Origin of the sequence: [Clostridium] ammoniilyticum (genome assembly GCF_025566905.1) — a bacterium.
Classification (GTDB): domain Bacteria; phylum Bacillota_I; class Bacilli_A; order Erysipelotrichales; family Coprobacillaceae; genus Faecalibacillus; species Faecalibacillus intestinalis.
The window spans coordinates 57,672-115,342 of the sequence record NZ_JAOQJR010000006.1; the positions used below are offsets into that span (position 1 = coordinate 57,672).

The following is a 57,671-nucleotide window of genomic DNA, read 5'->3' on the forward strand; positions in this document are numbered from 1 at the left end:
CTTGCAGGTGTAATGATGGGAACACGTTCTGGAGATGTTGATCCTTCAGTTATGCCTTATTTATGTAAAAAATTAAATAAAACAGCAGATGAAGTTTTAGAAATCTATAATAAAAAATCTGGAATGTTAGGAATTTCAGGCATTTCTTCTGATTCTAGAGATATTGAAAATGCCTTATTTAACGAAGGAAATGAACGTGCTTTATTAACTGGTTTATTATATGCACGTATTGTTTCAAAATATATTGGACAATATTACGCTGAATTAGGTGGTTGTGACGCTATTTGCTTTACAGCGGGAGTTGGTGAAAACGCTGCTTATTTAAGACGTTTAATTATTGACAATGTCTCAAGAGCATTTGGTGTTTTCTTAGATGAAGAGCTCAACAGCATTAGAAGTGATGAAAATCGTGTGATTTCACATCAGTATTCTCAAATTAAAGTGATGGTCATTCCAACAAATGAAGAAGTCATGATTGCAAGAGATACAGTTCGTTTGTTAGATTTATAAACCTGTGCAAACAGGTTTTTTCTTTGTCTAAGGTATGTTATTATAAAATAGGGTGAAAATTATGATAGAAAAGATTTTAAATAAAATAGAAGAATATGAATGTATTTGTTTATATCGTCATGTTAATCCGGATTATGATGCTTTTGGGAGTCAATTTGGAATATATGATTTAATTCAAAATACTTTTGAAAATAAAGAAGTCTATTTTGCAGGTGATTTTTCTTCTGATTTAGTGGCTAAATATCAATTTACTGGAGAAATCAATGAACCGAATTTTGAAAAACCAACTTTAGGAATTGTTTTAGATACAGCTAATCAAGAAAGAATTGATGGTGATATTAGTTTATGTAAAGAAATTATAAAAATTGATCACCATATTGTTGTTGATTCTTATGGAAATTTAAATTTAGAAGATAGTACAGCTTCTTCATGTAGTCAAATAGTGGCTTTGTTTTTAAAAAATAAACGTGTAAAACTTTCAAGCTTTGGAGCTGAGGCTCTTTATATGGGAATTATAGGGGATACAAATAGATTTATGTATTCAGCTACTGATGAGCGTACTTTTGAAGCGGCAATGTATTTATATAATTATGATTTTGATATGCAAGCACTTTATGAAAGAATGTATATGAAACATGTGAAAGATTTAAAAGTGAATGCTTTTATCCTAAATCATTATATTGAAGATGAGGGTGTTGCTTACTATGTTTTAAAAGATGAAGATTTAAAATATTTAAATATTTCAAGAGAAAGAGGCTCTGATTTTGTTAATTTATTAAGTTCAGTTGATGAATATAAAGTATGGTTAGCTATAACAGAAAATACAAAAGATCATAATTGGCGTGTTTCAATGAGATCGAGACATATTCCTGTTAATGAAATTGCGAATAAATATCGAGGTGGCGGACATGCGTTTGCTTCGGGGGCAACACTTTTATCTTTAGATGAATTACCTTTATTATTAAATGATATCAAGGAGAGAATAAATGAATAATTTTATACAAAGTATCATTGACGAAATAAAAAGACATTTTTCTTCATCTAAAATACAAACAACTAAAAAATGGAGCTATTTAATTCCATTGATTGTCGTTTGTCTTTTAGGTATTATAGGAGAGTATGTTTTATTACTACCAATTCATTATCAATCTCAAACATTTATTTTCCATTTGATTTTTTTAATTGTTATCTTTGTTATTTTACATGCGATATTATTAGGTACATTTGATAAAACATCTAAATATTTAATGTTTGTAGTCGTTGCCTTATTTGTTTATATAGGTGTTGGTTCGGTATATAGTTTGCCTATTTTTCATGCAAAAACATATCAAAATCAATTACAATTAAATAAAAAAGCTGATTTTTATAAAGATAATGAGACGATTTCTTATCAATCAATTCCTGTTGTAGATCGTGAAAGTGCTATTAAACTAGGTGATCGAAAAATGGGACAAATGATAGATTATGTTTCACAGTTTGAAGTAGATGAATCTTATGAACAAATTAATTATCAAGATACTCCTTATCGAGTTACACCATTAGAATATAGTGATTTAATTAAATGGATAACAAATCGAAAAGAAGGCTTACCAGCTTATGTTAAAGTGAATATGGTAAGTCAAGAGTCTGAAGTTGTTGAATTGAAAGAAGGCATGAAATATTCAAAATCTGAACATTTTGGTAGAAATATTAATCGTCATTTAAGGTTGAATTATCCTACGAAAATGTTTGAAGAATTAGCTTTTGAAATTAACGATGAAGGTATTCCTTATTGGATTGCTCCTGTATTTGAATATAAAATAGGTCCCTTTGGTGGAAAAGATATTGTAGGAGCAGTTCTAGTAAATGCTGTTGATGGTAAGCATAAATATTATGATATTAAAGATATTCCTAATTGGGTAGATCGTGTTTATCCAGCAGAGTTAGTTATTCAACAGTTAGAAAATTATGGAAAATATACACATGGTTATATTAATTCTGTTTTCTCACAAAAAGGTGTGTTACAATCAACAGATGGATATAATTATATTGTTATTGATGATGATGTTTATTTGTACACAGGTCTTACAAGTGTTTCTAAAGATGCAAGTAATGTTGGATTTGCATTAATTAATTTACGTACAAAAGAAGGCAAATATTATCATATTTCTGGAGCAGAAGAATATTCAGCAATGTCTTCGGCAGAAGGAAAGGTACAAAACTTAAAATATAAAGCAACATTTCCAATTTTAGTCAATGCAGGAGGAGAGCCTACTTATTTCCTTTCTTTAAAAGATAGTAGTAATCTTGTTAAGATGTATGCTTTTGTCAGTGTTAAAAATTATCAAATTGTAGCAACAGGAAGTAGTGTATCTGAGGCTGAAAAAGCTTATTATGAGGTTTTATCTCAAAATGGTAAAAGTCATGAAGAATTTGAAGAAAATACTTTAACTGGCAAAATTTCTTCAATTAATAGTGCTGTTAAAGAAGGCAATAGTGTCTATTATTTTAAACTAGAGGGTGATGATCATATTTATATTGCGGATCTGTCCCTTTCTAATTCGTTACCGCTTGTACAAGCTGGCGATGAAGTTGAAATTCAATTTATTTCGAATGAACATCAAAGTGTGGTTATTAGTCAATTTAAAGCTAAATAATTTAAAATAGGAATACGAGTTATTCCTATTTTTTGCAATTTTATGAAATAATTATAATAAATAGAAAAAAAAGAGTGTATTTTTTATAAATATTTATTATAATGATAAAGCATTTTAAGATAAGGGAGAGGTTTAAATAATGATTCAATTTTTCAAAAAAAATATCGAATCTAATAAAAAACTAAGAACATTTGAAATAATTGTTTTATGTTTACTTGTTTTTACTTCAATTGGTTCAGTTTTTTATGGTTTGATGCAAATTCATAAAGACGTAGGAGATCTGCAATATGTTCAATCTGTCATGATGGATAGAGATAAAGATGAAGAAGATTATGATTCGGATAACAAAGTTTGTGATGTCATTTATCGAAAAGGTGATCAAAAACTTGTGGTATCTTATGATTATGAAGATTATGTTAAATTAAATAAAAATTCAATCAAAGCATATGAATTCAAAACAGAAAATGGACAAAATCTTTATTTTGATCATAAAGATGTAAGTCGTCAAGAAGCAAGTCATACTTATAAAGAAATGATGGCAGAAGAAACATTATCTGTTTTCAATTTAGCGAGTGCAACATTTATTTTAATGTTATCTGTTGCGATTATGATGTTATTCTCTAAACAATTTACAACATATGAAAAATCATGGTTTATCTCAATTATGGTGTTAGCTACGATTTTATCTGTGTTATTCCCAGAAGATAGTGCCAATGGTGTAAACGGTATTATCATTATGATTCTTTATTTATTAGATACATTCTTAAATATTTTATGTGAACTACTGATATCTAAACAATCAAGGTATAATTTCTTGGTTTCTGTCTTGGTAGAAATTGTGGAAATTGTTTCTTGTGTTGTTTTAATGTATCGTTTTGCAACAATGGCAACAACTTTATTTTTCTGGTTACCTATTGATATTATTAGTTATATTAACTGGTCTAAACATCGCGATGATGAAGAAGATGAACTTACAATGGTAAGAAAATTAAAAGGATATCAAGAAGTTTTAGTTATTATTGGTATTATTGTTTGGACAGTTGTTGTAGGTTATTTTATTAGTGGTTTAGATATCGCTACTGATTTTTATAACAATAAAACATTAGAAACAGCTATTATTTATATTGACGCTTGTGCATCAGCAGTTGGAATCGCCAACGGTCTCTTTATTTTCTTTAGATTAAGAGAACAATGGATTGCTTGGTATATATGTGCATTTTTAGAAGCAGTTATTAACATAATGTCAGGACAATATGTTTTACTTCCTTTAAAACTGGGTTATTTTACAAATACAACTTATGGATATATTAAATGGAGTAGATATATCAAAGAACATCAAAATAAAGAAAAAGTATCTTTGTTTTAAAAAAATAATTTAAAATAAAATATTTTCAAAGTACTAAGAGTTTTTCAGGAGTACTTGAGAATGTTGATTGAAACTGTTACAATAGGATGTGTAAAAAATTATTAATAGGAGAGATAATGTATGGCAATTAGTGCAGGAGATTTTAGAACAGGATTAACTTTAATTATTGATGGTGATCCTTGCCAAGTGTTGGATTTCCAACATGTTAAACCTGGTAAAGGAGCAGCTATTTTAAAAACTAAAATGAGAAACTTGAAAACAGGAGCTATTCAAGAAAAGAACTTCAATGCTTCAACTAAATTTGATCAAGCTAATATTTCTAAAAAAGCAGCTCAATTTTCTTATGAAGCAGACAATACTTTCTACTTCATGGATATGGAAACATATGATACATATGAATTATCTGAAGAACAAGTTGGTTATAATAAATACTTTATTGTCGAAGGAACTGAAGTCTATTTAGTATTCTTTGAAGGATTATTATTAAACGTTTCTGTTTCTGAAAAAGTAGAATTAACTATTGTAGAAACAGATCCAGCTATCAAAGGGGCACCATCTAACCAAACAAAAGACGCTAAAACTGAAACAGGTTTAACTCTTAGGGTTCCTCAATTTATTGAACAAGGTGAAAAAATCGTTGTTTTTTCAGCTGATGGAAAATACGCAGGAAGAGCTTAATAAAGCTCTTTTTTATCATGGGTAAAGTTGTATTAATTACAGGTGGGGCCAAAGGTATTGGTAGAGCCATTGCTTTAGAGTTAGCGAAGAATCAATATGATATTGTTATTAATTATTTAACGTCAAATCAAGAAGCAGAATGTTTAAAAGAACATATTATTCAACAATATCATGTACGTTGTTTGGCTTTAAAAGCAGATGTTTCTAAAGAAGATCAAGTTAAAAAAATGATTCAAGAAATTGATGAACGATTAGGTGGTGTTGATATTTTAATCAATAATGCAGGAATTGATTTATCTAATTTGTTTCATTTAAAAACGGCGGATGAATTTAGAAAGACTTTAGATGTTAATGTTGTGGGGGCTTATAATTGTAGTAAAAGTGTTTCAGCACATATGCTTAAACAAGACTATGGACGTATTATCAATATTTCCTCGACAAATGGCATGAATACATATTATCCTATGTGTATTGATTATGATGCTTCTAAAGCGGCGCTTATTTCTTTAACACACAATTTGGCGTTTGAGTTTGGACCCTATATTCATGTAAATTGTATTGCTCCAGGATTTATTGGTACAGAAAATGAACTTGATGGCTATGATGAAGAATTTTTAAAAGAAGAACAAGAAAAAATTATGGTTAAACGCTATGGCAAACCTGAAGAAGTGGCTTATTTAGTGAAGTTTTTGATTAGTGATGAAGCTAATTTTATCAATAATTCGATTATTCGAATTGATGGTGGACAAATAGGAAGTATGTAAAAAAGACTCAATTGTTGATTCAACAGTTGAGTCTTTTTTTTATTTGTTTTTCATTTGCGTTAAGGCAAGTAAAATAGAAAGCTTACCATATTCGATTGATAAACCACCTTGCATATATAAAGTATAAGGTTCTTTTACAGGGGCATCCGCACTTAATTCAATAGTACTTCCTTGAGTAAAACTTCCACTAGCCATAACTTCATCAAAAGGATAACCAGGCATTGGGGCAGGAAGAACACGTACAAAGGAATCAATTGGACTTGATGATTGGATTCCTTGAGTGAAATTCACTAATTTTTCCTTACTATGTAAATCTAATGTTTGGATAAGGTCTGTTCTTTTTTCGTTATAACGTGGTGATACATGTTCATATCCTAATTTTTCTAACATGTATGAAGTAAAAATAGCTGTTTTTAAAGCATTTTTTACAGCATTAGGAGCCATGAACACACCTTTAAAGAAAGCATTGTTAAGATTAAAGTTAGCGCCTAAGTCTTTACCAATACCAGGGGCAGTAAGTCTTTGTGCGACTTCGTAAACTAAATCTTTTTTACCGGCAACATAACCACCTGTTGGAGCAATTCCACCACCTAAGTTTTTCATTAATGATCCTACAACAATGTCAGCGCCAATATCTCCAGGTTCTTTTGTTTCTACAAGTTCACCATAACAGTTATCAACCATAATGATGACTTCTTGATTAACTTCTCTAATTTTATGAATAATTGATTCTATTTTATCGATTGTAAGTGATAAACGTTGACTATATCCACGAGAACGTTGAATTTCAACAAGTTTTACATTTTTTTGTTGGAGTCTTTCAACAATACTTTCTTCATCAAATTCATTATCAATTAAATCGATTTGTTCGTAATTTACACCATAGGCTTTTAATGATTGATTTGAATCACCGCTTATACCAATCATTTCTTGTAAAGAATCATAAGGTTCACCACTTATAGAAATCATGGTATCACCATGTTTTAACAAAGCAGAAAGAGTTAAATATAATGCATTTGTTCCTGACATGATTTGAGGTCTTACTAAAGCATCTTCACATCCTAAAATAGAAGCAAAAATTCTTTCTAGTTTATCTCTTCCTTCATCATAGTTACCATAACCATTAATATCGGTAAAATCACTATAAGAAACTTGATTTTCTATAAAAGCAGATAAAGCTTTATTTGAATTAACAAGGCAAAGTTCATCTACTTGGGCATAAATGTCTTTTAAATCATTATCTGATTGTTTAGCTAAAGCTAATAAATCTTGGTCTATTTTTTCTAATATCATTTTTACATCTCCTTTAATCCTGATATATTATACAATAAATATTTTTTTTGTGTATCTTTATCGACAAACTTCTTAGAAAGTAAATCCTAGTAGATTGTATTATTTTATTGTTTTATGATATAATTTTGAATTGAATTGAGGTGTATAAGATGAAACCAAGGATTTTAGTTGTTGATGATGAACAAGATATTAGAGAGTTGCTTAAATTTTATTTAAATAAAGAAGGCTATGAAGTGATTGAAGCGGCCAATGGTGAAGAAGCATTGACCATTTTTGAAAATGAATATATTGATTTAGGAATTATCGATGTCATGATGCCTAAAATGGATGGCTTTGAACTTGTTGAAAGTATGAAAGAATTTAAAGATGTTCCTTGTATTATGCTTACTGCCAAGGGGGAAAGCAAGGATAAGTTACGTGGCTTTTCTTCAGGGGTTGATGACTATGTTGTTAAACCTTTTGATCCTAATGAATTAATGGCTAGAGTTAAAGCAATTATGAAAAGATATGATATTAATACATCGCATATTGTACGTTTAAATGAAGTTGAATTGGATGGGGATAAATATGAAATCAGATATAAAGATGAATGTATTCATTTGCCACTAAAACAATTTGAATTATTATTTGAACTTGCTAAACATCCTAACCAAATTTTTTCAAGGGAACAGTTGATTGAAAAGATTTGGGGTATGGATTACGATGGGTTTGATCGTACAGTAGATGTCCATATTAAAAGAATTAGAGAAAATATCGGGCATTTACCAGGTTTTAATGTTGTAACAGTTAGAGGATTAGGATACAAAGTTGAGGTAGAGTAGATGAAATCTATTTATTCAAAATTGATTTTTGGCTTTTTTATTACAATCGTAGCTTCCTTTTCAGTAGCAGGTTTTGTATCTCTAAGATTAAATGACCAACAAATTGAATCCACAGTAGAAGAAGATTTGATTACAACAAATGATTATGTTTCTAAAGTGATTTCAAATATTAATATTGAAAATAGGGATGATATTATTGATTTATATGCAAAAAGTAGTGAAATGGCCATAACATGTTATTCAAGCAGTGAAGGCTATGTTGCTTATGGAAACAAAAAATATAATCCAACACCTGAACAGATGATGGCAATGTTTAAAAGTACAAACAATGAGCTTTCCTTTAAGCATCATAATGAAGTGCTAGCGTATGGTACAAAGAATATGATCAATGGGCAAGAGTATTATATCTATGTTCAAAAAGATACCAGTGGTCAAAAAAGTGCAATTGCTAATTCAGCAATTTTGATTTTGGGGTGTGTTTTTTTAACAGGAAGCATTGTCTTTTTAGTAATTGCCGATATTATTGTTAAACCTTTAACACGTTTAACAAATGCAATCAAAGAACTGAGCAATGGGAATTACAATGTTCGTGTTGATAATGTTGGACAAGATGAAATTTCTAAATTAAATCAAGGATTTAATCAAATGGCGAGGCAACTTGCAAAACAAGATGAAACAAGGCAAAAGTTTATTTCAGATATTTCTCATGAATTTCAAACACCATTGACGTCTATTCAAGGATTTGCCAATATTTTAAAAGAAGAAGACTTGCCAAAAGAACAAAGAGTAAAATATGCGAATATTATTTTATATAATAGTAAAAGATTATCTTCTCTAGCAAAAAATATGTTACAATTGACCTTGCTTGATAGAGAAGAGATTGAATTAGAGTTAACAAATTATTCATTAGTTGAACAAATGAATCGAGTTATTTCTACTCAAGAAAATCAAGCAATGGAAAAAAATATAGAAATTGTCTTTGAGATGCCTAAAAAAGAAATATTTATAGAAGGAGACGAACAACGTTTAGAACAAGTTTGGACCAATATTATTTCAAATGCTATAAAGTATACAAATGAAGGTGGACTCATTACAATTACGATGAAAAAAAATTCTAAAGATATAGAAATTTCTATAGAAGACACGGGTATTGGAATGTCTAAAGAAGTCGTTTCTCATATTTTTGAAAGATTTTATAGAGAAGATAAAGCAAGAAACGTTGAAGGAAATGGACTCGGCTTGGCAATTGTAAAATCTATTGTTGATTTACATCATGGGAAGATAGATATTTTATCTCAAGTAGATGTGGGTACAAATTTTATTGTAAGACTGCCAATTGAAAAACAAAAATTAATTGAAAGATTGAAAAGGTAAGGGGATTAGTATGTTAGAATTAAAAGAAAAGATTTTAAGTGATGGAGAAATTATTGAACCAGATATTTTAAAAGTAGATAGTTTTATTAATCATCAAATTGATCCAAAAACTTATAGATCAATTGCTAAAGAAATTAAAAGAAGATTTGCGGGGAAAAAAATCGATAAGATTTTAACAATTGAAGCATCAGGAATTGCACTGGGATTAGCACTTAGCTATGAATTAAATGATATTCCTGTTGTTTTTGCTAAAAAAGGAACATCTAAAACAGTTAATGATGATTTATATACAAGTGAAGTATATTCATATACTAAAGGAACAAGATATATTGCTTGCGTTAAAAAGAAATATTTAAATGAAAATGAAAATGTGATACTTGTAGATGATTTCTTAGCTGATGGAAATGCAATGCTTGGATTAGTCGATATGTGTAATCAAGCAAAAGCACATATTGTTGGATGCGGTATTATTATTGAAAAAGGATTTCAAAAGGGACATCAAAAATTAGTTGATTTAGGTTATAGAGTAGAATCGCTTGCGATTATTGAATCGTTTGAAAATGGTAAAATAGTTTTCAAATAGGCTAGAAAGGAGCATCTATGTATTTAAAAAAAATAGAATTACATGGATTTAAATCATTTGCAGATAAAGTTAATATAGAATTTCAGCCGGGAATAACAGGAATTGTAGGGCCTAATGGATGTGGAAAATCTAATATTTCGGATGCAGTTAGATGGGTATTAGGTGAGCAATCTGTAAAATCTTTACGTGGAAGTAATATGGCAGATGTTATTTTTGCTGGTTCTCAAGATCGTCGGGCACAAAATTTAGCTGAAGTTACTTTAATATTTGATAATAGTGATCATATGCTCAATTATGACTATAATGAAGTTGAAATTACTAGACGTCTTTATCGACAAGGAAATGAGGCTGAATATCTTTTAAATCGGCAACAATGTCGTTTAAAAGATATTACAGATCTGCTTTTAGATACGGGACTTGGAAGAGATTCGCTTTCTATTATTTCTCAAGGAAATATTTCTAATTTTGCTGATAGTCGTCCTGAAGAAAGACGAGTTATTTTTGAAGAAGCTGCAGGAGTTTCTAAATATAAAAAAAGAAAAATTGAGGCTATTAGAAAATTAGAGAGAACAACGGATAATTTAAATCGTATAAAAGATATTGTTTATGAATTAGAAAAACAAATAGCACCATTAAAAAAACAAAAAGAAAAAGCAGAAGTATTTTTAACGTTGAAGGAAAAACTTACTTCAATCGAAGTAAATGTACTTGTTCATGAAGTTTCGAAATTAAAACATCAACTAGATACGCTATCTTTACAATTAAAAGACCTTAATGAACGACACAGTTCATTAGATGCAGAAATTTTATTGAAAGAAAGTGCTGATGATGAGATAAAAAAGAAAATGTTTGTTTTAGATAATGAAATAAACTCTCTACAAAGTCAATTATTAGAATCGATGTCTGAAGTTTCAAGACTAGAAACAAGTAAAATAGAGGTTGATCAAAAAAGAAAACATGCTTTACAGTCTCAAAACAGTGATGATATAAAGAAGAAATTAGATAATTTAAAAGCTATTTTGACGGATTTGATTGAAGAATATAATGACCGTGTTGAACGATTAAAAACAACAGAAAAATCTCTTGAAGATTTATCTCAAGAACAAACGGTTTTAACATCCAAAATCAATCATAAACATCAATCTATTAATGATCTTAATCAAGAAATTACGAAAAATAAAAATAGACAAGAAATATTAGTGGATTTAGTAGAAAATAAATCCAATTATCATCATGGTGTCAAGGCTATTATGGAACTTGCTCATGATAATCCGGATATTATTGGTGTTTTTGGAGATTTACTAGAAAATGATTCGAAGTATGATTTAGCGGTTTCTGTTGCTTTAGGAAGTGCTTCGCAATTTATTGTTACGAAAGATAATTTACAAGCTAGATTAGCAATTAAGTTTTTAAAAGATAATAAGGCAGGACGTGCTACTTTTTTACCTTTAGCGGATATGGAACCACGTTCTTTAAGAGAAGAACATGCTATTTTATGTCCAGCTTTAGAAGGTTATTTAGGTGTATTAAGTGATTTTGTTTCAAGTTCTAAAAATATAGATAATGTTATTTTGAATCAATTGGGAAATGTTATTTTAGCTGATGATATTGATCATGCTTATGAAATATCAAAGGCAACATATGCTCGATATAAAGTTGTTACTTTGGATGGAAATATTGTCAATGTTGGAGGTTCACTTACAGGTGGAACAGTTAATCGTCAACAATCATCCATTCTTCAAAAAAGAGAACTAGAAAAAGTTAAAGAAAAATTGGATGAATTAGAACAAAAACTTGTACGTGAAAAGAATGAATTACTTAAACTTGAAAACGATGCTAAAGAATTGGCACATACACTTCTACAAAAACAAATGTCATATGCTAAGTTAGAAGTTGTTGTTCAAGGAAAAAAGGAAGAACTTGTAGTTGCTAAAGGTGAATATGAAAGTTTATCGCATCAAAGCGTTGAATTGGATGAGTTTAAAAGTGGTAAAATTGATAATCAACTTGTTTTACAATTAAATGAAGCCATCAAGCATCGAGATGAATTAACAGAAAAAATAAAATCAAAAAGAGAATTAAGAATGTCCTATGTTAATGAAAATGAGCAATTAGAATCAAAATTGAAAGATTTAAGAAAGATGCTTAAAGACATTCAAGGACAAATTAATGAAAAAGCTATTTTATCTACTAAATATGAAGGATCATTAAATAATTATTTAAGTCGATTATCTAATGAATATTCCATGACTTATGAGTATGCAAGTGAAAATTATCATGATGAAGTAGATATTGAATTTGCTAGAGGAGAGGTTGCTACACTTAGAAATGAAATAGTAGCACTTGGTCATGTTAATATTGATGCTATCGAAGAATATAAAGAAGTTTCATCGCGTTACGAAAATATGAATAGTCAACGACTTGACTTAATACAAGCTCAGGATAAAATAGTACAGGCAATTGATGAAATGGATCAAATTATGATTGAGAAATTTTCAACAACATTTGAAAAGATCAATAAAGAATTTAATAATGTTTTTAGAGAATTATTTGGTGGGGGAAGAGCACAAATCAAATATACTGATCCAGATAATATTTTAGAAACGGGAATTGATATAGATGTACAACCACCAGGAAAAGCTGTGTCGAATATTACATTATTTTCTGGTGGAGAAAAAGCGTTGATTGCAATTTCGTGTTTATTTGCTATTTTAAAAGTAAGACCTGTGCCAATGTGTATCTTAGATGAAGTTGAAGCAGCATTGGATATGGCTAATGTTGAAAGATTTGCAAAATTCTTAAGAGAATTTTCTAAACAAACACAATTTATTGTAGTAACACATCGTGAGGGAACGATGGAAGAATGTGATTTGTTATATGGTGCGACGATGCAACAAAAAGGTGTTACAAAACTTGTAAGTGTCAAACTTGAAGAGGCAATAGATTTTTCTAATGAAAATCGTAAGGGAGGTATTTAGATGGGATTTTTTACACAAATAAAAGAAAAATTAGTTGGAAAGTCAACTAAGCAAAATGAAAAATATGTTGTTGGTTTAGATAAATCTTCTGAAACATTTTCAGATCGTATTAATGAATTAGCTGCCCGATTTAGAGAAATCAATGATGAGTATTTTGAAGAATTAGAAAATATTTTAATTATGGCTGATGTTGGTGTTTCGATGGTCATGAAGATTGTATCTGAAATTAAAACAGAAGTAAGAATCAGAAATATAACTGATCCAAGAGAAATTAATGATATTATTGTTGATAAAATGTTCGTTATTTATGCTAATGAAAGTGTTATGTCAACTAAAATCAATTACGCAGCAGAAGGGTTAACTGTTATTTTAATGGTTGGTGTCAATGGTGCTGGAAAAACAACAACGATTGGGAAACTTGCTCATCGTATTGTTCATGATGAAGGTAAAAAAGTCGTTGTTGCTGCGGGTGATACATTTAGAGCAGGAGCAATTGATCAGTTGGCAGTTTGGGCAGAAAGAGTTGGTGTGGATATCGTTAAAGGAAAAGAAGGAGGAGATCCTTCGGCCGTTGTTTTTGATGCTTTAAATAAAGCTAAAGAAACAGGAGCGGATGTTTTAATTTGTGATACAGCAGGTCGTTTACAAAATAAAGTGAATTTAATGAACGAATTGGAAAAAATGAATCGTATTATTAAGCGTGTTGTTCCTGAAGGACCACATGAAACACTTCTTGTTGTAGATGCAACAACAGGACAAAATGGTGTTTCACAAGCTATTGAATTTTCTAAGATTACTGATATTACAGGGATTGTTCTTACAAAAATGGATGGTACTGCTAAAGGTGGAATTGTTTTATCTATTAAAGATCAATTAAATATTCCTGTAAAATTTATTGGTTTAGGTGAACAAGTTGATGATTTACAAGAATTTGACTTAGAACAATATATTTATGGATTATGTAAAGGGTTAGTTGAGGAAGCATAATGGAAAATAGTTTAGAAAAAAAGCAAAGAGTAAATCTTTTGATGGATTTATATGAAGATTTATTAACTGAAAAACAAAGAGAGTATTTAGATTTGTATTATCATGAGGATTTGTCTTTGTCAGAGATATCTTTGATTAAAAATGTTTCTAAAAATGCAGTTTTTGACAATTTAAAAAAAGCTTGTTTACATTTAGAAAATTATGAAGAAAAATTAAATTTATTAGAAAAACATCAAAAAAGACTTGAAATTATAGATGATTTAGAAAAAGGTATAAAAGAAGAACATAAAAATATTGATGAACATTTACAAATGTTAAGAGATTTATAGGAGGTATATATGGCGTTTGATTCGTTATCTGAAAGATTGCAGTCAACTTTAAAAAAGGTATCTGGACAAGGTCAGTTGACTGAAAGTAATATGGAAGAGATGTTGACAGAAATTCGACTTGCTTTACTTGAAGCTGATGTCAACTATCAAGTTGTAAAAGAGTTCATTGCATCAACAAAAGAAAAAGCAATTGGTGCAGATGTCGTAGGTTCATTAAAACCTGGACAAGTTTTAGTTAAAATTGTACATGATGAATTAGTACATTTATTAGGTGATGAGGTTTCAGAAGTTGATTTTAGTAAAAAACCAACAGTTATTATGATGGTAGGGTTACAAGGTTCTGGGAAAACAACAACTTCTGGGAAGATTGCTAAATTAATTAAGACAAAATATGCTAAAAAACCATTATTGGTTGCAGGAGATATTTATCGTCCAGCAGCCGTTGATCAATTGGTAACATTAGGAAAGCAATTAGATGTGCCTGTTTATGAAAAAGGAACATCTGAAAGTGCTGAAAATATTGTTAAAGGTGCTATGAATTATGCGGCTTTAAATAATAATGATGTTATTATTATTGATACGGCAGGACGTTTGCACATTGATGAACCTTTAATGCAAGAACTAGCAAATGTTAAAGAAATTGCAAAACCTGATGAAATTTTACTTGTTGTAGATTCATTGACAGGTCAAGATATTGTCAATGTAGCTGCTTCATTTAATGAAAAATTAAGTATTACAGGAGCTGTGCTTACTAAATTAGATGGTGATTCTCGTGGTGGGGGAGCACTTTCTATTAGACATATTACGCATGTTCCAATTAAATTTATTGGTACAGGTGAAAAATTAGATGCTATTGATTTATTCTACCCAGATCGTATGGCAGATCGTATCTTAGGAATGGGTGATGTAGTCTCTTTAGTTGAAAAAGTTCAAGATGTCTATGATGAAAAAGAAACAATGAAAGCTATGAAAAAAATGCAATCTGGACGTTTTGGATTGGATGATATGCTTGATCAAATGCATCAATTAAAGAAGTTAGGTCCACTTTCAGGAATTTTGAAAATGATTCCTGGTATGCCATCTATGCCTAATTTAAACGATGAAACAACAGATAAGAGAATGAAAGAAACAGAGTCTATTATTTATTCTATGACTTTAGAAGAACGTCGTGATCCAAGTATTATTACATTATCTAGAAAACAACGTATTGCTAAAGGATGTGGTAAAGATTTAGCAGCTATTAATAGATTATTAAAACAATTTGAACAATCTAAACAAATGATGAAACAAATGTCAAATATGGATATGGCAACAGGACTTCCAAAAATGGGAGGAGGTCACTTTGTAGGTGGTCCAAATCGTAAAAAAGTACGTCATAAAAAGAAAAAGAAAAAATAATGAAAGGTGTCAAGCATTTTTGCTTGACACCTGTTCCTATCTATGTTAAATTATACAAGCAATAAGAAAACAAGGAGGAAATATAAATGGCAGTAAAATTAAGAATGACAAGAATGGGTGCTAAAAAAAGACCTTTCTATAGAATCGTAGCAGCTGATTCAAGATCACCAAGAGATGGTAGATTTATTGAATTATTAGGTACATATAATCCATGTACTAATCCAGCTCAAGTTAACTTAAAAGAAGAAGAAATCTTAAAATGGTTAAACAATGGTGCTCAACCATCTGATACAGTTAGAAACTTATTATCTAAACAAGGTATCATGAAAAAATTTGCTGATTCAAAACAAGGTAAATAATTATGGATTATGTAAAAACACTAAAAGATATAGCGATTGAATTAGTTGAGGATAAAGAACATTTAGAAGTAAGACAAATGCCTTCTTTAGATGAGAATGTTGTTGTTTTACATGTTTATTCAGCAAAAAATGATATTGCAAAATTAATCGGTCGTAAAGGTGTTATGGCTAATTCTATTCGTCAATTAATGTCTGTTGCAGGACGTCTTTCTGATAAAAAATTAGATATTAAATTCGAATCATATGAATAGATGTGTTTTACACATCTATTTTTTTTGGAGGTTATATGGAAAAATTAAAAATTGGAAAAATTGTTGGAACGCATGCACTTAAAGGAGAACTTAAAATACGTTCTTTTAGTGATTTCAATGATCAAAGATTTGTTGTGGGACATAAGCTTTACTTAAATGAAATTGTAGACCCTTTTATCATCAAAACTGTAAGAGTTCATAAAGGAAATTATTTAATCAGTTTTGAGGGATTACAAGATATTAATCTAGTAGAAAAATATGTTGGTTATAATGTTTATGGTTTAAAAGAAGATGTTGAATTAGATGATGATGAATATTTTTACGATGATTTAATTGGTTGTCAGATCATTAATAATGATCAAGAAATTGGAAAAGTAGAATCTGTTTATTTTAATGGTGCACATGATGTTTTAACTGTACAAACAGCAAATAAAAAGATTGCTATTCCATATGTTGATGCATTTATTGAAAATGAAGATATTGAAAATAAAAAAATATTTGTTCATTTGATTAAGGGAATGTATGATGAAGATTGATATTTTATCACTATTTCCAGAAATGTTTGAAGGCTTTTTAAATACCTCAATTATCAAAAGAGCTATAGATAAAGAAGTTGTTGATATTAAGATTCATAATTTTAGAGAATTCACTCAAGATAAGCATAAACATGTAGATGATTATCCTTATGGAGGAGGACAGGGAATGGTGTTGATGTGTCAGCCAATCATTGATTGCTTAAAAACATTAACAACGGATGATTCACTTGTTATTTTAATGTCTCCTCAAGGGATTACTTTAAAGCATCAAGTAGCACAAAAGCTTTCATTAGAAAAGCATCTTATTATTATTTGTGGGCATTATGAAGGATTTGATGAAAGAATTCGTGATTATGTTGATTTAGAATTGTCTATTGGTGATTATGTACTAACTGGTGGTGAACTAGGAAGTATGGTTACTTGTGATGCGGTAATAAGATTACTTGAAGGAGCTATTCGTCAAGAAAGCCATGAAGATGATTCATTTGCAGATGGATTATTAGAATACCCACAATATACAAGACCAATAGAATATGATGGAAATAGAGTGCCTGACGTATTGGTCTCTGGTCATCATGAAAATATTCGTAAATGGAGAAAATACCAATCTCTAAAGAAAACCTATTTAAAGAGACCAGATTTATTAGAAAATTATGAATTTGATGAAGAATCGGCAAATATGTTGACAAAAATTAAAAAAAAGAGTTGATATTTTTTCGAACGATGTTATAATAGCATAGGTCAATGTGACTGCATATGTTCCGCTGGTTAATCGAATGAACATACAAGACTATAAATGAAAAGGAGAAGAAAGATGAATTTAACATTAGTAGAACAAATTACTAAAAAACAATTAAAATCTGATATCCCTGTTTTCAAAGCTGGAGACACTTTAAAAGTTTATGTAAAAATTAAAGAAGGTAATAAATACCGTATCCAATTATTTGAAGGGGTTTGTATCGCAAGACAAGGTAAAGGAATTGCTGAAACTTTCACAGTTAGAAAAATTTCTTACCAAGTTGGTGTAGAAAGAACTTTCCCAGTTCATTCACCAATCATCGATAGAATCGAAGTTGCTAAAGTTGGTAAAGTACGTAGAGCTAAATTAAATTACTTACGTGGTTTATCTGGTAAAGCTGCTAGAATCAAAGAAATTAGAAAATAAGAAATGGGTAACCATTTCTTTTTTTCTACCATTAATTGTTGTATAATAGAACACGTCTATAAGATAAAGATAGGTGATGTCTATGAAATATAGTAAAAAAACAATGATGGCAATATTAGAATTTATTGTTGTTTGTTTAGCAATTGTTTTTGTTTTTAAAGGCATAATTATGCCGGTCAAAGTTGATGGTTCTTCAATGTATCCAACATTACATGACGGAGATCTTGCCTTTATGTCTCGGCTTGATTTGAATTCAAAACAAATTAAAAGATTTGATATTGTCACAATAGACTGTAAACAATTAGACAATGTAATTATTAAAAGAGTTATAGGGTTACCTGGAGAAAAAATTGTTTACAAAAATGATTGTTTGTATGTTAATGGAAAGTATATTAAAGAAAATTATCTTAATAAATCACATATAAAAGATGTAAAGAGTCGATATAATATTTCTTATTTTACTGATGATTTTGAAATTTCAGTTGGTGAAAATGAAATTTTCGTTTTAGGTGATAATAGAGTAAATTCACTTGATTCAAGAGAATTAGGATGTTTTAAAATTGAAGATGTTTTATCAAAAAAAGGAATTATACTATTTCCTTTTAATCATATGAAAGGAATGAACTAATATGGCACAAATACAATGGTTTCCTGGCCATATGGCTAAGGCAAAAAGAGAAATCGCTGATAAAATAAAATTAATAGATATTGTTGTTGAATTGGTGGATGCTAGAGCTCCATATTCAAGTAAAAATCCATTATTTAATAGTGTTGTTAACAATAAGCCAAGATTAATTGTAATGACAAAAGAAGATTTGGCAGATGATAAACTAACACAAAAATGGATAGATTTTTACAAAAGTAAAGGTTATTATGCTATAAGTGTTAATCTTAAGCAATTTAATGAATATAAAAAGATCATACAAGTTTGCAAAGAAATTTTGAAAGATAAAATGGCACGAGAAGCAAAGAAGGGATTAAAACCTCGTGCAATGCGAGCAATGGTTTTAGGTATTCCTAATGTTGGAAAATCTACTTTCATCAATCGCTTAGCAAAAAGAAAAGCAACTGTTACGGGGAATAAACCAGGTGTAACGAAAGCTCAGCAAATTATTAAGGTAGATAAAGATTTTGAATTATTTGATACACCGGGTGTTTTATGGCCTAAATTCGAAAGTGAGGATATTGCTAGAAATATTGCTCTTATTGGCTCTATTAAACAGCAAATATTACCAAGGGAAGATTTATTTATTTATGCAGTTGAATATTTAGTTAAAAATTACCCTGGAACTTTAGAAAATCGTTATCAAATAGCTGTTGATTTACAAAGTGATTGGGTTGAAAAATGTTATGATGATATCGCATTTAATAAAAAAATAAAACCAGTAAGAGGGATTACTGATTATGAGCGTGTCATGGATATGTTTTTTACTGATTTATTTGATGGTGTTATTACAAAAATAACATGGGAGCTTCCAAATGAGTAATTTATTAGAATATGAAAATAGATATTATGATTTAGGTTATGATTATATTATTGGTCTTGATGAAGCTGGAAGAGGACCAATGGCTGGCGAATTAGTTGTTGCAGGAGTCATTTTTCCTAAAGGATTTTATGATGAACGTATTTTTGATTCAAAACAATTAACAGCAAAAAAAAGAGAGGCGATGTATCAAATAATTATAGAAAATGCATTAGCCTATCACATTGAAGTTATTTCTGTTGAAGATGTTGATCAATTAAATGTATATAGCGCAAGTCAAAAAGGAATGGAAAAATGTTGTCAAATTTTAAAGAGAGAAAAAATGTTTGCTTTAACAGATGCGATGCCTTTACATGATATTGAACATTTATCTATTATTAAAGGAGATACCCTTTCTATGTCTATTGCAGCAGCAAGTATATTAGCTAAGGTAACAAGAGATCATTTGATGATAGATTATGCAAAAAAATATCCACAATATGGTTTTGAAAAACATAAGGGCTATGTAACCAAGGCACATAAAGAGGCACTTAGAAAATATGGTCCATGCCCTATTCATAGGAAATCTTTTAAGCCAGTACAAGAAGTAATGAAAGAACAAATATCTTTAAATTTAGATATTTAGTTCTTTTTTTATAAAAAAAGAAGAAAAAACAAAATTAAATGTCTATATAAATAGTGAGGTGATAAATATGGAAGAAATCTTACTATTTTTTGCTTTGAAGTATCAAGGTGATTTTCAAAGTATTTTAAAAGCATTGCAAGCAAAAGAAAAAGTTTCTCAAGAAGAAAGGAGGGAAGCAGTTGCTAAAGTAAATTCAAAATATACAACGATTATTTCAAGTGATTATCCAGATGCTTTAAAAGAAATATCTTATCCACCATTTGTATTGTTTTATCATGGAAATTTGAATATTTTAAATGGTAAATGCATAGGTGTTATTGGTAAACGTGTTCCTAGTGAATATGGATCAAATATTACGGATAAAATTGTATGTGATTTAGTAAAAAATGAATATACGATTGTAAGTGGTATGGCATTAGGAATTGATACTCTCGCTCATAGAAGTGCATTAAAAAACAAAGGGAAAACAGTTGCAGTATTGGGAAGTGGAATTAATTATTGTTATCCAAAAAGAAATCAAGATTTATATGCTCAATTAAAAAGTAATCATCTTATTATTAGTGAAAAACCAGGTGATTATGTACCACAGGCTAAGGATTTTCCAAGTAGGAATCGGTTAATTGCTGGCTTAAGTGAATCTGTAGTTGTTACAGAAGCTGAAAAACGTTCAGGAACAATGATTACTGTAGGATATGCATTAGATCAAGGAAAAGATATCTATTGTATTCCATCAAGAATTGGGGATCCAATGGGGTGTAATTTATTGATTCAACAAGGGGCCAAGTTAGTATTGACTGTAAATGATATTATTGAAGATTAATGAAATGGAGTTGACAAAGTGAAAAAAAACAATAATAATAGTTTTTGCGATAAGGGGGTTATATTATGTATGATAAATTAGTCATTGTGGAATCTCCTTCTAAATCAAAAACAATAGAAAATTATTTAGGGAAGGAATATCATGTTACTTCTTCTAAAGGGCATATTAGAGATTTATCAACATCTGGTAAAGAAGGGCTAGGGATTGATCAAGAAGATCATTATAAGCCAAAATATGTTATTTCTAAGGATAAAAAAGATGTCGTTAAGGAATTGAAAGCAGCTGTTAAAGAGGCAAAAACAGTTTATCTTGCTACCGACCCTGACCGTGAAGGGGAAGCAATTTCATGGCATTTAGCAGATGTTTTAGGTTTAGATATGGATGATGATAATCGTATTGTTTTTAATGAGGTAACAAAAGATGCAGTTGTTGATGCATTGAATCATCCTCGTAAAATTGATCAAAATCTTGTAAAATCTCAAGAAACAAGAAGAGTATTGGATAGAATTATTGGATTTAAATTATCTAAATTATTACAAAGAAAAATTAAATCTAAATCAGCTGGTCGAGTTCAATCGGTTGCTTTAAGATTAATTGTTGAAAAAGAACGTGAAATCGAAGCCTTTGTTCCAGAAGAATACTGGAAAATCAAAGCACAATTTGAAAAAGATGAAATTGAATTTACAGGTGAACTTAATAAAAAAGGAACAAAGAAGTTAAAAATTTCAAATGAACAAGAAGCTTTGGAAATCTTTAATGCACTTTCTAAAGAATTTGTTATTGATAGTGTAAAAAAATCAAGTAAGAAAAGAGAATCAAAACCACCATTTATTACTTCAACATTACAACAAGAAGCGTCTTCTAAATTAGGCTTTAAAGCAAGAAAGACAATGATGATTGCTCAAAAGCTATATGAAGGAATTGCTTTAGAAGATGAAACAGTAGGGCTTATTACTTATATGCGTACAGATTCGACAAGATTGTCAGATTTATTTGTAGAAAGTGCTACAGAATATATTAAAGAAAAATATGGTCAAAATTATGTTGGAAAAGTAAAAGTAAGTAAAAAGAAAGAAAATGTACAAGATGCTCACGAAGGAATTCGTCCAACAAGTGCAATGCGTACACCTGAGTCTGTTAAAGAATATTTAAGTGCGGATGAATTTAAATTGTATTCTTTAATTTATGCCAGAGCATTAGCGTCATTAATGGCACCATCTCGTTTTGATGCAACAAGTGTAGTATTAGAAAATAATAACTATTATTTTAACGCAAGTGGTTCAGTATTAAAATTTGATGGTTATTTACGTTTATATAGCCCATATGAAAAACAAAAAGATGAAATTTTACCTGAATTAACTGAACAAGAAATTTTAGAAAGTCAAAATATTGAAAAAACACAACATTTTACAAAACCACCTGCTCGTTATAGTGAAGCAAAACTAATTAAAGAAATGGAAGAACTTGGAATTGGTAGACCAAGTACTTATGCGATGATTATTGATACGATTCAAACTAGAGGGTATGTGGAACTTGTTGATAAAACATTCAAACCTACTGAAAGTGGAATTTTAACAAGTGATCGACTAACACAATTTTTTAATGATATTATTAATGTCGAATATACTGCACAAATGGAAAAAGAACTAGATGATATTGCAGAAGGACAAGATGATTATTTTGATGCTATAGATACATTTATTAAAAAATTCCAACCTTTATTGGATGAAGCAAATGAAAAAATGGAAGTCATTTCACCTAAAAAAACAGGAGAGAAATGTCCTGAATGTGGACATGATCTTGTTGAAAGACATGGGCGTTATGGTAAATTTATAGCTTGTGAAAATTATCCTGAATGTAAATATATCAAAAAGGAAAAAGTTGAACCTGAATTTACAGGAGAAAACTGTCCTAAGTGTGGAAGCCCAATGGTTTTTAAAACCGGAAGATATGGTAAATTTGAAGCATGTTCAAATTACCCACAATGTAAATATATTAAGAATTCTAAAAAGAAATCAGAACCTGTTATGACAGATGAAGTTTGTCCTAACTGTGGTTCTCCAGTGGTTATTAAAAAGGGACGTTGGGGAGAATTTAAAGCTTGTTCAAATTATCCAAAATGTAAAACAATTATTAAGTAGAACATTTGTTCTACTTTTTTAAAAAGGAGAAAATATGGAAAGTGAAAAAATAGTCAATGTAATTGGAGCTGGTCTTGCTGGAGTTGAGGCGGCTTATCAATTAGCAAAAAATAATATTAAAGTAAAGTTATATGAAATGAGACCTGTTAAAATGACACCGGCACATCATACATCATCATTTGCTGAACTTGTTTGTTCTAATTCGTTAAGAGGAGATAATTTCAATAATGCCGTAGGTGTATTAAAAAATGAAATGGAAAAACTAGATAGTGTTATTATTCGATTTGCTAGAAAAAATAGTGTTCCTGCTGGTGGAGCACTTGCAGTGGATCGTGAAAAGTTTTCTGCGGATGTTACTGAGTTTATAACAAATCATCCAAATATCGAAGTGATTCATGAAGAAGTTACAGAAATTCCCCAAGCACCAACAATTATTGCAAGTGGACCTTTAACAAGTGATGCTTTGTCTACGAAAATCAAAGAATTATTAGGAGAAGAATATTTTTATTTTTTTGATGCGGCGGCTCCAATTGTTGAAAAAGATAGTATTGATTTTAATATTGCTTATTATAAATCAAGATATGACAAAGGAGAAAATGAATATATAAATTGTCCAATGAATGAGGAGCAATTTAATGTATTTTATGATGAATTAATGAAAGCAGAGGTTGTTAAACCAAAAGATTTTGAAGAAAAATTTTTTGAAGGATGTATGCCTTTTGAAGAAATGGCAAGAAGAGGAAAACAAACTTTATTGTTTGGGCCTATGAAACCGGTTGGGTTAACAAAACCTGATGGTACAAAACCATATGCAGTCGTACAGTTAAGACAAGATAACGTACAAGCTAGTTTATATAATATTGTTGGTTTTCAAACACATCTTACATGGCCTGAACAAAGAAGAATTATTCATTTAATTCCGGGATTAGAAAATGCAACATTTGTAAGATACGGTGTCATGCATCGAAATTCGTTTATTTGTTCTCCAAAATTTTTAAATCAAGATTACAGTTTAAAAAATCATTCTGGAATTTATTTTGCTGGACAAATGACAGGAGTTGAAGGATATGTTGAATCAGCTCAAAGTGGAATCGTTGCCGGAATGAACATGGTTCGTTATTTAAATAAACAAGAACCTGTTATTTTTCCACAAGAAACAATCATGGGGGCACTTGCATATTATATTACGCATTGTGATGAAAGTAATTTCCAACCAATGAAAGCTAATTTTGGAATTCTACCAGATTTACCTGTACGCGTTAAAAAGAAACTAAGAAAAGAAGCTTATGCTAACAGAGCAATAGAAGTAATGGATCAATTTATCAATGAGTTATAATCAAGATAAAGAAGAATTTATAAAATATCTTCAATTTCAAAAACATTACTCAATCAATACAGTTGAATCTTATCAACGAAGTTTAAATGAATTTATTGGTTTTTTAAAAAGTGAAAGTATTTCTCACTTTAACGATGTCAAGTATACAAATATAAGAGGATATTTAACTTATTTAAATGAAAAAAAATTGTCAAAGAGTTCAATTAATAATCGAATCAGTTGTTTACGATCATTTTATAAATATCTAGTAAAAGAAGAATTGGCTGAAAATAATCCAATGATTCTTGTTGAAAATATTAAAACCGCAAAGCGTAATCCTGATTTTTTGTTTCCTGAAGAAATGATGGATTTATTGGATGGTATTGATACACAAGATGATTTAGGAATTCGTAATAAAGCGATGCTAGAAATCATGTATGCTTCTGGGTTAAGATGTTCTGAAGTAGTAAATTTAACCTTGGATTGTATAGATTTTCACAATCGAGTTTTATTGATTCATGGTAAAGGGAACAAAGACCGTTATGTTCCTTTCCATGAATTTGCTAGTGAATGGTTATTAAAATATATAGAAGAAGTAAGGGGAAAACTTGTAAATTCAGAAGATCATCCATATGTTTTTGTTAATAAAAGAGGAGAACAAATGACCAATAGAGGAATACAGGATATTGTAAAGCGTATTGGAAGAGAATATGATGCAACCAAGAAAATACATCCACATACTTTCAGACATTCCTTTGCCACACATTTATTGAATGCGGGAGCAGATATAAGAACTGTACAGGAATTATTGGGTCATGAAAACCTTTCGACAACACAAATTTATACCCATGTTACAAAAGAACATTTGAAAAATGTTTATTTAAAAGCACATCCTCGAAATAAAGCATAAAAAAGGGTTGTTTTGTTTTAAATCTTATGCTATTATGTTTCAGGTATTAAAAAATACACACATTATGAATTCATTTATCTAGTGCCTAATGGTGGTAAATGTTTGAAATAATGGAGGAAAAAAACGAAAAGGAGGAAATTACACATGTCAGTAATTTCAATGAAAAAATTATTAGAAGTAGGTGTTCATTTCGGACATCAAACAAAAAGATGGAATCCTAAAATGGCTCCATACATTTTTACATCAAGAAACGGAATTTACATTATTGATTTACAAAAATCATCTAAAAAAATCGATGAAGCTTATAAAGCAATGAATGAAATTGCCGAAAAAGGTGGAAAAGTTTTATTTGTAGGAACTAAAAAACAAGCTCAAGAAGCTGTTAAAGAAGAAGCAATCCGTTCTGGAAGTTTCTATGTTAACTCACGTTGGTTAGGTGGAACTTTAACTAACTTCAAAACAATCCAAAAAAGAATTAGAAGATTAGTTGAATTAGAAAAAATGGAAAAAGATGGTACTTTCGATTTATTACCTAAAAAAGAAGTTATCTTACTAAAAAAAGAAGCTGCTAAGTTAGAAAAGAACTTAGGTGGTATTAAAGAAATGAGAAGATTACCAAGTGCTTTATTCGTTGTAGATCCTAAAGCTGAACACAACGCTGTTGCAGAAGCAAGAATCTTAGGAATCCCTGTATTTGGTATTGTTGATACTAACTGTGATCCTGATGAAGTTGATTATGTAATCCCAGCAAATGATGATGCTATTAGAGCTGTTAAATTAATTGTTGCTGCTATGGCAGATGCAATTTGTGAAGCTAAAAGTGAACCATTAACTGTTGCTTATGTTAAAGATGAAGATGAAAAAGAAGTTACTATGAATGATGCTGTATCTTCTGTAGAAAACAACAACAGAAGAGGGCCAAGAAATAAAGCTGGTAGACCAGCTCAAAGAAGAGAATCTAGACCAACTCAAGAATAATCTCAAGGCTGGAAATCATAAATATGTTGTGATGGGAAAGCAAAGCTTTCCCTTTTTAATAAAATAAAATTCATGGAGGAAAAGAAAATGGCAATTAGTGCAAAATTAGTAAAAGAATTACGTGAAAAAACTGGTGCTGGAATGATGGATTGTAAAAAAGCATTAGAAGCATGTGATGGTGACATCGAAGCATCATTCGACTGGTTAAGAGAAAAAGGAATCGCAAAATCTGCTAAAAAAGCTGATAGAATCGCTGCTGAAGGGTTATCTGCTTTCGCTATTAACGGAAATGTAGCTGCTATGGTTGAAGTTAACTCTGAAACTGACTTCGTAGCAAAAAATGCTGAATTCGTTGCATTAGTAAATAATGTATGTGAAGCAGTTGCTGCAAATAACCCTGCTGATTTAGAAGCTGCAAAAGCAATTGAAGTTGATGGAAAAACTATTGAAACTACAATTGCAGAAGCATCTGGAAAAATTGGTGAAAAATTATCTTTAAGAAGAATTAAAACTTTCACTAAAAATGATGATGAAGTATTTGGTGCTTATTCACATATGGGTGGAAAAATGGTATCAATCGTTAAATTAGCTGACGGTGATGAAGAAAAAGCAAGAGACATTGCTATGCATGTTGCTGCTATCAATCCAAAATATATCTCACAAGATGAAATTCCACAAGTTGAAAAAGATAGAGAAGATGCAGTTCAAACAGAAATCATGGCTAATGATCCTAAATTAGCTAACAAACCTGAAAAAGTATTAGAAGGTATCAAACGTGGAAAATTAAATAAAGTATTCTCTGAATGGTGTTTATTAGATCAAGAATTCATTAAAACACCAAAAGAATCAGTTGCTAAATACTTAGGGAAGGCTAAAGTGTTAGAAATGGCTCGTTTCCAAGTTGGTGAAGGTATCGAAAAGAAAGAAGAAAACTTTGCTGAAGAAGTAGCTGCACAAATGAAACAATAATTTTTAAGGACACTACAAGTGTGTCCTTTTTTTAAAAAAGGAGAACATTTTATGAAATATAAAAGAGTTTTATTAAAATTAAGTGGTGAAGCATTAGCCGGTGACGATCATTTTGGTATAAACGCTAATACTGTAGCCGATATTGCAAGACAAATCAAAGAAGCTAAAGATTTAGGTGTTGAAATTGCCATCGTTTGTGGTGGTGGTAATATTTGGCGTGGTGTTACTGGTGCACAAATGGGTATGGAACGTTCTTCTGCTGATTATATGGGAATGTTAGCAACAGTAATGAATGGTTTAGCTGTTCAAAATGCTTTAGAGCAACTAGGAGTTCAAACACGTTTACTTTCAGCAATTGAAATGAGACAAATTGCAGAACCATACATTAGAAGACGTGCTGTTAGACATTTAGAAAAAGGTAGAATCGTTATTTTTGGTGCTGGAACTGGAAGCCCATATTTTACAACTGATACAACTGCTGCATTAAGAGCCGCTGAAATCAATGCTGATGTTATTTTAATGGCTAAAAATGGGGTCGATGGTGTTTATTCTGCTGATCCTAAATTAGATGAATCTGCAGTAAAATTTGATGAAATTTCATATAGTGATGTTTTAGCAAAAGATTTAAAAGTAATGGATCAAACAGCTATTACATTATGTAAAGATAACGATATTGATTTATGTGTATTTAATATGCAAGAAGATGGTAATATTGCCAAAGCTTGTGATGGACAAAAAATAGGAACAACTATCTCTGGAGGAAAATAATATGATAAATATGATCTTAGATGATGCAAGTGATAGAATGCAAAAAGCAATCGAAGCTTACCAAAGAGATTTAGCAACAGTTAGAACTGGAAGAGCTACTCCTGCAATGTTAGACCGTGTAATGGTCAACTATTACGGATCACCAACACCAATTAATCAAATGGCTGGTGTTTCTGTTGTAGAAGGTAGACAATTAGTAATTAAACCTTATGATAAATCTGCTTTAAAAGATATCGAACATGGAATTTATGAAGCTGATTTAGGTTTAACTCCTCAAAATGATGGAGAAATTATTCGTATTACTGTACCAGCATTAACAGAAGAAAGACGTAAAGAATATGCAAAAAATGTTTGGAAATTCGCTGAACATGCTAAAGTTGCTATAAGAAATATTCGTCGTGATGCTAATGATGAAATTAAAAAATGCGATGGTAGTGAAGATGAAATTAAAGACGGTCAAAATCGTGTTCAAAAATTAACTGATAAATTTGTCAAAGAAGTTGATGAAATTGGTAAAGTAAAAGAAAAAGATATTATGACTGTATAATTATTGAAGCGTCTTATTAGGCGCTTTTTTATTTTAAGGTTTTATGTTATAATCAATCATGACTTTAAGGAGGATTATTCTATGAATGATCAAATTGAAAACTATGAATTAGACATGAATAATATACCAGCACATATTGCTTTTATTATGGATGGCAATGGACGCTGGGCTAAAAAGAGAATGATGCCAAGAACTTATGGCCATAACGAAGGGACAAAGACAATTCGTAAGATTGCTTTAGAGGCTAATAGACTTGGTGTGAAAGCAATGACAGTTTATGCTTTTTCTACAGAAAATTTTTCTCGTCCTGAAGAAGAAGTACAATTTATATTTAAATTACCCAAAAAATTTTTTGAACTTTATTTAAAAGAATTAATTGAAAATAATGTTCAAATTTGTATGATAGGGCATTTAGAAAAAGCCCCAAAGGCAACAAGAGATATTATCAATACTGCTATAGAAAGAACAAAGGATAATACTGGACTAAAACTTTGCTTTGCTTTTATTTATGGTAGTAGAGATGAAATCGTTTGTTCAACTAAAAAAATAGCACAAGATGTAAAAGATGGGAAACTTGATATTGAGGATATTGATGAAAATTATTTTGGTTCAACATTAATGTCTGCGAATTTACCTGCTGTTGATTTAATGGTAAGAACAAGTGGAGAACAAAGATTATCTAATTTTATGTTATGGCAACTTGCTTATGCAGAGTTTATCTTTACTCCTGTTTGTTGGCCAGATTTTGATGAAAAAGAATTACATAAAGCAATTTGGCTTTATCAAAATAGGGAGCGTAGATATGGAGGTTTAAAATAGTGAAAGAAAGAATTATTACTGCACTGTGCTTGATTGCAATTGTAGTTCCAGCAGTCATTTTTGGGGGTATTTTTTATAAAATTGTTATAGGGGTTGCAATGGCTCTTAGTGTTTATGAAATGTTACATATTTGTTCTAGACCACGTATTGGAATGTATATGTATATCATTGTTGGTTTGTTTTTTGTTACAGGATTTTTATTTAACAGAAATCAATTACTTATTTCTAGCTATTCTATTTTGGTTTATTTAGCGGTTATTTTAGCATGTATGATTTTTGATGATAAATGTAATATTGAAAGAAGTGCTTATGTTTTTACGATGGGTGTTCTTGTTTGTTCTGGATTACATGCGTTACTTGTTTTAAGAGTTGCCTATGGTTGGGAATATTTATTGTTATTAGCAATTGCAACTTTTGGTAGTGATACAGGAGCTTATTTTGCTGGTATGGCTTTTGGTAAACATAAGTTGATTCCAAGATTATCTCCTAAAAAAACAATTGAAGGGTCAATTGGTGGAATTGTTCTAGGAAGTATTTTAGGATTGGTTTTTGCATATTTTACAGGAATATTGGCACATCATTGGATTATTGTACCAGCAATTATCGTAATGACAACGACAAGTCAAATAGGAGATTTGATTTTTAGTGCCATTAAAAGATATTTTGAAGTTAAAGATTATTCAAAATTATTACCAGGACATGGCGGAATTTTAGATCGTATTGATAGTTTAACTTTTAATGTATTGATTTTTAGTTTCTTTTTAATGATTGTGGGGTTATAGATAATGAAAAATATTACGATTTTAGGTGTTACAGGTTCTATTGGTCAACAAACTGTTGATGTTTGCTTGCATCATCAAGATGAATTTAATGTTGTTGCAATGTCTGCGGGCAAAAATATTGTATTACTTGAAACAACAATTCAAAAAATCAATCCACAAGTTGTTTGTGTTATCGATGAAAAGGATTGTAACTATCTTCAAGAAAAGTATCCACATATTCGTTTTGTTTTTGGTAGTGCTGGTTTAGATGAAATTGCAACAATTGATCAAGTTGATATTGTATTAAATGCAATTGTAGGTTTTGCAGGTTTGTTACCAACAATTCATGCTATTGAATCTAAAAAAGATATTGCTTTAGCTAATAAAGAAACACTTGTGGTTGCAGGACATATTATTACAAAATTAGTTAAAGAACATGGTGTAAAATTATTACCAGTAGATAGTGAACATTCAGCAATTTTCCAATCGCTTCAAGGAAATGAGATGAATAAAATCAAACGTATTTTATTAACAGCAAGTGGCGGAAGTTTTAGAGATAAAACAAGAGAAGAACTTGTAGGTGTTTCTGTTAAAGAAGCGTTGAATCATCCTAACTGGTCAATGGGGGCTAAAATTACGATTGATAGTGCTACTTTATTTAATAAGGGATTAGAGGTCATGGAAGCAAAATGGTTGTTTGATGTAGATTATGATCAAATTGAAGTCTTGATTCATCCAGAAAGTATTTTACATTCTGCTGTAGAGTTTGAAGATACTTCTGTCATTGGGCAAATGGGAACACCTGATATGCGTTTGGCTATTCAGTATGCGTTAACTTATCCACAAAGAAAAAAATTAGTTAATGGTAAATCTTTAGATTTAACACAACTTGGTTCGCTTACTTTTAAAAAGCCAGATTTCAATAGATTTCATGCGCTTTCTTTAGCATATCGTGCTGGAAAAACAGGTGGAAGCTTACCATGTGTTTTAAATGGTGCAAATGAAATGGCTAATCTTTTGTTTAGAGAAGGAAAAATTGAATTTTTACAAATAGAGGAATTAGTTGAAAAAGCTATGAATGCTCATGAGTTGGTTAAAGATCCAACTATTGATCAATTATTAGATATTGATCAATGGGCGAGAGATTTTGTTTTAAAGGAGATAAATGAAACATGCAGACGATTATAAATATTCTTGTCTTTTTTGTAATACTAGGAGCTATTGTATTAATCCATGAATTAGGACATTTTCTAACTGCTAAATTATTTGGTGTTTATTGTGCTGAATTTTCTATTGGAATGGGTCCTAAACTTTTTTCTAAGAAAAAAGGAGAAACAGATTATCAAATTCGTGCACTTCCTATTGGTGGTTATGTTGCAATGGCAGGTGAAGCTGATCAAGAAGACAGCGAATTAATGAAAGATGTTCCTTATGAAAGAACTCTAAAAGGAATTAAAACATGGAAAAAATGCATTATTATGTTAGCTGGTGTTTTTATGAATTTTGTACTTGCCCTTGTTTTATTAATAGGTATTTATTCGTTTGTTGAAGTACAAACAAATACTTCTGAAATTGGAAGTGTTGTTAAAAACAATGGTGCTTATAATGCTGGAGTTCAAGCTGGAGACACCATTAATAAAATCACAATTAATGGTGAAGAACATATCATTGCGTCATTTTCAGATATTCAATCTGTCTTATCTAATGAAAATTTGCAATTAGATACGGATACAGTTACAATGCAAATTTCCCTTAAAAGAGGAAATCAAAATATTGAAAAAACAGTTGAAGGAAAGTACAATAGTGAATCCAAGTCTTATGTCATTGGAATAACAGCGGCTACTAAAAAATTGACTTTTATTGAGGCTATAAGACAAGGAATTAATCAATTTATAGAATATGCATTATTGATTTTTACAACATTAGGAAAACTTATTACAGATTTAACACATACTGTTTCACAACTTTCTGGCCCAGTAGGAATTTATACAGTGACTGCACAAGTTACACAATCTGGTTCAATTAGTACATTGTTGTCATTGACTGCTTTACTATCAACAAATATTGGAATGTTTAATTTACTTCCTATTCCAGGACTAGATGGTAGTCAAGTATTATTTGCATTAGTTGAAAAAATTATTCGTCGAGAAATTCCAACAAAAATGAAATATGCTTTACAAATGGCAGGACTAATTCTTGCTTTTGGCCTAATGATTTTTGTAACTATAAATGATATTGGAAAATTTTTCTAAAAAAAGGGCTTAAGCCTTTTTTTGTGTTATAATAGGTAAGATTTTTGAGGTGTAATATGAACAAATTAATAATACTATTAAAACAATTGAATATAATCGAAGATGTTAATGTTTTATTACATGCTTCATTGAAAAAAGTTATTGTACATCATGATAACCATTATACATTTTATATATTGAGTAAGGATTTGATTCCATTTACAGAGTATCAACTCTTACTTGATCATGGTCTTGATTTTCCTTACCCGGCTGAATTTGTAATTTGTTATGATGATTTTAATTTTGAGTCAAAAGATGTTTCACTTTATTTAGGGTATATTATTGAAAAACTAAAACAAATTTCACCATTATTTTCTTCGTTGAAAATCGAAGATATTGAAATTAAACAAACTATATCGATTGGTTTGTTAAATGAAATACAATTGGAACAATTCCAACAATTAAAATCAATAATTAAAAAGTATTTTGTGGAAATTGGAATAGAGAAAGATTTTAGTTTTTATGTTAAACAAGATAATGATGAATTAAATAATTTATTACAAGAAATGGACAGCTATGAACCAATGAAAATAGATTTGTCCGAAATAAAAAAATCGGAACCAGTAAAATCAACTGTAGATTATAAAAATAATTATCGAAAACCAAAGGGTGACGCAACTTTTTTAAAGTTATCTGAAATTAACAGTCAAACGATGGAAAATAATTGTACGATTCAAGGGTATGTCTTTAAAACTGAATTAATCAAAACACGTGCAGGAAAACATATTCAAACATTATGGATCACTGACTATACGGATTCAATTATGGTAAAACGCTTTGAAAACAATACAACTAATACTTTAGAGGATATTAAAGTACTAGATAAAGGTAAAGTGTGGATCAAAGCAACAGGAGAAATTCGTTTAGATAATTATGCGAGAGAAACTGTTATGATGGCTCGCCAAATAGAAGTTATTAAAGAACCAGCAAGAAGGCAAGACACTGCGGAAGTTAAAAGAGTTGAACTTCATACACATTCTAAGATGTCAGCAATGGATGGAATAGGCAATGTTTCGGATTATATTAATCAAGTGGCCAAATGGGGACACAAAGCAATTGCAGTTACTGATCATGGAAACGTTCAATCATTTCCTGAAGCTCAAGCAGCTAGTTTAAAAGCGGGCATTAAGATGATCTATGGTGTTGAATTAAATATGATAGAACCTTATTTTAATATTGTTTTTAATGAAAAAGATATGTCTATTGAAGATGCCACATATGTATCATTTGACTTGGAAACAACTGGTTTTTCTGTTATCCATGATGGGATTACAGAATTTGGTGCAGTTAAAATTAAAAATGGTGAAGTGATTGATCGCTTACAAAGTTTTGTAAATCCTGGTAAAAAGATTGGAACACGTGTTTCTCAACTTACAAATATTACAAATGAAATGGTTGCTGATGCACCAACAATTAAAGAGTTTTTACCACAAATATTAGAATTCTTTGGTGATGCTATTTTAGTGGCTCACAATGCTAAATTTGACATTGGTTTTTTAAATGAAAGTTTAAAGAGGTTAAATCAAAAACCTATAACTAATCCGGTTATTGATTCTTTGGCATTAGCAAGAGCTATTATGAAACCAATGAAATCTTATCGTTTAGGAAATGTATGTCGTGTTTATCGTGTAAATTATGACGATGATGTAGCACATAGAGCTGATTATGATGCTGAAGTTTTAGGTGCTGTATTTACAACGATGTTACATTCTATTATGCAAAGTGGAAATTATAATTTACTTGATTTAAATAAATTACAAAAAGACGATGCTTATAAAATCGTTTTTCCATATCATATGACAGCACTTGCTTTGAACAAAGAAGGTTTAAAAAATATGTTTAAAATTGTTTCTGAAGCAAATACAACTTATTTCCATGATGGTTCTCGTATTCCAAAAGAAAGATTGGAATATTATCGTAAAGGATTGCTATATGGGACTAGCTGTTATCGTTCAGATGTTTTTGAAGCAGCTTTGAATTCTTCGGATGAAAAGTTGGAACAATTGTTAGAATTTTATGATTATGTGGAAATACAACCTTTTCAAGATTACTATCATTTAATTGATCGTGGACAAATTGAATCTGAAGAAAATTTAATCATTTCAATAAAACGTCTTATTACAGCAGCAAAAAAATTAAATAAACTTATTGTAGCTACTGGAGATGTCCATTTTTTAGATGAAAAGGATAAAATTTATCGAGATGTTTTTATATCACAACCCAAAATTGGGATTGGACATCGTGCTCATCCTTTATGTGACCGAAAAAATCCACGTGCATTTACACCATCTCAATATTTAAGAACAACAGATGAAATGTTAATATGTTATGATTATCTACCAGCGGATGAAGTATATGAATATGTTGTAACAAATACAAACAAAATCGCAGATATGGTTGAAGAAATTCGACCAATTCATGATAAATTATTTACACCAACAATTGATAATGCAGATGAAAATTTAACAAAGATTTGTTATGATACAGCACATCGACTTTATGGTGAAAAATTACCCGAAATTGTGGAAAAAAGATTAGAAAAAGAATTAAGTAATATCATTAAACATGGGTTTGGGGTTATTTATTATATTTCCCACTTACTAGTAAAAAAATCAAATGATGATGGTTATCTAGTAGGTTCCAGAGGTTCGGTAGGGTCTTCATTCGTTGCAACAATGTCAGGAATTACAGAAGTAAATCCGTTACCACCACATTATCTATGTCTTCATTGTAGTCATAGTGAATTTTTAGAAGAAGGTGTTGCTGCTGATGGTTATGATTTACCTGATAAGATTTGCCCTGTATGTGGTAAACCAATGAAAGGTGAAGGACATAATATTCCGTTCGAAACTTTCTTAGGTTTCAATGCGGATAAAGTACCTGATATCGACTTAAATTTCTCGGGAGCGTATCAAGCAAATGCTCATGCATTTACTAAAACTATTTTTGGAGAAGATCATGTCTTTAGAGCAGGAACAATTTCTACAGTTGCTGAAAAAACAGCTTATGGTTATGCAAAAGGATATGCTGAAACATTAGGAATTGATAATGAAGTACGTAGTGCTGAACTTGAAAGAATTGCTCGAGGGTGTGGTGGCGTTAAACGTACGACCGGCCAACATCCAGGAGGAATTATTGTTATTCCTAGAGATTATGATGTTTTTGATTTCACACCTTACCAATATCCAGCAGATGATTTATCTGCTGAATGGCGTACGACTCACTTTGATTTCCATGCTATTCATGATAACGTTTTGAAATTCGATATTTTAGGACACGTTGATCCGACCGTTATTCGTATGTTACAAGATTTAACAGGTGTTGATCCTAAAACAATTCCAACAAACGATACAAAAGTTATGTCACTTTTTACAACGAGTGATGCTTTAGGTGTTGATTTATCCTATATCAATTGCAAGAGTGGTGCTTTAGGATTACCTGAATTTGGTACAACCTTTGTACGTAGTATGTTAGATCAGACAAAACCACAAACTTTTAATGATTTAGTAATCATTTCGGGGCTTTCACATGGAACAGATGTTTATTTAGGTAATGCAGAGACGTTGATTAAAAACGGAACATGTACCTTAAAAGAAGTTATTGGATGTCGTGATGATATTATGGTTTATTTGATTGAAAAAGGCCTTCCTAATAAAGATGCTTTTGACATCATGGAATGTGTTCGTAAAGGAAAATCACCTGCAGTTTTCCCAGAAAAGAAATACGAAGAATTAATGAAAGAATACAATGTTCCTCAATGGTATATTGATTCATGTAAGAAAATTAAATACATGTTCCCTAAAGCCCATGCGGTAGCCTATGTTTTATCAGCTATTCGTGTAGCTTGGTGGAAATTATATTATCCAAGAGAATATTATGCAGTATATTTTTCCACAAGATGTGATTTTTTTGATATTGAAACATTAGTTGCTGGTAAAGATGCTATTCTTTCAAGAAGAAAAGAAATTGAAATGTTAAGGGAAAACAGACAATCTTCAAATAAGGATGAAGGATTGTGGGATGTGTTTGAAATTGCGTTAGAAATGATTGATCGAGGATTCCATTTTAGTCCTTTAAACTTAGAAAAGTCTGATGCCAATAAATTCATTTTAGATCCAGATGATCCAAGTGGCTTACTTCCACCGTTTAGTTCAGTTGATTCATTAGGTGAATCGGTAGCTAATACTGTTATTGAGGCACGTAAACATGGTTCTTTCTTATCTAAAGAAGACGTGATTAAAAGGACTAAATTGAACAATTCGCATATTAAACAACTAACAAAAATGGGTGTTTTTGATGGTATGCAAGAAGAAAATCAATTATCACTTTTCTAGTGACTTGATTATAAATGAAAAATGTGCTATATTACTTATAGTTTCATAAAGAGAAACGAGTGGGGGAACCCACTCTTTATTATTGAATGGGGTGAAAAAATGGAGTTATTGGAAAGTATTAAAGAAATGGTCTTACCTTTGATCGAACAAAATGATTGTTATTTAGATGATATTGAATATGTAAAAGATAATAATGAAATGTATTTACGTATTTATATCGAAAAAAATGAAGGGTATCTAGATATGGATACATGTGTTGCGGTAAGTGAGTTAATTAGTGATAAACTTGACGAAACTGATCCAATTAAAGATGAATACATTTTAGAAGTCTCTTCACCTGGAATTGAAAAACCATTAAAAACTTTTGAACAAGTTCAAAAATCTGTTGGTGAATATGTTTATGCAAAATTTAAAAATCCTAAAGCCGGATTATATGAAGTTGAAGGATATTTAAAATCTGTTGATAATCAAGAATTAGAATTTGAATATCTTGTAAAAAATATAAAGAAAAAAATTGTTGTCAATTATGATAACATTCAATTTATACGATTAGCTGTAAAATTTTAGGAGGAAATAAAAGTGGCTAGTAACAGAAAATTTATGAGCGCCTTAAATGCTTTATGTGAAGAAAAAGGTATTGAAAAAGACGTGTTTTTAGAAATGTTAAAGGAATCAATTGCAAAAGCTTATAAAAAAAATTATATGGTTCCAGAAGCAAATGTACGTGTAGAAATTAATGAAAAAACTGGAAAAATTAGATTATTTGAAATTAGAACAGTTGTTGATGATTTAGAAGATGAAGATTTAGAAGTATCTTTAGATGAAGCACATGATATCAACCCAAATTATCAAGTGGGTGATATTGTAGAAACTGAAGCAGATGTAGATCATATTGGTCGTTTAGCAGCAATTCAAACAAAACAACTTTTCAGACAAAAAATACGCGAAACTGAAAAAGAAACATTATATAATGAATTTGCTGATAAAAAAGATGATATCATTACAGGTATTGTTGATCGTGTTGAACCTAAATTTGCTATTATCAATATTGGAAAAACTGGAGCATTTTTAGGACTAAATCAACAAATTCCTGGAGAAACATTACATGAAGGACAACATGTCAAAGTATATGTAAGTGACGTTGATCGTGGAACTAAAGGAACACATATCGTTGTAAGCAGAACAGAACCACAATTTGTAAGAAGATTATTTGAATTAGAAGTTCCTGAAGTTTATGATGGTACAGTTGAAATTAAATCTGTTTCTCGTGAACCTGGTGAAAGAAGTAAAATTGCTGTATACACTGCAGTTGAAGGATTAGATCCTATTGGTTCTTGTGTTGGACCTAAGGGTTCAAGAGTTAAAAACGTTGTTGATGAATTACATGGTGAAATGATTGATATCGTTGAATGGTCAAGTGACCCAGTTGTTTATATTTCACATGCATTATCACCTTCAGATGTGTTAACTGTTTCTGTTGATGAAGAAAAACATAGTGCGTTAGTTATTGTACCTGATGATCAATTATCATTAGCTATTGGTAAACGTGGTCAAAATGCTCGTTTAGCAGTAAGACTTACTGGATGGAAAATTGATATTAAATCATTATCTGAAGCAACTGAATTAGGGTTAATGGAACAAATTCAACAAAAAGAAGAATTACCTGTTGATGAAACATTCCAAGATGAATTTGCTCAAGAAATGCTAGATAAACAAGAAGAAAAAGAAACTGTTGTTGAAGAAAAAGAAAATACCGAAAATGAAGTTGAAGAAGTCACTTCAGAATCCGATGTAGAAGATTATGAAGATTTTGATGATTATGAAGATGATGAATACAGTAAATATGATGAAGATATCGACTATGACGAATATGACAAATATTATGATGAAGATTAGGATGAGATAGAATGAGAAAAATTCCACTTAGAAAATGTCTTGCAACAAATGAACAATTACCTAAAAAAGAGTTAATTCGTGTTGTAAGAAATAAAGAAGGTCAAGTATTTGTAGATGCTACTGGTAAAATGAATGGACGAGGTGCTTATTTAAAAAGAAGCTTAGAAGCAATCGAAATTGCTAAAAAGAAAAAAGTTTTATCTCGTTCTTTACAAGTAGAAATTCCTGATGAAATTTTTGAGGAGTTAAAAAAATATTGTGATGAATAAAAAATATTTAAATTTATTAGGGCTTGCTAATGTTGCAAAGGGAATTGTTTCAGGAGAAACTTTGATAAAAAGTATCGCTGCAAATGAAACAAAACTTGTTGTTATTGCAAATGATGCTAGTGCTAATACTAAGAAAAAAATTACTGATAAATGTCATTTTTATCATGTTGATTATTTCATTGTTGATGAAAATATTGAAACCATTTCAAAAGCAGTTGGAAAAAATAATCGCGTTGCATTAGGTATTACAAATCAAGGGTTTGCGAAAAAAATAAAAGAATTGATAGGAGGTTGATTTTATGGCAAAACAATTTAAAAAGAAAAAAGGTTCTCAAAAGAAGAAACAATTACAATCAAACTTTCCTGCAAAGAAAGAAACATCAGTAATAAAAGATGGTGTGATTTCCTATGAAGAAGGAATTACAGTTGGTGAACTAGCTGAAAAGCTAGGACAAACACCTGCTAATGTTATAAAAGTATTATTTTTATTAGGAACTATGGTAACAATCAATTCATCATTAAATGATGAACAAGTTGAATTAATTTGTTTAGAATATGGTTGTGAATGTGAAAAACATGTTCCAGTAGATGAAGTTAATTTTGAAAATATTGAAGTTGTGGATGATGAAGCTGATTTACAACCAAGATGTCCAGTTGTAACAATTATGGGACATGTTGATCATGGAAAAACAACATTACTAGATACTATTAGAAAATCTGCAGTTGTTGATGGTGAATTTGGTGGTATTACTCAACATATTGGTGCTTATCAAGTAGAAGTAAACGGTAAAAAAGTTACATTTTTAGATACACCAGGTCATGAAGCTTTTACAGCAATGAGAGCACGTGGAGCACAAGTGACTGATATTGTTATTATCGTTGTTGCTGCTGATGATGGTGTGATGCCTCAAACAAAAGAAGCTATTGACCATGCAAAAGCTGCAGGAGTTCCTATCGTTGTTGCAATTAATAAGATTGATAAAGAAGGTGCTGATCCTGAAAGAATCAAAGCTGAAATGGCTGAAGAAGGATTATTACCTGAAGAATGGGGTGGAGATACTGTTTATTGTGAAATCTCTGCTAAAAAGAAAATTGGTATTGAAGAGTTATTAGAAACATTAACGGTTGTTGCTGAATTAGCTGATTTAAAAGCAAATCCTAATCGTTATGCATATGGTAGTGTTGTTGAGGGTAAACTTGATAAAGGTAGAGGCGCTGTTGCAACATTATTGGTTGAAAACGGAACTTTACGTGCAAGCGATCCAATCGTTGTTGGTGCTGCTTATGGTAGAGTAAGACAAATGTTAGACGATAAAGGACGTGTTATTAAAGAAGCATTACCAGGTACACCAGTAGAAATTACAGGTTTAAATGAAGTTCCTGTTGCCGGTGATAAATTTATGGTTTTCGAAACTGAAAAACAAGCACGTAGTGTTGGTGAAACACGTATGAAAGCTAAAATTGAAAAAGATCGTAATTCTGGAGCTGCTTTATCTCTTGATGATTTGTATTCTCAAATTAAAGAAGGTCAAATTATTGATTTAAATATTATTGTTAAAGCGGATGTACAAGGAACTGCAGAAGCTGTAAAAGCTTCATTAGAAAAAATCGATGTAGATGGTGTGCGTGTTAACGTTATTCGTTCAACTGTTGGTGCAATTTCTGAATCTGATGTTATTTTAGCAAGTGCCTCTCAAGCAATTATTTATGGTTTTAATGTAAGACCAGATGCAAAAGTTAGAAATAAAGCAGAAGAAGAAAATGTTGAAATTCGTCTTCATAATGTTATTTATAAAATGGTTGAAGAAATTGAAACTGCAATGAAAGGTATGTTAGCACCAGAATATCATGAAGTAATTACTGGTCAAGCAGAAATTAGACAAGTTATTAAAGCAAGTAAAATAGGAAATATCGCAGGATGTTATGTTACCGATGGTTCAATTAAAAGAAACTGTGGTATTCGTTTGATTCGTGATGGTATTGTTGTATACGAAGGAAAACTTGCTTCACTTAGACGTTTTAAAGATGATGTTAAAGAAGTCAATGCTGGTTTTGAATGTGGTTTAAACATTGAAAACTATAATGATATTAAAGAAGGCGATATCATTGAAGGTTATGTTATGGAAGAAGTAGAAAAGAAATAGGAGTTGAGTCTTATGTCATTAAAAACAGATAGAATAAATACTCAAATTTTAAGAGAAGTTTCTTTGATTTTACAAAATGAAGTACGTGATAGAGATTTACGTATGTGTACAATTACTGCTGTTGAAACAACAAATGATTTATCTATTTCTAAAGTGTATGTTACTTTTTTAGGAAAAAATTATAATCAAGAAAAAGGAATGGAAGCATTAGAAAGATCTAAAGGATTCATTCGTAATTTACTTGCTAAAAAATTAAAAGTAAGAAAGTGTCCTGAATTACATTTTGTTTTAGATACTTCTTTAGAATATGGAAATAAAATTGAAAGTATTATTAATTCATTACATGAAAAAGATTAGAAATAATCTTTTTCTTTTTTTTAGAATTTATTTTATGATATAATGAAAATACTGATAGGAGGATTATTATGGTAGAATTATCTAATGATTTATTAACTGTTTCTTTACATCCAAAAGGAGCAGAAATTATTTCAATTAAAGGAAAAAAAGATCAATTGAATTATATGTGGAGAAGAGATGCATCTCAATGGGCAAACAGTGCACCTATTTTATTTCCAATTGTTGGAGCAATAAAAAATGATACATGTGTGATTAATGGTAAAGAGTATCATATGACGCAACATGGTTTTGCAAGACACAATGAATTTGAAACAAACCAAGTTAGTGATACTGAAGTAATATTCTCATTAAAATCTAATGATGAAATTATAAAACAATATCCTTTCTTATTTGAATTAAATGTCACATATCAACTTGTTGAAAATAAATTAAAATGTCATATTGAAGTAAAAAATACGGATCATCAACCTATTTATTTCCAAGTTGGAGGACATCCTGCTTTTGCTTGTCCATTTATGGAAAATGAATCAAGCAACGATTATTATTTAGAATTTTCAGAAAATGAAACATGTAATCGAAAAATAATTGATGTTGAAAAAAGAGGTATGTCAAGAGTTGAAAAACCTTTCTTTGATAATGAAAAAAGATTTTTTGTTAGACAAGAGCTTTTTAATACAGATGCAATTGTTATTAAAAATTTTAAATCAGAAAATATTGCTCTTAAATCATTAAATCATGATAAATCAATTGTTTTTCATATGAATGGTTTTGACCATGTTGGACTTTGGGCCGCAAAACATGTTGGTGGATTAATTGCTATTGAACCATGGGTTGGACATGCTGACTATACTGATTTTAATGGTGAATTTAAAGAAAAAGAAAGTTGTGTTGAATTACCTGTTGGTAAAAATTTTGAAGTTGAATTTGCTGTAGAAATTAACCAATAATGACAATTTTTTTAACTTTTGTAGATTATACTTTGTTTATGAAAGTTAAACTTATAGAATGTACTCATGAATTAGACTTACAAGATGAAATTAATGATTTTCTTAAACTGGGATATCATATAATACGGATGCATTATTGTGTTGCAATGTGTTTTTCATCTGAATTAGAATACTCTTTTAGTTGTTTAATTGAATATGATGATAAAGGTCCTAAATAAAAGGACTTTTATTTTTGCATAGATTTTATATTATTGGTTAAAATAATTAACGGAGGTGAAACATATGGCAAAAGATGTAAGATGTTCAGTTACGACATGTGCATATCATGATTCTAATAATAAATGTTTGGCAAATGAGATTAAAGTTTCAAAATGTAATTGTAGTTCACCATGTGATGAGCAAGAAACAGAGTGCGGAACTTTTAAATTAAAATAGGATTATTTCCTATTTTAATTTTTTTTATTGTCTCTATGTTATAATATAAAAGGTGATTATATGAAAAATAGATTAATTATTTTTTTATCTTTATTTATTTTATTAGGTTGTTCAAGTCAAAAAAATACAACATCTTATTCAAAAAAACAATATAATGAATATGTTAGTTATTATAATCGTTTAAAGATGTCTACTTCATTTGATGAAAGCTGTGATGATTGTTCAATTCAATTAGTTACTAATAAAATATCAAATAAAAAAATACGGTATGATATTATCATTAATAATCCTGTTATTGAAATGAAAAATATTAAAGCAATCGCATTTATTGATAAAAAGGATAAAAATATTCCGAGTATTGGTTTATTAGAAAAGGATACTTTTTCATTAAAGCCTAATTATATTGATAAGAAGAATGGTTATTATAAAGGCATCAATTTATCAGGAACAACATCCAAAAACAAATTTGATGTTAAGCTCTATTTAACATATAACACAGAGGATAAACAAATAGAAAGGTATATTATTTTACATGGTAATGCGACTTGATAAATTATTAGCTCATTATGGTATCGGAACTAGAAAAGAAGTAAAAAATTATATTAGAAAAGGTTTTGTTACTGTTAATGGAAGTATTATAAAAAAGGATGATTTTAAAGTAGATTATGAAACAGATAAAATTATCTTTGATGGTGAGCTTATTACATATAAACCATATGTCTATATTATGCTTAATAAACCTGCTGGTTATGTTTCTGCTACAAAAGATAATGTTCATCCTACAGTTGTTGATTTGATTTATGGTTATGAACAGTATGATTTATTTCCAGTAGGAAGGTTAGATTTGGATACGGAGGGTTTATTATTACTAACAAATGATGGAGATTTTGCACATAAGTTATTAGCACCTAGTCGACATCATTCTAAATTGTACTATGCATGTGTCGAAGGAATAATGGAGGAAAATGATATTTTAAAGTTTAAAGAAGGAATTACTATTGATCATTATAGATGTCAAAGTTCAAATTTATCCATTATAAAAACTGAAGATAATACATCTGAAGTATTAATTGAAATTTTTGAAGGAAAGTTTCATCAAGTGAAAAAAATGGTAGAAAGTGTCGGTAAAAAAGTAACTTATTTAAAAAGGTTACAGATGAAGAATTTAAAATTAGATACTTCTTTACAAATTGGAAAATTTAGAGAATTATCCGAAGATGAATTAGTCGACTTAATGAATGATTTGTGATACTATTTGTATAAAAAATAAGGAGGATTTTTTGTGAGATTAAGAAACAACCCAAAAGCTTATGAAATTATGGAAGAGAATGCTGATTTAGTTATCTTAAAGCCTGAAGAACATAAAGGTCATTATCATGATATATTTGAAATAAATCAGCCATTATATATAGAAATTGGAATGGGGAAAGGCGATTTTATTTATCAAAATGCTTTAAAACATCCAGAAAACAATTACATAGGGATTGAAAAATTTCCAAGTGTCTTAGCAGCAGCAATTAATAAAATTAATAAAAATCAATCATTGCCTAATTTAAAATTAATGCATTTTGATGCAATTGAATTAGAAAATGTTTTTGAAAATGGTGAAATTGATCATTTATTTTTAAATTTTAGTGATCCTTGGCCCAAAAAAAGACATGCAAAAAGACGTTTAACATCTTCAGCGTTTTTAGATGTTTATCGTCGATTATTGAAAAAAGATGGTGTTATTGAATTTAAAACAGATAATCGAGGTCTATTTGAATATTCATTACAGTCAGTAACAGAAAATAATTATCATTTAGATTATGTTTCTTTAGATTTACATAATTCTCCAGAAGCAGATGATAATATTATGACAGAATATGAAAGAAAATTTTCAGTAAATGGACCTATTTATAAAATGATTATTAGTGATTGTAAGGAGTAAAAAAATGGATCAATTAATTGAAATAAACTCATTAGAAGAATATGAAAAAGCTATTCAAACAAAATCAATCATCTTATTTACAGCTTCTTGGTGTCCTGATTGTATGTTTATCAAACCTTTTATAGGTAATGTTGTAAAAAAATATCCAAATTTTACATTTTATAGTATTAATAGAGATTATTTTATTGATTTATGTCAAGATTTAGATATTTTAGGGATACCTTCTTTTGTCAGCTATGAAAATGGACAAGAGACAGGTCGCTTTGTAAGTAAATTAAGAAAAACGCAAGAAGAAATAGAAACATTTATACAATCAATAAAATAAAGTGTATTGAAGGAAGGAGTTATTATGTTTAAACATTTTTTTAAAAAATCAAACGATGATGATATTTTTGAAACTGTAGACCCAATTGTTGAACAAAGAAGAAATGAAAAGTTTTCTAAACCACTTATTTATGACGAAGAATTTAAAAAAGAAAAAGTTACTAAAAAAAGTGAAGGTCAACAAGTACCAAAAGAAACTACTTCCAAAAATGTTAAAAAGGTTGAAAAAAAAGTAGAAAAGAAAGAAGAACCCGAAATTAAGAAAAATTATGAAATGATGGATATCATTTCTCCAATGTTTGGAATGCATGAAGAAAAAAAAGAAATAGTTAAAACAGTTAAGAAAAATTCAGTAAAAAAACCAAAGAAAAAAGATAATTCACTTGTTCAAGTAATATCTCCGTATTATGGTAATTTTGAAGAAAAAGAAGAAACAGATAGTGAAGCTGTTCTTACTGCTGTTGAAGATTCAAAAGATTTTCAAGATGAAACAAATACTGATGCTGAAAAAACAATAGAACCCGAAATCGTTGAAGAAGAAAAGCTTCCAACAGTTGAAGATAATTTAAGAAATATTGCTAAAATTGTTGAAGAAGAACAAGATCAACTTAAAATTATTGAGGAACGAACAGGGGAGTTTAAACTTGATTTTGGTCAAAAAAAATCAGAGGAACAAAATTCTTTAATTGATGAAATTGATGACAATATGTCTTTGGATGAATTGATGAGTCTGTATGAAAAGAAATTTAAGGATTAGTGATGATTAAAGGAATTGGTGTAGATATTTGTGATTTAAGAAGATTAAATCATTTGGATCAGCTTGCAAAGAAAATTTTACATGTAGATGAATTTTCTTTGTATTTATCAAAAGGTAATGATAAAGCAAAAAGAGAATTTGTGGGTGGTAGATTTGCAGTCAAAGAGGCATTTGTAAAAGCAGCAGGTTATAAATCATTTAAGGAGATATGCTGTTTAAATGATGAAAATGGTAAACCCTATATTAAAGATGAGCCTTGTCATGTTTCTATTTCTCATGAAAATCATTATGCAGTTGCCTTTGTTGTTATTGAAAATAATGGCCCTAATCAATAAAGTATAGTGTAATAAAACATTAATAAATATATCTTAGGATATAAATATTAATGTTTTTTATTTGTTTTTTAGTCGTTTAAATAGACCTTTTAGTCGATTTAGCATGATTATTTTTTTATAAGAACTATGATAATACTAAGGAGGATCGTTTATGTTAAATTCAATTTCTTTAGTAGGAAAAATAGTAAAAAATGTATATCATGTCGAAAACATGGCTTTTATTGACATTGAGGTTAAAAGACCATTTCCTGAGGAGATAGGAAAAGAAAAATTTGATGTTTTTTCTATTGCTTTGTGGAAGGGGCTAGAAGACATGATGTCTGATGTTACTCAAATTGGAATGATTATTGCTGTTAGAGGGCGTTTAATAGCTAATAAATTTACAATGGCTAATTATGATTTTAAAGAAGTGATTATATATGGAGAACTCATTGAAATTTTAAACAAATATTTTTAAATAAATAAATTGTCATTTATATTGTTTTTTGATAAAATCTATTATTGAAAGTCGGTGAAAATAAATGACAATTAATCAAGATAAAATAAGAAATTTTTCAATCATAGCGCATATTGATCATGGGAAAAGTACTTTAGCGGATCGTATTTTAGAAATGACCGGTGCGGTTTCAAATAGAGAGATGAAGGCTCAACTATTAGACAGTATGGAGTTAGAACGTGAAAGAGGCATTACAATCAAATTGAATGCTGTTCAACTTCAATACAAAGCAAAAGATGGAAATACCTATCTTTTACATCTTATTGATACTCCTGGCCATGTCGATTTTACTTATGAAGTATCTCGTTCATTAGCTGCATGTGAAGGAGCAGTGTTAGTTGTAGATGCAGCACAAGGTGTGGAAGCACAAACATTGGCAAATGTCTATTTGGCTTTAGATAATGATTTGGAAATTTTACCAGTTATAAATAAGGTAGATTTACCTAGTGCAAACCCTGAACATGTTATTCAAGAAATCGAAGATGTTATTGGATTGCCTGCAGACCATGCACCTCGTATCTCGGCTAAAAGTGGCTTAAACGTTGAAGATGTGTTAGAGATGATTGTTAAAGAGGTTCCTGCACCAAGTGGGAATATTAATCATCCTACTCAAGCACTTATTTTTGATTCATTTTATGATAGCTATAGAGGTGTTGTTGTATTCGTTAGAATTAAAGAAGGATCTATAAAGGTTGGAGATACAATTAAATTTATGGCTACAGGAGCTACTTACGAAGTAACTGAATTAGGTGTAAGAACTCCTGCGGAAGTTAAAAAAGATAAATTAGTTTGTGGGGAAGTTGGATGGATATCAGCTTCTATTAAATCTATTCAAAATGTTCATGTAGGGGATACAATAACAACTTTAGAAAATGAAAGTCATGATCAATTGCCAGGGTATAGAAAGTTAAATCCTATGGTTTATTGTGGATTATATCCAGTTGATAATTCTAAGTATAAAAATTTACGAGAAGCATTGGAAAAAATACAACTTAGTGATTCGTCTCTTGTCTTTGAACCAGAAACATCGCAAGCATTGGGATTTGGTTTTAGATGCGGTTTTTTAGGATTATTACACATGGATGTTATTCAAGAAAGATTAGAAAGAGAGTTTGATTTAGAACTTATTGCTACTGCACCATCTGTTATTTATAAAGTATTTTTAACAGATAAAACAATGGTTGAAATTGACAATCCTGCAATGATGCCATCTCCACAAGTAATAAATTATATTGAAGAGCCTTATGTAAAAGCTTCAATTATGACTCCAAATGAGTATATTGGATCTATCATGGAACTATGCCAATCAAAACGAGGAGAATATGTTGATATAGATTATATTGATGAAACACGTCGTAATATTATTTATAATATTCCTTTATCAGAAATTGTTTATGATTTCTTTGATAAATTGAAATCTAGTACAAAGGGATACGCCTCATTTGATTATGAATTAATAGGATATCGAGAAAGTAAATTACAAAAAATGGATATTTTATTAAATGGTGATGTTGTAGATGCTTTATCATCTATTGTTCATAAAGATTTTGCTTATTCAAGAGGAAAAGTAATTTGTGAAAAATTAAAAGAAATTATTCCAAAACAAATGTTTGAAGTTCCTGTACAAGCAGCATTACAAGGTAAGATCATTGCAAGAACTACAATTAAGGCAATGCGTAAAAACGTCCTTGCTAAATGTTATGGTGGAGATATTTCGCGTAAAAAGAAACTTCTAGAAAAACAAAAGGAAGGTAAAAAGAGAATGAAGGCAGTAGGAAGTGTTGAAATTCCACAAGAAGCTTTCATGGCAATATTATCAGTTGATGATGAATAAATAGCAGCAATCGCTGCTATTTTAAATATGTTAAATATGTTAAATAAATTTATATTATCGATTAATTCAAATTTACTAATAATCTAAAGTATAATATAATTGTTCAAGGAAGGAGGAAAAATATGCCAAAGTTTTTTAACAAAAAAACTGCTACTGTAAGATTTCATGGATTTAATGAAGAAAAGAAATATCAAAATAGTAAATCTGATATAATTGTATCTAAAAGATTAATTGAACTAATTGCTGTGACACTTGTTTTAATTTTTATTTTAATTATTAGATTGGCTTATGTACAATTAACTCAAGCTGATACATTAGAAGTCAAACTGGAAACTTATGGAAGTACAACATATACAAATGATGCACCGCGTGGAGAAATCTATGATCGTAATTATACAAAAATCATGGGTAATCAAAATGTTATTTGTGTTGATTATTATGCACCTAAGAAAATTACAAATAAAGAAATTACGTATATTGCAAAATTTTTAAGTGAAAAAATTACAATTGACTTTTCTAAAAATAACGTTAATAACATTACTGAAAGAAATATAAAAGATTATTTTATTATTGCTCATGAAAAATTAGCAGAATCTTTGTTAAGTGACAAAGAGTTAAAAAAATTAAAAACAGAAAACCCTGATGATGCTGATTATTCTAAGGCAAAAACAAATTTGATTGTTTCTAAATTATCTATGGAATATATATATCAAAATATGACACAAGATGAAATAGAACAAACACGTTTTGAATATTTAATGAAACGATGTAAAACAGGTTCTGTAACTTTAGTAGAAGGGATTACAGTCGAAGAAGCTAGTGTTATAGGAGAAAATACAAATATTTTAAAAGGTATTCAAATAAGTAGTGGGTGGTCTCGTCAATCAATGGTGAATGGTCAACTTGGCGCGTTGATTGGAAAATTAACAACTAAAAGACAAGGATTGCCTACGGAATTAAAAACAGAATTACTTGCAAAAGGGTATACTGGTAATTCACGAGTCGGTACAAGTGGTTTAGAAAAACAATATGAAGATATTTTAAAAGCATCAAATTCATCATATTCTGTTAAATATAATAGTAATGGTGATCCTATTATCACAAACAATGTTAATGGTGAAAAAGGAGATAACATTCGCTTATCTATTGATTTAGAGTTACAATCTTTTGCTGATGAACTTATTACTAATGAATTAACGACATGTAATAGCTTTAATACTTATTTCAATAAAATGTATTTTGTAATGATGAATCCTAATAATGGAGAAATTTTAGTTATGTCAGCTAAAGAAATTAACAAAGAAACTGGCGAGGTCAAAGATATTTCTACAGGTAACTTTTTAGAAGCGGTAGAAATTGGTTCTACTTCAAAAGCGGGTACATTATATACAGGATTTAAAGAAAATATCATTGTTCCTAATACTTATTTTGTAGATGAGCCGCTTTGGTTTAAAGGTTCTACAAAAGCTAAACAATCATGGAAAACAATGGGAAACATTAATGAAATAGATGCGCTTGCTTGGTCATCAAATGTTTATATGTTTAGAATTGCTATGAAGTTAGCTGGTGTTGAATATGTACCTCATGGCGCTTTAAATGTTGATCTCAATCGTTTTGTCAAAACTCTCTCTACTATCAGAAGGGATTTTGGTGAATTAGGTTTAGGTGTTAAAACTGGATTGGATGTTCCAAATGAAAGTGACGGATATAAAGGAAGAGATACTGCCCCTGGGCATTTATTAGATGCATGTATCGGACAATATGACACATATACTCCAATTCAATTGGCACAATATACATGTACCCTTGCTAATATGGGTAAAAAAGTTCAACCTCATTTCCTTATTGAATCATTTAAAAGTGATGGAGAAGGAAATAGATACACAACTTATAAATTCAAAACAAATATTCAAGATGATGTTTCTTCACAGGCAGATGCATTTAAACAAATAAAAGCTGGAATGCGCGCATGTGTTACAAGAACAGATGGAACATCACATACGTATTGGTCAGAAAAGCCATATGCTGTTTATTGTAAGACAGGAACAGCTGAAAAATATGATGGTAATTCAAATGTTGACCACCCAAACCATCTACAAATTGGTTATATTTCAGCAACAGAAGATAGTAAACCATTAGTTGCATTTGCTAGTATTGCATTTAGAGAAGATCGTTCATCATCGGGCGCTGATTCATCTGCACCAATTATTGCACATCAAGTTGTTGATAAATATGTAGAAAAATATGGTTTAAATTAAAAAAATGCTAGTATTTCATTAATTAATATGTTATTATATCTAAGAAAGTTTTAGTGATGCGGAGGTGTAATCATGAGAGATAATATCATTTTAAAATGTACAGAATGTGGAGAAGAAAATTATATCAACACTAAAAATAAAAGAAATCATCCAGATAGAATGGAAGTAAATAAATATTGCCCTAGATGCAATAAAAAAACTGTACACAAAGAAAAAAAATAAGCTTAGGCTTATTTTTTTATTGGAGAATATTTTATGGAAAGATTAATTATTAAAAAATTTGTACTTGGAATAATGTCAACAAATTGTTATTTGATAGAAAATAATAATCATTCGATTCTAATTGATCCAGGGGATAAGGCTGAGCTACTTATAAATTATTTAACACAAAATAATTTACAATTAACTGCTATCTTATTAACACATGGTCACTTTGATCATATTGGAGCTATAGATGAATTAGTAGAAAAATATAATTGCCCTATTTATATTCATCAAGATGATTATGAAATGATTTACAATGATCAATTAAATTTATCTAACTATTACGGTGAATTAAAAATCAAATCTAAAGCAACAGCTGTTGATAAGGATATAGATGTTGGTGACTTTCATTTTGAATTTTTACATTTGCCAGGACATACAATTGGTTCATGCTTTATCATCTTAAAAAATTACCATGTTATTTTTTCAGGAGATGTTTTGTTTAAAAACGGAATTGGTAGATTTGATTTTCCAACATCATCTTCAACAGACACAAGAAATAGTATAAAAAAAATTAAAGAAATAAAAGATGATTATGAAATATATCCTGGACACGGTGAATTGACAACTTTAATACAAGAAAAATTAAATAATCCATATCTTCAGTAGAATAACAATTTATTCTACTTTTTTTATAACATTTTTTTCTTTATCCAATTCAAGATAAAATGTGATATTGAGTTTATATCGATCATTTTTTAATCTTGTTTCTATTAAAAAATAATCTCCCATATCATCAACAGTATACGAAATTGTGTAATTTTCAAGTTCTAAATAATTACTTAATAAAATGCTATTTTGATTTTCGTATTTATAATTTGCAATAAGTATATTTTTAAGTAGTCTTATATCATTCGTTTGTTTCATAGATTGAAAACCTTGACTATTTAGAATTGTCAAATGACATAATGAAAATATATTAAGAGAAAGCATGAGCAATAAAATAAGGGTGATTTGTAGAACATTTCCGTTATTCTTCTTTTTTTTCATAATCACTACCTACAATAAATTGATATTCTTTATTATTACTCATTAAATTTATTTTGATAAATCCATTCGTATTTTCAAAATATACAGAATCAATGTCATGATATAAAATATGGTGTCCAGGTGTAATAACGAGTCGTTTGTTTTGTAGTATTATTTTATGAGAATCGTCATTTTCATCGAGAAAACTTAAACTATCACCATATTCTATATTTTTAGCCGTTATAAGTTCATTACTAAGTGAAAATATTGCATTTTCTAGCGATGTATCGATATATTTTGATTGATTAGAAATTTTTAAAACTTTCACTAGTAATGAACAGTTTAAAACAATAAGTAATGTGATAGATAAACTCAATAATACTTCTACTAATGTAAAGCCTTTTTTAGACATGTCTCTATTCCTTCATCTAAATTAAGTGTATATTCTATTTGTTGTTTCTCTGACTGATAAGTTTCGTATTCTTGATTGACTTTGATGTTTGTTTTTGAATTTGTTACATATAAAGACACTAATAGAATAATAACAGTAGTAAAGATACTAAAAGCAAAAAGACTTTCAATCAAAGTAAAACCTTTTTTATTTAAACTCATAATCACCCGCTCCAAGATGAAAAATAAGGGTATATTTCTTTTTGGGTGCAATGAGATCAATATGATTTGCTTGATTTATATTGCCATCTTTATTGAAATATATTTCTTTAATATTATTGAAAAAATAATTATTAGGTAAAACTACTCTGTATTTTTTTTGATGATCAATAAAAGATATTTCTTGTTTTGATACAATTAAACTAACTTTTTCATGACTAATTATTGCCTTACTTTTAGCCTGATTAATAATCATTCCTATTTGTTTTTTTACACATTCATCCGTTATATAAATTGTTTTTGTATTCATAAAAGGGAACGAAAGTACTGACAATGTTAATATAATAGATATTACTAACAACATTTCAATCAAAGTAAATCCTTTATTTTGAAACATAGGCTTCACCATCACTTATTCTTATGGCAAGTCCTGAAGGACAAACAGCTTGTTTTTCCTTTAAATAAGGATGGCTGCCAGAAGTTAATTGAGACATACTAGTTGGTAATTCTCCATGCTCGATTTCATACAAAATGATTTGTGAGTTAACAACTTCAATTTGTGCATCACAACTTTTTTCTTTTACTAAACGATTTTTACTTGTAACATTTGGAATAACAAGCAGTAAAATAACTAGTATTACAGAAATACAAAAAACCATTTCAATGAGTGTAAAACCTTTTTTATTAGAATTCATAATCCTTATAATCCTCCTTTTTATAAATTTGAGACAACATTCATCATAGGAATTATTATTGAAACATACACAACAATTACAAATGTAGCAACAAAACCATAAATCAATGGAACTATGATTTTTATAAATTTAGAAACAAATTGATTTAATTGCATAAATGTAAGTTGGATATAATTTTCTAAACTTTGGTTTTCATGACTATTTTGAATAATAGATATAAATTTTTTAAAATCATCTGAAAAATAAGGAAAATCATTAACTGCTAAATTAAAATCATGACCATTTATAATTAAACGATAAAGTTCATAAACAATCATTTTAATATCACTATCAGTTATTTTATCATATAAAGTTTCAATAATGGATGTTGTATCATAGTGCTGTATGAGTAATTCATTATAATAAATTGCAAACTTTAACGAATAATACTTACAAATCAATTTTTTAATAAAATGTGTGTGATTAATCAAAAAATCTATCTGATTGAATTTTTGTTTTGCAATGCTTTGATAGATAAATATCATTAAAATAATATTTATTATAGTAATTAGTGTTAAAAAAACAGGAATTGCATGTAATAATACAAATAGACATTGAATAATAAATGATTTTTGAATATCAAAATCGTTAAATAAAATTTCAACCTGTGGTAATAAGTAAAAAACAGTAAAAATAGAAAAAACAAATAAGAAAATAAGCAATATAATTGGATATGCCAATTTTTTTAAAAAAATATTTTTATACTCATCTCTTTTTTTGCAAATTTCAATTGCCTTTTTTAATGCAGTTTCTAATGTGAATTCATTTTTAAAAAATGAATAATATTCTTTAAATAGAGTAGGAAAGGGAAGCATTATAAAAATTTCGTCAAGAGAAAAACCTTGATTTAAATAGTTCTTTATTTCCTTTACTTCTTTTTCATAGTTAAGCAAACTGCAAAAATCAAGCGTTTCTTGTAATGAATATCCTTGATTAAAGAAAAAAATAAGTAGATCAATAAAATTAAGTAATTTATTTTTCATTTAAAACACCTACATTTTTTAATGTGCATGCAGCTTTCGAAAAATCATAGTAATCTATTTTCTTTCGATCAAAATATTTTAATAAGTTTTTTTGATCAATGTATTCACTTAAAATAAATACTTCTTTTTTATCGTTAAAACGCATTTTTTGTGTCATGATACCAAGAAGAACATCTTCTAAATCAAGAGATGAAATGTTTAAGTTTTCTAATCTTTTAATCGTATTTATACAATTACTTGCATGAATAGTTGTTAGTACAAGATGTCCAGTTAAAGCACATGTAAGTGCTAATTGAGCTGTCTTTTCATCACGTACTTCACCGACCATTATGACATCTGGGTCATGTCTTAATATTTGTTTTAACGATTCATGATAGCTGATACCTTTTCTGTCATCAATTTCAATTTGCAAACAATAATCTTTATTGATTTCAATAGGATCCTCAAGTGTAATAATATTTTTTTTATACATCTTATTAATTGCATCTAAAATAGCATATAATGTTGTAGATTTCCCAGAGCCAGTTGCACCACTTATTACAAATAATCCGCTATCCTTTTGGACAATCTGTTTTAAAAATTGATAAACATGAATATCTTTACTAATATTTTCTAATGATAATTTTTGATGATTATTTAGGATACGAATAACAATGGAATCCATATCTTTTCCAATAAGTGAGGAAATTCTTAAGTTATATTTTTTATTATTTAAAACATACACATAATGTCCTGTTTGAGGTTTACGGTAATAATTTAAATCAATTTTAGAAATGAAACGAATATAATTCATTAATTGAATAATATTTGTTTTTTCATAGATTTCATAAGTAAGTAGTTCCCCACAAATCCTAAATTTAATCACTCCTTTCTCTGTACATTGTAAATGAATATCACTTACATTTTTTTTAATAGCTTGATAAATAATCTGTTCAAATAGTTCCTCCATAAAAATCCTCCTATTATTATATAGACAATTTATTCTTAAATTTCTTTTTTTTAAGTTAATTTTTTTCAAAAAATATAAATAGTAAGAATATCGATTGTAAAAATAAAAAAACTATTCCATTCATAATAATTTTTTGTTACAATCAACAAGGATATTATTAAAAAGGAGATTATTATGATTAACGTTAGTGATTTAAAACCAGGTGTTACTTTTCAAATGGATGGAAATTTATTTGTAGTATTAGATTATTCTCATAATAAAACTGCCAGAGCAGCAGCAAATATTAAAGTTAAAATGAAAAACTTACGTACTGGATCTACTACTGAAATGACATTCGGTGGAAATGATAAAGTAAAAAGAGCACAAATCGATAAAAAAGAAATGCAATACTTGTATAATACAGGGGATGCATTTGTATTTATGGATGGAGAAACATATGAACAAATTGAAATTCCAGCTGAAAATTTGGAATGGGAAAAGAATTTCTTAAAAGAAAGTGATACAGCAACGATTAGAAGTTTTGAAGGTGAAGTATTAGGTGTACAATTACCTGATAAAGTTACTTTACAAATTACTGAAGCAGAACAAGCGGTTAAAGGAGATACAGCAACTGGAGCAACAAAAAATGCTGTTTTAGAAACTGGATTCCAAATCAAAGTCCCTTTATTTATTAATGAAGGAGAAATGGTCGTTATTTCAACTGCTGAAGGAAAATATTCAGGCAGAGCTTAGCACTAGGACAAAACCTAGTGTTTTTTCATATTCTAAAACGTGATTGCATACAGTAGGTAATGAGGGGATGTTCATGAATAAACAAGCTATAACATTTTTATCATTATTTACATTGATTCTTGTTTTATCAATTTATTATTTATTAGTACCACCAATTGATCAAGGTGACACGGTCTCAAAAAAATCATTAAGTAGAATAGAAATTTTGCAAAGTGAACTCAATAAAAATCATGAAAATAAAATTAATGACAATAATACGGTAATTGCCTCTTCAAAAGCATCTGAAAAAGAAATTTCAACAGCACTTACTTCTAATGAAAAAACAAAAGCAATTATAAAAAATGAAAAAGATATCTGTCAGTTATTAACTGATAAAGGGTATAAAGAATGTTTTTGTGAGATTGATGGTGGACACATGAAAGTAGTTGTAAAATTAAAAGATGCAACTTCGAAAGATGCTAATAAAATCATCAAGCTTATTCATAATAAATATAATGGATATATCATTGAAGTTAAATTTGTTGAAGACTAATGATACTTCTAACTTGAATAATCAATGATTTTTAGATAAAATAAAGTATAGAGATATAAAGGAGTAATTTTATGGAATACTATACAGTAGAAAAGAAAAATAATTTAGGTGAACAATATATTGAATTATCTGTTTTTCAAGCAATTACTAATCATGAAGTGAGTAAAATAAACGGGATTGATTTTGATGGTGGAAAAAATTCTGTAAATATTGAAATCAATGATCATAATCAAGTAATCATCGGTATTGACATTGTCATTGATTATGGGCTTAATGTTGGAAAAGTTGTTAGTGAAATTCAAAATGAAGTTGTAAATGCTATTGATAGATATATTGGCTTTAGAAATGTTAAAGTGAATGTTAATGTCAATAAAATTAAATTCTAGGGATTGTCTAGCAATTCCTTTTTTATTGTGTTTATTTATTTAATTTCGTAAGAAACTATGATAGAATATGAATATATTTTGGAAGGAAATGTGTATGGAAAAAGTAAGAAAAAAATTAATTAGAGAAAAAGCTGTTATTGCAGTTTACCAATATCTTTTAACAAATTCAACAGAAGAAGAAATTATGAATTATTTAAACGAATGTTATAAACCAAGAATGGATGAAAGAGAAATTGAACTTTGTAAAGAAATTGTTTTCAATACGATTGAACGTATTGATGAATATGTGCCTCTTATTGAAAAGAATTTGAAAAAATCATGGTCAATTGATCGTCTTTCTATAATGGAAAAAGCAATTCTTTATGTAGCTATTTATGAACGAAATGAAGTTTCTAAAGAAATTTCAATTAATCAAGCAGTTGAATTAGCAAAAAAATACTGTGATGAAGATGCTTATAAATTTATTAATGGAGTTTTAGGTGCCATTGGATAAAAAATATATAACAGTTTCTACTTTAAATAACTATTTAAAGCGAAAAATAGATGTTGATATGCAATTACAGCATGTCTTCATCAAGGGTGAAATATCTAATTTTAAAAGAAATATGAGTTCTGGTCATTTATATTTTACACTAAAAGATGGTAAATCACATATTAGTGCGATTATGTATAAAGGATTTGCTGAACAATTAAATTTTGATGTAAAAAATGGTGATTCAGTTTTAATAGAAGCAACTGTTT

The 57,671-nt window shown here is 29.3% G+C and carries 67 protein-coding genes (2 of these 67 cut by a window edge); 59 read left to right on the forward strand and 8 right to left on the reverse strand.

Annotation, left to right across the window (positions count from 1 at the left end; all coding sequences use genetic code 11):
• From OCV55_RS07185 to OCV55_RS07210, 6 genes are all read left to right on the forward strand, one after another.
• Positions 1-510, forward strand: the 3' end of a protein-coding gene (locus tag OCV55_RS07185) for an acetate/propionate family kinase (protein WP_022001497.1). The gene continues 690 nt to the left of window position 1, outside the view; 510 of the gene's 1,200 nt are visible here — the last part of the coding sequence; its start codon lies beyond the left edge, outside the window; the stop codon is at positions 508-510.
• Between the two features lie 61 nt (positions 511-571).
• Positions 572-1,504 (forward strand): DHH family phosphoesterase, encoded by a 933-nt coding sequence (locus OCV55_RS07190; RefSeq protein WP_147580233.1) that lies wholly within the window; start codon positions 572-574, stop codon positions 1,502-1,504.
• A complete protein-coding gene (locus tag OCV55_RS07195; RefSeq protein WP_147580234.1) occupies positions 1,497-3,146 on the forward strand; it encodes a CPBP family intramembrane glutamic endopeptidase in 1,650 nt (549 codons plus the stop codon). The genes OCV55_RS07190 and OCV55_RS07195 overlap by 8 nt, the downstream gene beginning before the upstream one ends.
• Before the next feature lie 139 nt (positions 3,147-3,285).
• Positions 3,286-4,512, forward strand: a complete 1,227-nt coding sequence (pnuC, locus tag OCV55_RS07200) for a nicotinamide riboside transporter PnuC (RefSeq protein ID WP_147580235.1) — start codon at positions 3,286-3,288, stop codon at positions 4,510-4,512.
• Between the two features lie 120 nt (positions 4,513-4,632).
• The gene (gene efp, locus OCV55_RS07205) at positions 4,633-5,190 is read left to right on the forward strand and encodes an elongation factor P (RefSeq protein WP_022001501.1); all 558 of its coding nucleotides are present in this window, start codon (positions 4,633-4,635) and stop codon (positions 5,188-5,190) included.
• Positions 5,191-5,207: 17 nt separating this feature from the next.
• Positions 5,208-5,954: an SDR family NAD(P)-dependent oxidoreductase gene (locus OCV55_RS07210; protein WP_147580236.1), complete on the forward strand. Its 747-nt coding sequence runs from the start codon at positions 5,208-5,210 to the stop codon at positions 5,952-5,954.
• A gap of 39 nt (positions 5,955-5,993) precedes the next feature.
• Here the strand turns inward: OCV55_RS07210 and OCV55_RS07215 are convergent, their stop codons facing one another.
• Positions 5,994-7,247, reverse strand: a complete 1,254-nt coding sequence (locus tag OCV55_RS07215) for a methionine gamma-lyase family protein (protein ID WP_147580237.1) — start codon at positions 7,245-7,247, stop codon at positions 5,994-5,996.
• 149 nt (positions 7,248-7,396) lie between these two features.
• On the opposite strand from OCV55_RS07215, the gene OCV55_RS07220 reads away from it, so the two are divergent.
• The 48 genes from OCV55_RS07220 to OCV55_RS07455 all read left to right on the forward strand — a co-directional run bounded on the left by OCV55_RS07220 (position 7,397) and on the right by OCV55_RS07455 (position 51,645).
• The gene (locus tag OCV55_RS07220) at positions 7,397-8,068 is read left to right on the forward strand and encodes a response regulator transcription factor (RefSeq protein ID WP_032090107.1); all 672 of its coding nucleotides are present in this window, start codon (positions 7,397-7,399) and stop codon (positions 8,066-8,068) included.
• On the forward strand, positions 8,069-9,442 hold the full coding sequence (locus OCV55_RS07225; RefSeq protein ID WP_032090106.1) for a HAMP domain-containing sensor histidine kinase: 1,374 nt from the start codon (positions 8,069-8,071) through the stop codon (positions 9,440-9,442).
• Between the two features lie 10 nt (positions 9,443-9,452).
• Complete coding sequence (locus OCV55_RS07230; protein ID WP_147580238.1) at positions 9,453-10,025, forward strand: xanthine phosphoribosyltransferase; 573 nt, start codon at positions 9,453-9,455, stop codon at positions 10,023-10,025.
• A gap of 17 nt (positions 10,026-10,042) precedes the next feature.
• The gene (locus OCV55_RS07235; protein ID WP_147580239.1) at positions 10,043-13,003 is read left to right on the forward strand and encodes a chromosome segregation protein SMC; all 2,961 of its coding nucleotides are present in this window, start codon (positions 10,043-10,045) and stop codon (positions 13,001-13,003) included.
• A complete protein-coding gene (gene ftsY / locus OCV55_RS07240) occupies positions 13,004-13,990 on the forward strand; it encodes a signal recognition particle-docking protein FtsY (protein WP_032090103.1) in 987 nt (328 codons plus the stop codon). It abuts the gene before it with no gap.
• The gene (gene ylxM, locus OCV55_RS07245; RefSeq protein WP_147580240.1) at positions 13,990-14,319 is read left to right on the forward strand and encodes a YlxM family DNA-binding protein; all 330 of its coding nucleotides are present in this window, start codon (positions 13,990-13,992) and stop codon (positions 14,317-14,319) included. Before ftsY ends, ylxM begins: the two co-directional genes overlap by 1 nt.
• Positions 14,320-14,328: 9 nt before the next feature.
• Positions 14,329-15,717 carry a signal recognition particle protein gene (ffh, locus tag OCV55_RS07250; RefSeq protein WP_032090102.1) on the forward strand — a complete coding sequence of 463 codons (1,389 nt, stop codon included), beginning with the start codon at positions 14,329-14,331 and terminating at the stop codon, positions 15,715-15,717.
• Positions 15,718-15,803: 86 nt separating this feature from the next.
• Positions 15,804-16,076, forward strand: a complete 273-nt coding sequence (rpsP, locus tag OCV55_RS07255; RefSeq protein WP_022001511.1) for a 30S ribosomal protein S16 — start codon at positions 15,804-15,806, stop codon at positions 16,074-16,076.
• Positions 16,077-16,078: 2 nt separating this feature from the next.
• Positions 16,079-16,327, forward strand: coding sequence for a KH domain-containing protein (locus OCV55_RS07260; RefSeq protein WP_022001512.1), 249 nt, complete (start codon positions 16,079-16,081; stop codon positions 16,325-16,327).
• A gap of 35 nt (positions 16,328-16,362) precedes the next feature.
• On the forward strand, positions 16,363-16,863 hold the full coding sequence (gene rimM / locus OCV55_RS07265) for a ribosome maturation factor RimM (protein WP_147580241.1): 501 nt from the start codon (positions 16,363-16,365) through the stop codon (positions 16,861-16,863).
• Positions 16,853-17,572 carry a tRNA (guanosine(37)-N1)-methyltransferase TrmD gene (gene trmD / locus OCV55_RS07270; RefSeq protein WP_022001514.1) on the forward strand — a complete coding sequence of 240 codons (720 nt, stop codon included), beginning with the start codon at positions 16,853-16,855 and terminating at the stop codon, positions 17,570-17,572. Before rimM ends, trmD begins: the two co-directional genes overlap by 11 nt.
• Positions 17,573-17,677: 105 nt before the next feature.
• The gene (gene rplS, locus OCV55_RS07275; RefSeq protein WP_022001515.1) at positions 17,678-18,028 is read left to right on the forward strand and encodes a 50S ribosomal protein L19; all 351 of its coding nucleotides are present in this window, start codon (positions 17,678-17,680) and stop codon (positions 18,026-18,028) included.
• A gap of 82 nt (positions 18,029-18,110) precedes the next feature.
• A complete protein-coding gene (lepB, locus tag OCV55_RS07280) occupies positions 18,111-18,656 on the forward strand; it encodes a signal peptidase I (RefSeq protein ID WP_227391646.1) in 546 nt (181 codons plus the stop codon).
• 1 nt (position 18,657) lies between these two features.
• Positions 18,658-19,515, forward strand: a complete 858-nt coding sequence (gene ylqF, locus OCV55_RS07285) for a ribosome biogenesis GTPase YlqF (RefSeq protein WP_032090100.1) — start codon at positions 18,658-18,660, stop codon at positions 19,513-19,515.
• On the forward strand, positions 19,508-20,137 hold the full coding sequence (locus OCV55_RS07290; RefSeq protein WP_117787865.1) for a ribonuclease HII: 630 nt from the start codon (positions 19,508-19,510) through the stop codon (positions 20,135-20,137). Before ylqF ends, OCV55_RS07290 begins: the two co-directional genes overlap by 8 nt.
• A 67-nt stretch (positions 20,138-20,204) precedes the next feature.
• Positions 20,205-20,957 carry a DNA-processing protein DprA gene (gene dprA, locus OCV55_RS07295; protein WP_147580242.1) on the forward strand — a complete coding sequence of 251 codons (753 nt, stop codon included), beginning with the start codon at positions 20,205-20,207 and terminating at the stop codon, positions 20,955-20,957.
• A gap of 65 nt (positions 20,958-21,022) precedes the next feature.
• A complete protein-coding gene (gene topA, locus OCV55_RS07300) occupies positions 21,023-23,098 on the forward strand; it encodes a type I DNA topoisomerase (RefSeq protein WP_147580243.1) in 2,076 nt (691 codons plus the stop codon).
• A 34-nt stretch (positions 23,099-23,132) separates the two neighbouring features.
• Positions 23,133-24,434, forward strand: coding sequence for a methylenetetrahydrofolate--tRNA-(uracil(54)-C(5))-methyltransferase (FADH(2)-oxidizing) TrmFO (trmFO, locus tag OCV55_RS07305; protein WP_032090096.1), 1,302 nt, complete (start codon positions 23,133-23,135; stop codon positions 24,432-24,434).
• On the forward strand, positions 24,424-25,323 hold the full coding sequence (gene xerC, locus OCV55_RS07310; protein WP_147580244.1) for a tyrosine recombinase XerC: 900 nt from the start codon (positions 24,424-24,426) through the stop codon (positions 25,321-25,323). The genes trmFO and xerC overlap by 11 nt, the downstream gene beginning before the upstream one ends.
• Positions 25,324-25,467: 144 nt before the next feature.
• Entirely contained in the window at positions 25,468-26,301 is an 834-nt protein-coding gene (rpsB, locus tag OCV55_RS07315) for a 30S ribosomal protein S2 (protein WP_022001523.1), read from the forward strand.
• Between the two features lie 87 nt (positions 26,302-26,388).
• The gene (gene tsf / locus OCV55_RS07320; protein ID WP_022001524.1) at positions 26,389-27,270 is read left to right on the forward strand and encodes a translation elongation factor Ts; all 882 of its coding nucleotides are present in this window, start codon (positions 26,389-26,391) and stop codon (positions 27,268-27,270) included.
• Positions 27,271-27,321: 51 nt separating this feature from the next.
• Positions 27,322-28,038 carry a UMP kinase gene (gene pyrH / locus OCV55_RS07325; RefSeq protein WP_032090093.1) on the forward strand — a complete coding sequence of 239 codons (717 nt, stop codon included), beginning with the start codon at positions 27,322-27,324 and terminating at the stop codon, positions 28,036-28,038.
• Between the two features lies 1 nt (position 28,039).
• Positions 28,040-28,585, forward strand: coding sequence for a ribosome recycling factor (gene frr / locus OCV55_RS07330; RefSeq protein WP_022001526.1), 546 nt, complete (start codon positions 28,040-28,042; stop codon positions 28,583-28,585).
• 81 nt (positions 28,586-28,666) lie between these two features.
• Positions 28,667-29,404, forward strand: a complete 738-nt coding sequence (locus tag OCV55_RS07335) for an isoprenyl transferase (protein WP_147580245.1) — start codon at positions 28,667-28,669, stop codon at positions 29,402-29,404.
• Positions 29,404-30,186 carry a phosphatidate cytidylyltransferase gene (locus OCV55_RS07340; RefSeq protein ID WP_147580246.1) on the forward strand — a complete coding sequence of 261 codons (783 nt, stop codon included), beginning with the start codon at positions 29,404-29,406 and terminating at the stop codon, positions 30,184-30,186. The genes OCV55_RS07335 and OCV55_RS07340 overlap by 1 nt, the downstream gene beginning before the upstream one ends.
• A 3-nt stretch (positions 30,187-30,189) precedes the next feature.
• Positions 30,190-31,353 (forward strand): 1-deoxy-D-xylulose-5-phosphate reductoisomerase, encoded by a 1,164-nt coding sequence (locus tag OCV55_RS07345; RefSeq protein WP_119363406.1) that lies wholly within the window; start codon positions 30,190-30,192, stop codon positions 31,351-31,353.
• Positions 31,338-32,417, forward strand: coding sequence for a M50 family metallopeptidase (locus tag OCV55_RS07350; RefSeq protein ID WP_032090089.1), 1,080 nt, complete (start codon positions 31,338-31,340; stop codon positions 32,415-32,417). The genes OCV55_RS07345 and OCV55_RS07350 overlap by 16 nt, the downstream gene beginning before the upstream one ends.
• A gap of 56 nt (positions 32,418-32,473) precedes the next feature.
• Positions 32,474-36,790 (forward strand): PolC-type DNA polymerase III, encoded by a 4,317-nt coding sequence (locus tag OCV55_RS07355; RefSeq protein ID WP_147580247.1) that lies wholly within the window; start codon positions 32,474-32,476, stop codon positions 36,788-36,790.
• Positions 36,791-36,889: 99 nt separating this feature from the next.
• On the forward strand, positions 36,890-37,357 hold the full coding sequence (locus OCV55_RS07360) for a ribosome maturation factor RimP (protein WP_032090087.1): 468 nt from the start codon (positions 36,890-36,892) through the stop codon (positions 37,355-37,357).
• A 33-nt stretch (positions 37,358-37,390) separates the two neighbouring features.
• Positions 37,391-38,686 carry a transcription termination factor NusA gene (nusA, locus tag OCV55_RS07365; RefSeq protein WP_147580282.1) on the forward strand — a complete coding sequence of 432 codons (1,296 nt, stop codon included), beginning with the start codon at positions 37,391-37,393 and terminating at the stop codon, positions 38,684-38,686.
• Positions 38,687-38,697: 11 nt separating this feature from the next.
• Positions 38,698-38,955, forward strand: coding sequence for an RNase P modulator RnpM (gene rnpM, locus OCV55_RS07370; RefSeq protein ID WP_022001534.1), 258 nt, complete (start codon positions 38,698-38,700; stop codon positions 38,953-38,955).
• Positions 38,948-39,250, forward strand: coding sequence for a L7Ae/L30e/S12e/Gadd45 family ribosomal protein (locus OCV55_RS07375; protein WP_032090086.1), 303 nt, complete (start codon positions 38,948-38,950; stop codon positions 39,248-39,250). Before rnpM ends, OCV55_RS07375 begins: the two co-directional genes overlap by 8 nt.
• A gap of 4 nt (positions 39,251-39,254) precedes the next feature.
• A complete protein-coding gene (gene infB, locus OCV55_RS07380) occupies positions 39,255-41,099 on the forward strand; it encodes a translation initiation factor IF-2 (RefSeq protein ID WP_107029450.1) in 1,845 nt (614 codons plus the stop codon).
• 12 nt (positions 41,100-41,111) lie between these two features.
• Entirely contained in the window at positions 41,112-41,456 is a 345-nt protein-coding gene (rbfA, locus tag OCV55_RS07385; protein ID WP_022001537.1) for a 30S ribosome-binding factor RbfA, read from the forward strand.
• Positions 41,457-41,524: 68 nt separating this feature from the next.
• Positions 41,525-42,403: an aldose 1-epimerase family protein gene (locus OCV55_RS07390; protein WP_147580248.1), complete on the forward strand. Its 879-nt coding sequence runs from the start codon at positions 41,525-41,527 to the stop codon at positions 42,401-42,403.
• Positions 42,403-42,621, forward strand: coding sequence for a sporulation protein Cse60 (locus tag OCV55_RS07395; protein ID WP_022001539.1), 219 nt, complete (start codon positions 42,403-42,405; stop codon positions 42,619-42,621). Before OCV55_RS07390 ends, OCV55_RS07395 begins: the two co-directional genes overlap by 1 nt.
• Positions 42,622-42,685: 64 nt before the next feature.
• Positions 42,686-42,838 (forward strand): DUF1540 domain-containing protein, encoded by a 153-nt coding sequence (locus OCV55_RS07400; protein ID WP_022001540.1) that lies wholly within the window; start codon positions 42,686-42,688, stop codon positions 42,836-42,838.
• Positions 42,839-42,898: 60 nt separating this feature from the next.
• Entirely contained in the window at positions 42,899-43,387 is a 489-nt protein-coding gene (locus OCV55_RS07405; protein ID WP_119363400.1) for a hypothetical protein, read from the forward strand.
• A complete protein-coding gene (locus OCV55_RS07410; protein WP_267309860.1) occupies positions 43,371-44,087 on the forward strand; it encodes a pseudouridine synthase in 717 nt (238 codons plus the stop codon). The genes OCV55_RS07405 and OCV55_RS07410 overlap by 17 nt, the downstream gene beginning before the upstream one ends.
• Positions 44,088-44,120: 33 nt before the next feature.
• Positions 44,121-44,768, forward strand: coding sequence for a tRNA (guanosine(46)-N7)-methyltransferase TrmB (gene trmB / locus OCV55_RS07415; RefSeq protein WP_147580249.1), 648 nt, complete (start codon positions 44,121-44,123; stop codon positions 44,766-44,768).
• 4 nt (positions 44,769-44,772) lie between these two features.
• Positions 44,773-45,093: a thioredoxin family protein gene (locus tag OCV55_RS07420; RefSeq protein ID WP_147580250.1), complete on the forward strand. Its 321-nt coding sequence runs from the start codon at positions 44,773-44,775 to the stop codon at positions 45,091-45,093.
• Positions 45,094-45,117: 24 nt separating this feature from the next.
• Positions 45,118-45,849, forward strand: coding sequence for a hypothetical protein (locus tag OCV55_RS07425; protein WP_032090081.1), 732 nt, complete (start codon positions 45,118-45,120; stop codon positions 45,847-45,849).
• 2 nt (positions 45,850-45,851) lie between these two features.
• Positions 45,852-46,184, forward strand: coding sequence for a holo-ACP synthase (gene acpS, locus OCV55_RS07430; RefSeq protein WP_147580251.1), 333 nt, complete (start codon positions 45,852-45,854; stop codon positions 46,182-46,184).
• Between the two features lie 151 nt (positions 46,185-46,335).
• Positions 46,336-46,641 (forward strand): single stranded DNA-binding domain-containing protein, encoded by a 306-nt coding sequence (locus OCV55_RS07435; RefSeq protein ID WP_032090079.1) that lies wholly within the window; start codon positions 46,336-46,338, stop codon positions 46,639-46,641.
• Positions 46,642-46,705: 64 nt separating this feature from the next.
• Complete coding sequence (gene lepA, locus OCV55_RS07440; protein WP_117346891.1) at positions 46,706-48,514, forward strand: translation elongation factor 4; 1,809 nt, start codon at positions 46,706-46,708, stop codon at positions 48,512-48,514.
• A 122-nt stretch (positions 48,515-48,636) separates the two neighbouring features.
• A complete protein-coding gene (locus tag OCV55_RS07445; RefSeq protein ID WP_032090077.1) occupies positions 48,637-50,772 on the forward strand; it encodes a penicillin-binding transpeptidase domain-containing protein in 2,136 nt (711 codons plus the stop codon).
• Positions 50,773-50,844: 72 nt separating this feature from the next.
• Complete coding sequence (gene rpmG, locus OCV55_RS07450; protein WP_022001550.1) at positions 50,845-50,994, forward strand: 50S ribosomal protein L33; 150 nt, start codon at positions 50,845-50,847, stop codon at positions 50,992-50,994.
• A 33-nt stretch (positions 50,995-51,027) separates the two neighbouring features.
• Positions 51,028-51,645 carry an MBL fold metallo-hydrolase gene (locus OCV55_RS07455; RefSeq protein WP_147580252.1) on the forward strand — a complete coding sequence of 206 codons (618 nt, stop codon included), beginning with the start codon at positions 51,028-51,030 and terminating at the stop codon, positions 51,643-51,645.
• A gap of 9 nt (positions 51,646-51,654) precedes the next feature.
• On the opposite strand, the gene OCV55_RS07460 is transcribed toward OCV55_RS07455, so the two are convergent.
• Genes OCV55_RS07460 through OCV55_RS07490 form a run of 7 tightly spaced genes read right to left on the reverse strand, consistent with a single transcriptional unit; the run spans position 51,655 to position 55,280 of the window.
• Positions 51,655-52,026, reverse strand: a complete 372-nt coding sequence (locus OCV55_RS07460) for a hypothetical protein (RefSeq protein WP_022001552.1) — start codon at positions 52,024-52,026, stop codon at positions 51,655-51,657.
• Positions 52,007-52,417, reverse strand: a complete 411-nt coding sequence (locus OCV55_RS07465; RefSeq protein WP_022001553.1) for a prepilin-type N-terminal cleavage/methylation domain-containing protein — start codon at positions 52,415-52,417, stop codon at positions 52,007-52,009. Before OCV55_RS07465 ends, OCV55_RS07460 begins: the two co-directional genes overlap by 20 nt.
• On the reverse strand, positions 52,393-52,617 hold the full coding sequence (locus tag OCV55_RS07470; RefSeq protein ID WP_032090073.1) for a type II secretion system protein: 225 nt from the start codon (positions 52,615-52,617) through the stop codon (positions 52,393-52,395). Before OCV55_RS07470 ends, OCV55_RS07465 begins: the two co-directional genes overlap by 25 nt.
• Positions 52,604-53,011, reverse strand: coding sequence for a competence type IV pilus minor pilin ComGD (comGD, locus tag OCV55_RS07475; RefSeq protein ID WP_032090072.1), 408 nt, complete (start codon positions 53,009-53,011; stop codon positions 52,604-52,606). Before comGD ends, OCV55_RS07470 begins: the two co-directional genes overlap by 14 nt.
• The gene (gene comGC / locus OCV55_RS07480; RefSeq protein WP_147580253.1) at positions 52,998-53,309 is read right to left on the reverse strand and encodes a competence type IV pilus major pilin ComGC; all 312 of its coding nucleotides are present in this window, start codon (positions 53,307-53,309) and stop codon (positions 52,998-53,000) included. The genes comGD and comGC overlap by 14 nt, the downstream gene beginning before the upstream one ends.
• A gap of 20 nt (positions 53,310-53,329) precedes the next feature.
• Positions 53,330-54,331 (reverse strand): type II secretion system F family protein, encoded by a 1,002-nt coding sequence (locus OCV55_RS07485; RefSeq protein WP_147580254.1) that lies wholly within the window; start codon positions 54,329-54,331, stop codon positions 53,330-53,332.
• A complete protein-coding gene (locus tag OCV55_RS07490; RefSeq protein ID WP_147580255.1) occupies positions 54,321-55,280 on the reverse strand; it encodes an ATPase, T2SS/T4P/T4SS family in 960 nt (319 codons plus the stop codon). Before OCV55_RS07490 ends, OCV55_RS07485 begins: the two co-directional genes overlap by 11 nt.
• Positions 55,281-55,454: 174 nt before the next feature.
• On the opposite strand from OCV55_RS07490, the gene efp (OCV55_RS07495) reads away from it, so the two are divergent.
• The 5 genes from efp (OCV55_RS07495) to xseA all read left to right on the forward strand — a co-directional run.
• A complete protein-coding gene (gene efp, locus OCV55_RS07495; RefSeq protein WP_022001559.1) occupies positions 55,455-56,012 on the forward strand; it encodes an elongation factor P in 558 nt (185 codons plus the stop codon).
• A gap of 73 nt (positions 56,013-56,085) precedes the next feature.
• Positions 56,086-56,544, forward strand: a complete 459-nt coding sequence (locus OCV55_RS07500) for a SpoIIIAH-like family protein (protein WP_227391658.1) — start codon at positions 56,086-56,088, stop codon at positions 56,542-56,544.
• 71 nt (positions 56,545-56,615) lie between these two features.
• The gene (locus OCV55_RS07505) at positions 56,616-56,930 is read left to right on the forward strand and encodes an Asp23/Gls24 family envelope stress response protein (protein WP_022001561.1); all 315 of its coding nucleotides are present in this window, start codon (positions 56,616-56,618) and stop codon (positions 56,928-56,930) included.
• 94 nt (positions 56,931-57,024) lie between these two features.
• Positions 57,025-57,423, forward strand: a complete 399-nt coding sequence (gene nusB / locus OCV55_RS07510) for a transcription antitermination factor NusB (RefSeq protein WP_032090068.1) — start codon at positions 57,025-57,027, stop codon at positions 57,421-57,423.
• A protein-coding gene (gene xseA, locus OCV55_RS07515) for an exodeoxyribonuclease VII large subunit (protein ID WP_227392735.1) crosses the window boundary here: on the forward strand, positions 57,410-57,671 show its 5' portion. 1,070 nt of this gene lie beyond the right edge of the window; only the first 262 of its 1,332 coding nucleotides appear in the window; its start codon is at positions 57,410-57,412; its stop codon lies beyond the right edge, outside the window. Before nusB ends, xseA begins: the two co-directional genes overlap by 14 nt.

Coding starts and splice junctions, on each gene's coding strand:
- OCV55_RS07350 (WP_032090089.1), top strand. CDS start 31,338: ATGCAGACGATTATAAATATTCTTGTCTTTTTTGTAATACTAGGAGCT.
- efp (WP_022001501.1), top strand. CDS start 4,633: ATGGCAATTAGTGCAGGAGATTTTAGAACAGGATTAACTTTAATTATT.
- OCV55_RS07190 (WP_147580233.1), top strand. CDS start 572: ATGATAGAAAAGATTTTAAATAAAATAGAAGAATATGAATGTATTTGT.
- rnpM (WP_022001534.1), top strand. CDS start 38,698: ATGAGAAAAATTCCACTTAGAAAATGTCTTGCAACAAATGAACAATTA.
- OCV55_RS07360 (WP_032090087.1), top strand. CDS start 36,890: ATGGAGTTATTGGAAAGTATTAAAGAAATGGTCTTACCTTTGATCGAA.
- rbfA (WP_022001537.1), top strand. CDS start 41,112: ATGTCATTAAAAACAGATAGAATAAATACTCAAATTTTAAGAGAAGTT.
- OCV55_RS07505 (WP_022001561.1), top strand. CDS start 56,616: ATGGAATACTATACAGTAGAAAAGAAAAATAATTTAGGTGAACAATAT.
- lepA (WP_117346891.1), top strand. CDS start 46,706: ATGACAATTAATCAAGATAAAATAAGAAATTTTTCAATCATAGCGCAT.
- nusA (WP_147580282.1), top strand. CDS start 37,391: ATGAGCGCCTTAAATGCTTTATGTGAAGAAAAAGGTATTGAAAAAGAC.
- OCV55_RS07445 (WP_032090077.1), top strand. CDS start 48,637: ATGCCAAAGTTTTTTAACAAAAAAACTGCTACTGTAAGATTTCATGGA.
- rpsB (WP_022001523.1), top strand. CDS start 25,468: ATGTCAGTAATTTCAATGAAAAAATTATTAGAAGTAGGTGTTCATTTC.
- topA (WP_147580243.1), top strand. CDS start 21,023: ATGTATGATAAATTAGTCATTGTGGAATCTCCTTCTAAATCAAAAACA.
- OCV55_RS07390 (WP_147580248.1), top strand. CDS start 41,525: ATGGTAGAATTATCTAATGATTTATTAACTGTTTCTTTACATCCAAAA.
- OCV55_RS07345 (WP_119363406.1), top strand. CDS start 30,190: ATGAAAAATATTACGATTTTAGGTGTTACAGGTTCTATTGGTCAACAA.
- OCV55_RS07460 (WP_022001552.1), bottom strand. CDS start 52,026: ATGAAAAAAAAGAAGAATAACGGAAATGTTCTACAAATCACCCTTATT.
- ftsY (WP_032090103.1), top strand. CDS start 13,004: ATGGGATTTTTTACACAAATAAAAGAAAAATTAGTTGGAAAGTCAACT.
- tsf (WP_022001524.1), top strand. CDS start 26,389: ATGGCAATTAGTGCAAAATTAGTAAAAGAATTACGTGAAAAAACTGGT.
- OCV55_RS07225 (WP_032090106.1), top strand. CDS start 8,069: ATGAAATCTATTTATTCAAAATTGATTTTTGGCTTTTTTATTACAATC.
- OCV55_RS07230 (WP_147580238.1), top strand. CDS start 9,453: ATGTTAGAATTAAAAGAAAAGATTTTAAGTGATGGAGAAATTATTGAA.
- OCV55_RS07260 (WP_022001512.1), top strand. CDS start 16,079: ATGGATTATGTAAAAACACTAAAAGATATAGCGATTGAATTAGTTGAG.
- pyrH (WP_032090093.1), top strand. CDS start 27,322: ATGAAATATAAAAGAGTTTTATTAAAATTAAGTGGTGAAGCATTAGCC.
- rimM (WP_147580241.1), top strand. CDS start 16,363: ATGGAAAAATTAAAAATTGGAAAAATTGTTGGAACGCATGCACTTAAA.
- OCV55_RS07235 (WP_147580239.1), top strand. CDS start 10,043: ATGTATTTAAAAAAAATAGAATTACATGGATTTAAATCATTTGCAGAT.
- pnuC (WP_147580235.1), top strand. CDS start 3,286: ATGATTCAATTTTTCAAAAAAAATATCGAATCTAATAAAAAACTAAGA.
- ffh (WP_032090102.1), top strand. CDS start 14,329: ATGGCGTTTGATTCGTTATCTGAAAGATTGCAGTCAACTTTAAAAAAG.
- OCV55_RS07455 (WP_147580252.1), top strand. CDS start 51,028: ATGGAAAGATTAATTATTAAAAAATTTGTACTTGGAATAATGTCAACA.
- OCV55_RS07290 (WP_117787865.1), top strand. CDS start 19,508: ATGAGTAATTTATTAGAATATGAAAATAGATATTATGATTTAGGTTAT.
- nusB (WP_032090068.1), top strand. CDS start 57,025: ATGGAAAAAGTAAGAAAAAAATTAATTAGAGAAAAAGCTGTTATTGCA.
- OCV55_RS07220 (WP_032090107.1), top strand. CDS start 7,397: ATGAAACCAAGGATTTTAGTTGTTGATGATGAACAAGATATTAGAGAG.
- rpsP (WP_022001511.1), top strand. CDS start 15,804: ATGGCAGTAAAATTAAGAATGACAAGAATGGGTGCTAAAAAAAGACCT.
- OCV55_RS07490 (WP_147580255.1), bottom strand. CDS start 55,280: ATGGAGGAACTATTTGAACAGATTATTTATCAAGCTATTAAAAAAAAT.
- OCV55_RS07395 (WP_022001539.1), top strand. CDS start 42,403: ATGACAATTTTTTTAACTTTTGTAGATTATACTTTGTTTATGAAAGTT.
- OCV55_RS07465 (WP_022001553.1), bottom strand. CDS start 52,417: ATGTCTAAAAAAGGCTTTACATTAGTAGAAGTATTATTGAGTTTATCT.
- OCV55_RS07375 (WP_032090086.1), top strand. CDS start 38,948: ATGAATAAAAAATATTTAAATTTATTAGGGCTTGCTAATGTTGCAAAG.
- OCV55_RS07470 (WP_032090073.1), bottom strand. CDS start 52,617: ATGAGTTTAAATAAAAAAGGTTTTACTTTGATTGAAAGTCTTTTTGCT.
- comGC (WP_147580253.1), bottom strand. CDS start 53,309: ATGAATTCTAATAAAAAAGGTTTTACACTCATTGAAATGGTTTTTTGT.
- OCV55_RS07195 (WP_147580234.1), top strand. CDS start 1,497: ATGAATAATTTTATACAAAGTATCATTGACGAAATAAAAAGACATTTT.
- ylxM (WP_147580240.1), top strand. CDS start 13,990: ATGGAAAATAGTTTAGAAAAAAAGCAAAGAGTAAATCTTTTGATGGAT.
- OCV55_RS07410 (WP_267309860.1), top strand. CDS start 43,371: ATGGTAATGCGACTTGATAAATTATTAGCTCATTATGGTATCGGAACT.
- OCV55_RS07355 (WP_147580247.1), top strand. CDS start 32,474: ATGAACAAATTAATAATACTATTAAAACAATTGAATATAATCGAAGAT.
- efp (WP_022001559.1), top strand. CDS start 55,455: ATGATTAACGTTAGTGATTTAAAACCAGGTGTTACTTTTCAAATGGAT.
- OCV55_RS07210 (WP_147580236.1), top strand. CDS start 5,208: ATGGGTAAAGTTGTATTAATTACAGGTGGGGCCAAAGGTATTGGTAGA.
- OCV55_RS07405 (WP_119363400.1), top strand. CDS start 42,899: ATGAAAAATAGATTAATTATTTTTTTATCTTTATTTATTTTATTAGGT.
- OCV55_RS07435 (WP_032090079.1), top strand. CDS start 46,336: ATGTTAAATTCAATTTCTTTAGTAGGAAAAATAGTAAAAAATGTATAT.
- dprA (WP_147580242.1), top strand. CDS start 20,205: ATGGAAGAAATCTTACTATTTTTTGCTTTGAAGTATCAAGGTGATTTT.
- trmD (WP_022001514.1), top strand. CDS start 16,853: ATGAAGATTGATATTTTATCACTATTTCCAGAAATGTTTGAAGGCTTT.
- OCV55_RS07425 (WP_032090081.1), top strand. CDS start 45,118: ATGTTTAAACATTTTTTTAAAAAATCAAACGATGATGATATTTTTGAA.
- OCV55_RS07500 (WP_227391658.1), top strand. CDS start 56,086: ATGAATAAACAAGCTATAACATTTTTATCATTATTTACATTGATTCTT.
- acpS (WP_147580251.1), top strand. CDS start 45,852: ATGATTAAAGGAATTGGTGTAGATATTTGTGATTTAAGAAGATTAAAT.
- rpmG (WP_022001550.1), top strand. CDS start 50,845: ATGAGAGATAATATCATTTTAAAATGTACAGAATGTGGAGAAGAAAAT.
- ylqF (WP_032090100.1), top strand. CDS start 18,658: ATGGCACAAATACAATGGTTTCCTGGCCATATGGCTAAGGCAAAAAGA.
- infB (WP_107029450.1), top strand. CDS start 39,255: ATGGCAAAACAATTTAAAAAGAAAAAAGGTTCTCAAAAGAAGAAACAA.
- OCV55_RS07400 (WP_022001540.1), top strand. CDS start 42,686: ATGGCAAAAGATGTAAGATGTTCAGTTACGACATGTGCATATCATGAT.
- comGD (WP_032090072.1), bottom strand. CDS start 53,011: ATGTTTCAAAATAAAGGATTTACTTTGATTGAAATGTTGTTAGTAATA.
- trmFO (WP_032090096.1), top strand. CDS start 23,133: ATGGAAAGTGAAAAAATAGTCAATGTAATTGGAGCTGGTCTTGCTGGA.
- rplS (WP_022001515.1), top strand. CDS start 17,678: ATGAATTTAACATTAGTAGAACAAATTACTAAAAAACAATTAAAATCT.
- frr (WP_022001526.1), top strand. CDS start 28,040: ATGATAAATATGATCTTAGATGATGCAAGTGATAGAATGCAAAAAGCA.
- lepB (WP_227391646.1), top strand. CDS start 18,111: ATGAAATATAGTAAAAAAACAATGATGGCAATATTAGAATTTATTGTT.
- xerC (WP_147580244.1), top strand. CDS start 24,424: ATGAGTTATAATCAAGATAAAGAAGAATTTATAAAATATCTTCAATTT.
- OCV55_RS07215 (WP_147580237.1), bottom strand. CDS start 7,247: ATGATATTAGAAAAAATAGACCAAGATTTATTAGCTTTAGCTAAACAA.
- OCV55_RS07420 (WP_147580250.1), top strand. CDS start 44,773: ATGGATCAATTAATTGAAATAAACTCATTAGAAGAATATGAAAAAGCT.
- OCV55_RS07485 (WP_147580254.1), bottom strand. CDS start 54,331: ATGAAAAATAAATTACTTAATTTTATTGATCTACTTATTTTTTTCTTT.
- OCV55_RS07335 (WP_147580245.1), top strand. CDS start 28,667: ATGAATGATCAAATTGAAAACTATGAATTAGACATGAATAATATACCA.